Consider the following 57,671-nt stretch of genomic DNA (forward strand, 5'->3'; position numbering starts at 1 on the left):
AAGGGATATCTGTATTAAAGATGCTAAACTAGGAAATTTTTAATATTCCCCCAAGAAGTCTGCTTGATCCATAACTTAGCATCAAAAAGTACTGGTCAAAAAAAATCCCAAGCTGAAAGCTTGGGATATTGATAAGTGCGGAAGAAGGGACTCGAACCCCCACGCCTTGCGGCGCCAGATCCTAAGTCTGGTGCGGCTACCAATTACGCCACTTCCGCATTAGGATTTCTTATGATGTCGCAAATATAAAAACCAAAGTGCTATCTTGCAAATCGATAAGCGAGATTCCTCCTCCTAAATACGGATCATCCTGTTTATGAATGGAATATTTTTCAATAGGATCCTTGTTTCTTTAATCATGTGATCAGTAGACGGATTGTCTATCCAATTTTTTGATGAAATGCTTGCTGTCCTAATCAAGTTTTGTTAAGGCCTTTGAATTTCGTAACAAAAATACATATTGAAAGAAGTCTGTTGTATGATTCGTCTCAGCAGGTATGATATTTTCGCCAAAAAGCCGTGATTTTACAGTTATTAAATCTTGAGAAGTAGCATAGGGTGAATGTGCTGCATTGAGTTTAAATAACGATATACTATTTGGTCGACTTAATTCTTTTAGATCCTGAATGCCTTTCACGAGCATAAGTGGGCCATCTGCATTTACCCAATCTACTTTTTCATCTGCAGGGGTTGGAAATTGAGGATTCTTTGGAAGATACATTTCACTAGCAATGGTATAACTAACAAAGCTAGATACTTTATAGCCGCTACTTTTCAAGCGTGTAGCAAAAGGATCATTGGTTGCATCCTTTCCTTTTTGTAAAACATGAAAAAAACCAAATAGTCCATATAGTTTTTGACCATCAATATGGTGATTTTTAATATAATTTTCCAAATTTAACAGCATAGCTGAATCCCTGGATACGTCAGATTTATCCGCTGTAAAGCTTTTGTCTATGCCAATAACAGTGATTTTTGCCGAATCGGCAAGGTGGCGGTTATAATCATAAATTTCGACCCATTTTTGATATAGCTCTAAACTAGACTGTTGCGGGATACGTTTGCGAATGGAGCTAACTACATCTTTCAGTAGGGCGTTATCTTTTAGCGGCTTGGATAAAAAGCTGTTTAGTTTGTTGGCATTTGTACTATCCATCTCAGCAATGTAATATTTAACACCAAGCTTTTTGTTCAAATAAAATAACAGCTCTTTGTCCAACTTTTGATTGTCTGCGTAGCCATGAATTTCCCCAAGTAAGAAAATATCCGAATTATAGAAGCTATTATCGAATAGAGAATCTACAATACGATCCTTAATCTCCGTTTTATGAAGCTTGAGGTACGCTATATTTTCCGCGTTGGTATTTCCTATAAATATCCGATTGGAAATGAAAAAATAGAGAAATAATAGCCCAATAATAGCCAGTATAGAAAAAAATGTAATCTTAATAAATTTAAAAAACTTTTTCATAAATGAGGTTTTGGCAAAGGTATTATTTTTCAAGGAATGAACCAATAAGTATCCATGCATATAATTAAAATATATGTATTGGTGTTTTTAAAAATTGGGTCATTCTTTAATAGAATCGGGTCATTTTTCAATGACTATTTCCATAGGACGATTGTTGGCGCACAGTGAACCGCTGCGGGCTTATTTTACAGTTTTTTGTACAATAACAGCGATTTTGTAGTTACCCCGTAGCGTTTGTGTCCCTTGTTCCTTGTTCGGATAAGGGGCGATATCCTGTAATGAAATGGTATATCCGTTGGTGTTGGCAGTTCTTTGGTAACCTCTATCCTGTAGGTCTATTGTTGCGAGCTTTATTGTCGTAGGTTTAGTTGCTGTTTCTGCGATCTCAATTTCTGCTACTGCAACTCCAGACCAAATACAGTTGACGCCTTCAGGGCAACGGCTATCTTCTGAAATACCATTAAATTTGATCTTGATCGGATATTCTCGCAATGATTTTCTTTGTCCCTCAGCTAAGGATACACTTTCTCTCTCGGTTCTATTTCCAATATTTTCCTTTTGCGTTGCACAACCCGCTAGCGAACAGAATCCTAGCCCAATAATAAGCGTTTTATAATTCATCATCTTTACCGAAATAAAACTAGTATAAATGTTATCCAGTTATCTAGTCATTACTACCAAAATTAAGCCATATTTAAGAAACGTGCTAATCTTTCGACTCTTAATAGCGCTAAGCTCCTACTTGAATCATTGCTGGGCTTTTGCGATTATTGCTGTGATCCATTTTCATCATGATCTGGCTTTTCAGATTCTTCACAGCGCGAAAAAAATAGACTGGTAATTGACAGTTTTGATGGATCGAATTGTTCGTCTTTCAGAAGCAACAGATTCTGACGGATGTATTTATTTAAGTATCGATCGTCTTGCTCAGGATTGCCCGCAAAATAGGCCTCATTGTCTGATGCAAACTTACTTACATATCGATTGTTGACGGTATCCAAGACGTACTGTTCGAGGTCAGGATAAAATAGGGTATAATATGCGTTACTAAATATTGCTAGGGGGTCAATATAATTTGCCCGATCATAATCCTTCTTCATGGTCAATATTTCGTGCCAGTGTTCTTGATTTGAACCGTCTTGATTTTCTCTTAAAAAACCTCTTTCTCCACCGTAATTGGAGAGTCTGATGGCTAATTTATTCCCTTCAGCCAAATATAGGAAAGCGCTGAAATGTTGACGTGCACGTTGGGGTCTGTTATAAACAGCTATAAAATCATTGAATTTTTCTTCATTGCTATACTGAAAGACTTGATAAGTACTGTCATGTTCCATAAGCTGGTTTTGTACAATAAATTTAAGCGATTGAACCGGTTTGGATTCCTGATGAACAAAAGGGGGGCTGAAGCAGTTTGCCTTGTCATTGAAAACCCGATGTGTACTGTCATTATCAAATTGTACATAGGTTTTACCTTCTTCAAAACCTGCCAAATTGATACAAGTACTGTCTGTGAAATTAGGCTTGTGACGCCCATACAGTTGAAATAAAGGGGCTTCATCTGGATAGAAAAGCAGGTAGTCTTTTTCAAAAACATAGGAGCCGAAAACAGATGTAGCATAACCATATAACAGAAATCTGCCATCTTCAAAAAGACAAATCCCGCTATTACCACCATACTGTCCACTGATGGTCTTTGCCTTATCTTTTCCGTTTGGAAAATAGTGCGTGACTTGCTGTGCTTTACTATTTGTTACCATAAGGATAAGACTAATTAAGCCTAGAATTTTTTTAATGAATGACGTGCTTTTACTTTCTTTCCGCATATCTTTTGTTATTTATCAAATTTAAACCATTGCAACACTGGTTCAATGGTGGTATTTACAATCCGTGCAGGCTTTTTACGATTCGCCGAAACCTGTAATGGGGCAAACTAACACATATTCTTTCGCTTGGTAAATTAGCGGTTTTATCCGTCGTATTTTCAACTTACATTAACATTTTTTTTCCACCTATTAGAACAAAATATACCCCACTTAGACCGCTGGTTCTAATATCTTTGATTCTCGTCTGATGAACACTTCGCCTGCTTTGAATGTTCATGGAAATTTATGATGATTTTATTATAGCCAATAAGATAAATAGATGTCAACACTAACCCGTATAAATGCATATATGCATCTCAAAAAACATATTCGAATGAATGTAATTGCAGATCTTGATATGAGTATTTTCTATTTTAAGAAAAGACCTTTCATCGTGATGGATTTGTCAAATGAAAAGATATATTTCAATGATAGTGGATTAGAATGGTTGCGTTCAGAAAAACAAATAGTGCAGCCTGTTCAATGGACTCGGAGTAAGTATCTTCCCTCCAAAAATTGGGTGGGACTAGCTGTTAATAACCAAAGAGATGATTTGATTATCCAGTTAATTGATGAATTTTATCTGGCGACATGTGATATGCTATCGATAAATCCAATTTCTAAGGGAATTCGCCCGACAAAATAAAGCTTTAGACAGATTTTAATAGATTTAAATGTGATTCGTCCTCCCAGACGGAATCAAATCATGAAAAACTAGCATTGAAAATTAGAAATACAAAAAAGAGTAAATTAGTACGATATGGTGGAAGCAAATCATGCATTGTGTATTAAAATATAAATAATAATGAGGATTAACAGAAAATAGGCTAACTTATATTAGGTATTTTAACCCGTTTTATAGGTACTTTAACTTGTTTTGTCTTTGCTGCTTTTTTTTTAAATTTTTAATTTTCATCTTTAGCGTATTATAAACGTAAAATTTGAGTCCATTACACAACCTTTCTGAAGAAACATTGATTCTTTTATTGAAAAAAAAGAATCAACAGGCTTTTAGTTATCTTTATGATCACTATGCCGATGCACTCTTTGGTGTGGTTTGTCGTATCGTGGTCTCAACGGAGCATGCGGAAGAAGTCATCCAAGATGTATTCGTCAAAATTTGGCGATATATCGATGTTTTCGATGCAGAAAAAGGCCGCCTTTATACCTGGATGATTAACATTGCCCGCAATACAGCCCTCGATCATCGAAAATCAAAAGCTATCGTAAACGAGCAGAAAAACCAACCGCTCTCAAATATCGTAAATAGGGAGGAAGAACAAGATCTAAGTCAGGGCGAACAACACACGAAAGCAGATTTTATTGGATTTAAAAATATTTTAGATAAATTGAAGCCGGAATGGCGAATCTTGATTGAGATGGCCTACTATGAAGGATATACACAACAAGAAATCGCTGAACAGCTTGATGTGCCGCTAGGAACAGTAAAAACACGTACCAGGGCAGCTTTTATACAATTACAACAATTACTAAAAGAGTACCGCTAGTTTTGGATATTAGAGCATACATATCGTCGGGGATTATTGAATCGTACGTTTTGGGACTTGCTTCTGAAGAGGAAGTGAGCATCTTGAATTGTATTCGAAAAAATAATAGCGAAGTGGAACAAGCCATCATCGAAGCAGAGATTGCACTCGAAGATTTGGCCGATAGCCAAGCGATAGAGATGCCTATGCAATTAAAACAGGATATATGGAATAAACTCATTGTAGAAAATCTAGTACCAAACGAAGATCATAAAATTGATGAAACATTAGTACCTTCTTCTACGGACCATAACGACGTAATTGTTATGGATACCGAAAAGAAAATGCTTGTTGCTCGATCATACAAGTGGACTATTGCTGCAAGCCTATTGTTAGCCGTTAGTATTGGTGCTAATATCTTCCTATATCAACGTAAACAAGATACAGCGAATAAGCTAAATCAGACGACGTCCTTACTTGATGCTGAGCAGGCAAAACTTGCTACCCTACAGGATAAATGGGCTCTCGTTCAAAATCCAGCAATAAAAACAATCCCTCTGAAGGGGGTAGAAACTAAACCCGATTACCTTGCTTTGGTATTCTGGGATCAGGTATCAAAGACGGTTTATCTGAGTATTGAGCACATGCCTGTTGCACCCAAAGGTAAGCAATATCAACTGTGGGCAATGGTCGATGGTAAACCTGTTAATGCCGGTGTTTTTCCACTTGACTTAAAAGGAGATACAGCAAGTAAGATGCTGGATATTCCAAAGGCCCAGGCTTTTGCTATTACCCTCGAAGATGAAGGCGGCAAAGATGTACCAACACTCACTGCATTATGTGTAATGGGGAGTATATAAAAAACAATGCCCTGATGGGATAAACCGATCAGGACATGCTAAAAACAGGTAAACTACGTCTTTTGTTAGGATTTTATAAAAAGACCTGCAATATTAAGTACAGCTTCTGCAGTTAGAGGTTCATCGAAAGACTGGGTTGCTGCATTGGTCGAAATTTTCCCCATGGCACCTGCCAATGTTGTAATATCCACTCCCGCTTGTGTTATATTATTTTCGCCTGCATATACCGGATCGACAACCGCGCCAATACCACTGTCATTACTTCCTGTAATCCAAGGTTTTTGATTGGCAGCTCCACCTCCGCGAGCACGACGCATTTGGCGGATATGAGAGGCATGTCGTGCCTCAACAGAATGGATCTGAAGCGCCGCAGTCAGTACAACACGATTGCCGAGTAAAATTCCCGCTTGCCCTTTATAAGCTCTTACCCCGGTGTCTTCAAATGCTTGTGCGATAGCTAAAAATGTGTCGTAGTCACTGAAAACATTGCCGAAAGTCCCACCAGCGGTGAAATCAAAGGTTGGCTTTGAAACAGCTTTATTGCCTAATACCTGTTTAAGAAAATTCACATGTGCAATTTCATGGTCACGAATGGTGGTTATCGCACCGAGTGGTTTACCTGTGGGGATAAGACCTGCTTTGGCAACAGCCATAGTGTAGTATTCTGCTTCGAGATATTCCAAAGTCAACGCATAGTTGAGTACTCCATTGACATCTGTGGGAGCCGTAGCACCATAAGCTTTTTTAAAGAGCTCACCTATCATAAAGGGCAGGGCAGCCAAAGTTATTTTTTTGCTCATTGAAGCCAAACTTTTAATTGCTTCGCGACGAGGGCTGATGCGATCGCTGAATTCAGGATCTACAGCATTTATTTGTTCAAAAACGTTTAAGAGATTCATGATAATCAGTTTTTAGGTGAATTAATAAGTTGGTAGATCGCTCACATCAATCTTGGATTTAATAAATGGCGCTGCGGCACTAAGGACAACGCTTGGACTCTTTGCGACATCAAGACCATTTGAATCCACTACTTCCTGATTGGCAAAGCTACCATTGTCGATCATATCCCTGACCCAGGCGGCATGTCTAGCTTCAACAGACACGATCTTGCCAGCCAACAGTAAATAATTGACATCTTTTATTAACCATCCAGCACCATTGTAGGCCGAAACGCCAAGATCTTCAAATGTTTTTGCTGTTGCCAGTACTGTTTCGCGACTGCTGAAATTGATACCGCCTAAATTAAATTCAAGACTTGAAATGGCTTTGGCCCCTAGGGCTACCTTGAAAAACTCACGATGAGCAATTTCATGATCACGGATATCCGTAAAAAAAGTTTTTTCCATGTCCGTCATGCCACTATAGGGATTGTTGACTAGCTGGATATAAAATGCAGCTTCAAGTTGTTCAAGTGCATAGGCATAATTTAGGATGGCAATGTCGCCGCTACCAAAGTACATGCCCTTACCACCGTTATCCATGCCATCATCGTGGTCTTTTTTGCAACTCGACATACCCAGGATGGCTAATGTAGCAGCACTGGCTCCTGCATATTTTAAAAAATCTCTTCGTCTGAGATCTCTTTTGTCCATGTCACTATTGGAGTTCAATAGTGTTTCGTTGTGGGAGGTTATCTTTTCCATAACAAAAGTCTTTTAGTTTATAATTTTTTTCTGTACTTATACCCATTTACGACTTTTTGGAAAGCTTGGATTTCATAAATTCTTTTTTTTTAAAATATATTTTTGGCATTGAAAAACCGATATAATCTTCGCCATCTTGGGAACTGAATGCAGCACGGCGCTTATTATCGGTGATCTTTTAATCTAATAGTTTGTTTTTTATTTAAAACTATTTTAACACAGCGGTGTTCATGATTATATTTTATCATGCTATTACCGCTGGTTTTCTACTTTTTACGATAGACTAAGAAAAGTTAAAACCAAATCGATATTAATTGGGCATTGGAATGATTCAAATCAATCGTTAAAGATTAGTGAAATATTATTTGTACGTTAGCGCATGCTATACATTTGGACCTATAAAGACTTCGAAGATAAAATTATTAACAATACAGGCTTTTGAATGAACGCTAAATTATCGCCAAAGAATGAATCAGATCGGATACGCGTGTTGCATGAATACGAAATTTTAAACACAGCAGCCGAGGAAGAGTTTGACCGCATTACGAAAATTGCATCACTAGTGTGCGGTACACCCATCTCATTGATTTCACTAGTGGATAAGGATATGCAGTGGTTTAAATCGCGGGTTGGCTTGGAGATAGACGAAACAACGCGCGATGTTTCTTTTTGCCAATATACGCTGGAAGAAGATCAGCTGATGGAAGTTGAGGACGCCAAAAAAGACGATCGCTTCAAATCGAATGAACTCGTTACCTTAGAACCAAACATTCGTTATTATGCTGGATTACCATTAATCGATCCCAACGGATATGCCTTAGGGGCCTTATGTGTTATTGATCGTGTTCCAAGGCAGCTCGATCAGCATCAAAAAGAGATCCTAACCCTTCTTCGGGATGAGGTTGTCGCGCTTATTGTCAACAGAAAAGAAAAAGAAAAGTATAAAGAAAGTGAACAAAAACTGAAAGCATTTTTCGATAACTCTCAGGGACTTATGTGTACGCATGATCTGAAGGGCAATTTTATAGCCGTCAATGAAGCTGGAGCCAAGACTTTGGGCTATACACGGGAGGAGATTCAGTTACGATCACTTTTTGATATTGTCCCATCGGAGGGGCACAAGAATTTACAGGACTATCTGGGCGCAATTGTTCAACGCGGAACAATCAAAGGAGAAATGCGAACCTTGACACGCTCGGGTGAGACGCGTATCTGGATGTTTAATAATATTTTGCAGACCAATGGGAACAAAATACCCTATGTGATTGGCAATGCCGTGGATATTACGGAACAGCATTTTCTAGAAAAGGAACTGAAGCATGCCCAAGCAACATTGATGCGGACTGGAAGGGTAGCTAGAATTGGAGGCTGGGAATATACGCCTGCTGATGGGAAGATTGTTTGGTCCGAAATTACGCGAGAAATTCATGAAGTACCCGAAGACTATGAACCAGAGCTAACAACTGCGTTACAGTTCTATAAAGCGGGATCAAGTAGGAATAAAATACGGACTGCCATTGAACATGCACTCGCTACGGGAGAAGCTTGGGATTTGGAGCTTGAGATTGTCACCTTCGCTGGTCATGAACTGTGGATACGTGCATTGGGAAATGCTGATTTTGAAAATGGCCATTGCGTTCGTTTATACGGTACCTTTCAGGATATTGATAAGCGTAAACGCATCGAAGCAGAGTCTTCGAATTCAAAAAAACTGCTTTCAGAAGTATTGGATGCAACCTCCGCTGTAGCTATTATCGCGACCGATACGACTGGTGTAGTCACATTGTTTAATACAGGAGCGGAAAACCTTTTGGGATACCGCAGTGAAGAGGTCATTGGGAAATTGGGGCTTGAACATTTTCATTTGAAAGAGGAGCTCGTGTTGAGAGCTAAGGAACTGGAAGTTGAATTAGGACGTTCGGTAGATAAACTTCGTTTCTTTGTAGATATGGCAGAGCTGCATGGTGCTGAACAGCGAGAGTGGACCTATTGTCGAAAAGATGGATCTAGATTGTATGTTTCCTTAGCCGTTACATTTATTCGGGATATTAACGAAAATGTTATCGGTTATCTTGCGATTGCAACTGATATTAGCAGGATTATTCATCAACGGGAAGAGCTGGAAAAGGCGAAATTAGTAGCTGAACAGGCAAGTGCAGCAAAATCACAATTTTTGGCAAATATGAGCCATGAGCTTCGTACACCTTTGAATGGGATTGTTGGCTTTACCGATTTGTTGCTTGGGACAGCACTTGAAGATACTCAACGGGAATATCTGAGTATCGTTGATCAATCAGCCAATTTATTGCTTGGAATTGTAAACGACATTCTAGATTTCTCTAAAATTGAGGCTGGCAAACTAGAACTGGACGTTGAACAGACGGATCTTCAGGACTTGGTTATTCAACTGACAAACTTTCTCAATATGCAGATCAAAGCCAAAAATTTAGAGTTTTATCTGAATATCGCGGCCGATGTGCCACATTATATTTGGGTTGATGCCCTCCGTATCAAGCAAGTATTGATGAATTTATTGAGCAACGCCACAAAATTTACCGAGAAGGGAACTATTGAACTCAGCATTACAGTAGAATCACATGATGCCACCCAGGCTGTTCTGTGCTTTAGCGTCAAAGATACAGGCATAGGTATTAAAGAGGACAATGTGGAACGGATATTTGATGCATTCACACAGGAAGATAACTCGATGACTAAACGCTATGGGGGAACTGGCCTTGGACTAACAATATCGAATAAATTGCTTAAAATGATGGGCAGTGAATTGAAATTGGAGAGTACCTTTGGTGCCGGTAGTCGTTTCTTTTTCACTATTAATGTTCCCGCCGTTTGGGAAATTAATGCGTGGGATGGATTAAAAAAAATAAAGGATGTACTAATTGTTGCACAGGAAGAGTCGGAGCGAAATGATTTGGATCGGATGTTATCGTTAAAGAAGATTAATACCGTGCATGCAAAAACTGGATTTGAGGTATTACAGATATTAAAAAAGGGACATCATTTTGATGCAATTTTGATCGATCATCAATTGCCTATCATCAGCGGTATTGAAACGATACAGAATATTCGTGAAAAAAATTTCGATAACAATACTGAGCCGACCATTATTCCTATTTTTAGTTCGAATCAGCAGGATATAGAACAGCTATGTCATTCCGTGGCCATAAGTAGATGGTTAGTCAAACCCTTTACGCCGGAGGAGCTGTATACAGCTTTAGTAAAGGTGAACGTTTCTTAGTTTGAAGTAAGCTCTCAAAGTTGCATGAGCCGTATTTACGACCTAAGTTATCCATTTATGCACAGTTAATAGGTTCTCTTGATAGGGCGATGATGAAGTGTCTGATTTCCTTTGAATATGATTTTTGATTTCTAGCGTATCAAGAGCATGTTTATTATCGCAAGTTTCGGATTTTACAGCATTATCTTTCTGGATAGCTTTGTGTTGGATAATAAATAAAACACCATGCAAATTTTTAAAGATAAAGTCATCCTGATTACAGGGGCTAATAGAGGGATAGGAAAGTCACTGGTAAGTGCATTGCTCAATAACGGTGCAGGGAAGATATATGCAACCTGCCGGGATTTAAAAAATATGCCAGCATTCAACGATCATCGAATCGTACCGCTGCAACTAGATATTACCGATGTTAAACAAGTAGAAATGAGTGCGCTAGCAGCCCCAGATACTGAGATTCTGATTAACAATGCAGGAACCTTAAATCCAGGGAATATGCTACAAGGAGAAGTATTGGCGATGGAAAATGATCTGAAGGTAAATTATTTTGGAACAATAAACATGATGCGTGCATTTGCTCCAATTCTGATAAAGAATAGGCCATCTATCATGATCAACATTGTTTCGATTGCCGCCTATTCGCCTTTACCTTCTATTGCTGGGTACGCTGCTTCCAAAGCAGCACTTTATTCTGCTACACAATCTGTTCGAATTGAACTGGCTAAAAAGGATGTGACAGTATATGCTGTTAATCCGGGAGCAATTGATACCGATATGAACAAGGGAAGTGATTGGGATATGCCAGATCCAGATCGTATCGCAATAAAGATAGTAGAAAGTGTCGCAGCCGGAAACCTCGATATAGTCCCGGATGAAATGGGACAAGGTATGTATGCCGCATGGCGAGAAGAGCCTGCGAAATTATCAAAAATATTTTCTGATCTCTATCATCAAGAAAATTAGATGTTCACTATTGTTCGGCGCTATCGATGTTTATGAGTAGCGCCGAACAGTATGCTGACGATAAAAGAAGACGCTGTCTCCAAAGTCGATTTTACAATTCGGATTCAAATAAAATTTGAAACTTTATTACATTAAATGGAAAAGGACCAAGATCGCTTCGAAATGCAACGATTGACTATTCCTTAGATTTTAGGTATGGGATACGATATTGTTCATCAAATCTTTTCTTGTCATCCCGATAGCTGCTGACGGCTCCAAATTTATGCATCATTTTAATATAGCACCATGCGAGATCTATCTGATAAGGCTTAAAGCCACTCCGCGCACTCTTTGGATATAAATGGTGGTTGTTGTGCCATTCGCCTGCTACAATGCCAGGCCATAACTGGTTTATGGATTTGTCTCTCTCATTGAAATCGATACCTTCACGTTGTTTGTCTTCACCTTTTGCATGCCCTTCATAGTTGAATGTGCGCACACCGACTGCCCAAAAGCCGGCGGCTCCAAAGAGTGTACAGGCAAGTGCGTGACCACCGATTAAATAAAAGGCGGCATACCAAAAAGCCCAGTTTAATATCCAGGATCCTATTGCATGTGAAGGATTGACGTACGACCCCCACTTTTGATATTGCGCATAACTATTAGCTGTTACACCCGTGTGTCGCATAAGCAATTTGACGCGGTTATAGGAATTTTCCGTAAGGTTCTTAGCAATAGGCTGGTGATTTACATCGGCTAAAAAACAGTATAGAAAGCCAGCTTGGGCATTATAGGGATCACCCGGTTTATCGGATTTTGCGTGGTGAACATGATGTGAAATAACATATATTTCTTCGGGAATTACATTGATGGTCAAATTCTGCGTGAAAAAACGCCAGAAACCGTTGCGGAATTTAAATGCGCCGTGTGTCGCAAATCGATGATGCCATATCGTTCCATGGGTCCCCATAACGATCATACTGTACAGGAACGCGGCTAACACAGTCCACCAACTGAAATGGTAAACCAAAAAGATGATAAAAAAGGGGATGAGGCAAGCTACTTTTAACCAGCTAAAAAAGGGTAACCAATTTCGTTTATCCTTAAAAATATTAAGGCGTTTGAAGAATTCAGTGAAAATTTCTTTTTTGCTTGGCTTTACGAGATTTCCATCGGCGTCTTTCCATCCGTAGGTTGGAACTTGCAGAACATGGTCTAAAAAGGGCATTTGTGGTTGATGTAAATTATAATTTTTGCTAAAGGTATCATATTCCATGGTTAAAAAGTGTTAATGTTAAAAGTTTAACATATCCTTAAGATGTATCAAGCAATTCGAGAAGGATAAAATAGCTTGCTGGAAGCTATAATATAAATAAGCAAAGGCATCACGATTAATGCTTATTTTATCATAAAGTGATACGGAAATTAAAGGGAGTTTATAGCTATTCATCCGAATGAGGTCCCTATAAGGCCCGTATGAAGTCCCTATAAGGTCCCTGTTATTTTTAAAGTTTTAAGGGCCATATCCTAACACTTTTTATACTATTGTTCTTTAATGAATTTCATCTCAAACCCATTCTCTTTTCTTACGACTTGTTTCAGGTCAGGCGTAAATTGAAGTTCTATTCCAAGCCCCATTTTGAAGAGATCATTTCCAAGATAATCGAGCGCTACATTTTCTTGACTGGGGGCCTCTAAAATAAGCATACTGTCTTTCTGTACAAAGGTGAGCTTAAATGCGGGCGATATCTCGGCAGCATAGGTGCCCAAATAGCGCTCGATGTGTTCGATAGCCCGTTTTTTTACCTCATAAGGTTCTATGGCGGTAATATTTTCCATATTTTCTAAACGTGCCATCAATCCCCAGCCATAAAAATCATTGGATATTCCAATGAGCAATTGGTTTTCACCTTTTTTAAGTTTTAAGCGGCTATTCCCGTTCTGTACAGATATCCTTCCGTCGGGATACCTTTTCATATTCTGCCTAAAGATATTTTTGTCTGTGTAGGTAATCTGATCATTTAGGTAAAGCCATATTTCATCTGAGAATCCAAGCTGGAGATTAGCTAATGTAGGTTCTTGTGCTGTAATAATAGTTTTTAGCCATATTATCCGACGCTTTTCGGCACTACCGAAGCGTCTTGTAAGGTTTACCAATCCATACCGCTCGGTTGCTATTTTTTCCGTGAAGGCTTCGTCTTTCGGCAGGTCACGAAAAGTAGTTGGTTCTCGCCCTTCTTCCAAAGTCGTGGGTTGGGTTATCGACCAACTTCGGATATAATTGGCCTCATGTCGGGTCAGGTCCACACCTTCGGCTTGCGGTAGGTTCTCAATTTCATTAGGTTTAATCTCGATATTACTGATGTATGCATCGCCGTCGAAGGCAATGCTTCCAGTATTTTCTCGTCCCTCGAGTTTTGGTACGGTCAATCTCAAGCTGTTATTGACAAAAACCTGCATTTGCACACCTGATATGACGAGTTTAATATGATTCCATTCTTCTGTTTTAGCAGCCGCAGGTGCCTGATATTGGGGATAGATGTCCCACATGTTGACACCGTCTAAGATGGGACAGTACTGAATGCCTTCATTAGCGAATGGGTTGGCCATTTTAGGAACTCGGAGATAGACAATCTCCTGTTCTTTTTCATTTTTTCGATGAAAATAAATGGCGCTGGCGAACTCTGTTTTTGAAGGTATCACATCATACTCGATGGTTCCGTCTTTAAAAATTAAGTCTTTAATCACGACCGGACCAGATGCTGGAGCGATTTTCATTGCTTTACGACCTTTAAAGTTTAGAAAATCAACTTTTCCGTGCTGGAAGGACCATTGTTCTGCGTTTAATGGAATGCTCTTGCTTATTGATGCTTTGCTATTTTTTTCTAGAGTATAACTTTGTAATAGAATGACCCATATGAAGACTAGTGTCAAAAATATCTTTTTCATGTTAATTAAATTTTTGATAAATTTAACGGATAGACCTTATTTCAACTCGCTCAACCTTGCGGCAAGTTTATTCAAGTTTGTTCAAGCAGATTGTTTGTTTTTAAAATGTTGATATATAATAAATTATGGTTAAGTTGAGTGATCCCGAATTGTTTCTGCATCTTAAGAATTCCATTGAAAATCAACTTGAATGGGGGGAAACAGCTCATTGGAGTACAGCTGATTTTGAAAAACTTTCGGACAAGATACAGGAGAAAACGGGAGTAATACTTAGTGTTTCTACGTTGAAGCGGATTTTTGGTAGGATTGATTACCAGAGCAAACCAGCCCTCACGACATTAAATACATTGGCGCGCTACGTTGATCATGAGGACTGGCGGGCTTTTCGGAATGCTTATGCACAGAAATATATACCGCAGGAGCAGGCATTGCATAAATCCGCTTTTGAACCAAAGGTGAAGAAAAGAAAACAGCACGGTCCTATATTTATTATCGCTATTTCATCTGTTTTCGTCCTTGTCTTGGTCGGACTTTTCGGTAATAGGTTTATTCCAAATAGGAAGCCTATTAATAATAGTGCCTTCCACTTCTCGTCGAAGACAATGCTGACAGAAGGCTTGCCAAATTCGGTCGTTTTTAATTACGATGCTTCTGCTGCAAATGAAAACGATTCGGTATTTATTGCACAAAGTTGGGACACCAGCCGTAAGATACAGGTGGATAGAAAGGGCAAACACCATTCTGCGATTTATTATTATCCAGGTTACTTTAGAGCTAAACTGATTATTGGGAATAAAATTGTTCGAGAACATGATATACAGATTAAAACCAATGGCTGGCTAGGATTAGTAGAAGCAGCCTCGGGAAAGGAGCCTTTGTATTTCAAAAAAACTGAAATCGTGTTACCCCATGAAACTGCCATTACTCAGGAATTGTTGAATAGCTATAACGTCGACCTCCTCCCTGATGCTCCACTGGTAAGACTTTACAATCAAAAGGATACGACAGGAGTTATGACCGACAACTTTAGTTTTGAAACAGACATCAAAACAGGAGCGAGCAATAATGGTAATAATTGCCAGCGTGTGGAAGTACTCTTACAGGCTAAAAACGATATCATCATTGTACCTTTAGTAAATACAGCCTGTATCGGTGACATAGCTCTTACAGCTGGTGGCTTTTATACGGATAGCAAACAAGATGACCTCAGTGGATTTGGCTGCGATCTTTCCAAGTGGACCAAGCTTAAAATAGTTTGTAAAAATCAGCAGGTTAAATATTGGATCAATGATAAACCTACATACACTACGATGATTAAAAATGCACCAACTGAAATAGTTGGTCTGCAATATCGTTTTAAAGGGGCAGGTTTTGTTAGAAATACCCGTTTAAGTGGGTCGGAGAGGAAGGATATTAGTTTTTGATAGGTAAACCAATTATGCATATGATGATACTAAAAAAGATATTTCCTTTTTTATTTTTCTTACCGCTAGCTTGCTTGGCTCAGCAAGAAAAAGGAAAGCCTTTCGAAATACAATTTGATATCTCGGGACTTTCCAATGGCGCAAAGCTTCAATTGAATAGCTTCCAGGAAGGTGGTCGGTCCTATGACGTCATACTTAAGGATGGAAAATGTGCCATAAAAGGAACTCTAGAGGAGCCTTCTTTATATGTACTAACGGCAAAGCCCAATTTGAGGGCAGTCATCTGGATTGAACCGGCTCGCATGAAGATATTAGGCGATAGTTTACATTTTTCGGATATAGCGGTGCTGAATTCCAGATCACAGGCTGATGCCATCCCAATCAATAGGCAACTGGATCCCATGTGGAAAGGAGCAGCTGAGCTTGACCGAAAAATTGAAATTGAAACCGATTCGGTCCAACTGGTGGAGTTGAAAATAGCATCGGACCATTATTATCGGTCCATCAGACAGTTGAGAGTCCACAATATTTTTGATAAAACACCGTCTTATCCACTTATGCAGGAACTCTATTTCTTAAGGACATCATTGACAAGAGATTCCTTGCAGTTGGCTTTTGATAGGTTCCCTCAGAATATGAAAAAAAGTAGAACAGGACGGTTCTTAAAGGAATTTCTCCAAGCAAAGGAACTTAGAAGAGGGGATCTGGCTCCAGCTTTTATTGTCAAAGACCTTAATAATAATGATGTGAATTTGACTGATTTTCGGGGAAAGATTGTTGTTCTCGATTTTTGGGCTGCTTGGTGTGTGCCTTGTAGAAAAAGTAATAAGAAGCTACCGATGTTGTATGCTAAATATAAAAAAAGAGGTCTAGAGATCCTATCTTTTAACCTAGACACAAATAGGGAGATTTGGAAGAAAGCAGCGGTCGAAGACGGCATATCCTGGACCAATGTGGGCGATCAGCAAGCGCTGAATAGCAAAACAGCAATTAACTATCGGGTGCAGGGATTACCAAAGGTTTATATCATTGATCGAAATGGTTTTATCATAGATACCGGAGGATCTGGGGTGGACCTAGAACGTACTATAGAAGAATCTCTCGATCCTTTGCTTTAAGATCCAGTATAAAAAATAGAGTAGGAGCAGAGGGGGAGGTTATGACCTTTCCTAAATGCAGGAAAGGTCTTTCTCCAATGACGTATGTTTTATTCTTCTGATGTGTTCTTTAGTTGCATTAGGAGCGTGTAGGCATTTTTGCTAACGATTTTCTTCCCTTCAAAATCGCGGTAATTCAATACCTTCACTAGTCCTTTTTGAGGCTCCTCAACTGCTATTTCCGCCAGGCGATAATTGCTGTTTCCTTCCGATATGAATACATAATTTTTTCCTTCAAAGTCTACGATACTTTCTTCAGGCAGAGCGTGCCCCAACGTAGCCGTTGTTTGTATTTCAGCATTCATGTATACACCAGGTATCATATTCTGATCATATTTGTCCAAATGACAATGCACATCTGTCATGCCGGAGGGATCGACATCTTTGCCGATCAAATGGATTTTTCCATTGTACTTTTTACTTGGGTTAGCATTGGAGTACGCCAATAGAAGCTGTCCAGGGTGAAGCTGTTCAAGATCCTTTTCATAGACTTTGAGGTTCAGATGGATATCCGTTGGATTGATCAATTCGAAGAGGATATCCGAAGGATTCACATATTTCCCGATGTTGACATTAACCTTGCTTACATAGCCATCTATAGTGCTGTATACGGGAGCACTTTTTCGAATATTTCCAGCAGAAACTGTACTGGGCTGAATATGTATGAGCTCTAGCTGTTTTGCAATGGCATTCATTATAATCTGTTGACTGTTCATTTCGGCCTGAGCTTGCTGCATTACTTTATCGCTACTCGCCTGATTCTGGTTGAGTTCCTTTTGACGTCTGAAGTCAAGCTGGGCAAAATGTAACTTTGATTGGGCCGAGAGATAATCTTGCTGAAGCTGCACAAACTGTGGATTTTCCACAACTGCTATAACATCTCCTTTTGAAACCTTCATACCAGGAAGCAGCTTGGTACTTTTTAAGTATCCTCCTAAAGGAATGCTTACCGACACGAAGTTTTGAGGCGGAACATCTATTTTTCCATTGACTTTTAAGATGTTGGTTATCGGTTCGTCCGCAAGCGTTACTATTTCTAAATGCACATTTCGCAACTGGGCATCTGTTAGGGAAACCAGGTTTTCGTCTTTGGGGCCTGGTGGCGTGGAGGCTGCACTTTCCGTATTTCGATGGCAGGAAATACAGACGATAGCCAACACATAAACCATATAGTGGGATAAAAGATTTTTCGTTTTCATTTTTATCGATTTATCATAATGTAATGAAGCAGAATGGCATTTTCATTGAGCTGCCACAACGCATCCGTATAATTACTTTTCAGTAGGATTGCTTGGTTGACCAAAGTGACAAATTCGAGATAATCTATGGCGCCGTTTGAGAATTTTTTCTGTACGGTTTCAAAGACGATTTCAGCATTCTTGAGTCCTTCGGTTTCATATTGATCGACAATATCAAGACTGGTCTGATAGCGTTGAGAAAGCTCTTGTACTCTTTTTTTAAGCTCAAATTGTGCATTTTGCAATTCGTCGCTGGCGATGGTTTCCGCTAGACGTGCAGTCTCGATCCGAGCTCTCTGTCCTTTGGAAAATAACGGTACGGCAACACCTAACTGTACAGAATGGAATCGCGGACTTGCGTCGTAGGTCCTGTTATCTGGACCGGTACCTTTAAAACTATTTAGATTATAGCCTAATAGCAACTCGGGGAGCAATTTAGATTTTTCAACCCTTGTTGCTTGTTCCGAGACTATTTTTTCTTGTTCCAATACCTTGAGCAAAGGATGATCGGTTATTGATAACTGACGAAATTCGATCTTTTCCATAGAACTTAGGGTGTAGGTCTCTTCCGTATTTAGCAGCCACTGGAATTGCAATTGAAGTCCCTTTATCTCATCACGTACCTGCCTCAATTGGATCGTGATAGCTGCTTTTTGATTCTTCGCGGTTACACTTTCAAGGGCATCACTTTCACCTGCTTTTTGACGTAGAATGGTTTTGTCGAGAAAGCTGCTATACAATGACAGTGCTTTAGTCAAAAGCTGTTCCTTTTGTTGCCAATACAGTATGTTGTAATAGGTAAGACTGACAGCCTTTTTAAGCTCAAACTCTTTGAGAGAGACTTGTAGTTGACTTCTTTTCCATTCTTCGGTATAGCGGGCCCGTTGCCTTTTGTAGACCGCAGGAAAACCAAAACGTTGACTGATACTGACCTTTGTATCCTGATAGGCGCTATTGATCTGGCCATAATCCAAACTGATATCCATCTGCGGAATATCGGCAGTGGATGACCCTATTAGCGCTTTGGCATAGGCAGCTCTTAGTTTTTCAATTTTTATGTTACGGTTGTTTTGGAGAGCGAGTTCAATAGATTGATCCAAAGTAACCACAGTCTGTGCTGTTGAATTGTTTGTTGTTAAAAAAATAAATGCAATCAAAAGAGGTGCAACATGTCGTCCTTTTAATTTATTGAGTTTAAATCCCCGTTCTATAGTTACATAAAGCAAAGGGAGAACGAATAATGTTAATAACGTTGCTATAAGCAGGCCACCAATGACAACAGTTGCCAATGGGCGTTGTACCTCAGCTCCAGCGCCATTGCTCAGTGCCATGGGGATAAACCCCAGTGAGGCAACCGAAGCGGTCATCAAAACGGGGCGCAAACGATTTTCTCCGCCATCGACAACAATGCGTACAATATTGCGGATGCCACTTTTTTGAAGCCTGTTAAATTCGGAGATCAATACGATACCATTGAGGACAGCCACGCCAAATAAGGCTATAAATCCAACCCCGGCACTGATACTAAAAGGCATTCCCCTTAGTGCCAACAGGAAAACCCCACCTATAATCGATAATGGGATAGCACTATAGATCAATAAACTTTCTTTAACAGATTTAAACGCAAGGAATAGAAGTATAAAGATTAAGGCTAAAGCAATAGGGACAGCAATCAGGAGGCGTTGTTTGGCATTATTGAGATTTTCAAAAGAACCGCCATATTTGATGGAGTATCCTGTTGGAAGTTTGATTTCCTTATCAATTTTAGCTTGTAGTTCATGGACGATACTTTGTACGTCACGGTCTTTGATATTAAATCCGACGACAATCCGGCGTTGTGCGTTTTCACGTTGGATCTGATTTGGCCCTTGCTCAATGGCCACACGTGCCAATTGGGAAAGTGGAATTTGGTTGCCCGTAGGCGTGGGGATTAAGAGGTTACGGATATCGGTAATATTCTTTCGGTCCTTGGCAGCTAGGCGGACGACCATGTCAAAGCGTTTCTCTCCTTCGAATACCAGACCTGTACTCTGTCCAGCAAAAGCAGCATTTATGGTTCTATTTACGTCAGCAATGGAGAGTCGATGCTGGGCGATCATTGGACGGTTATAGGTTATGACGACTTGTGGAAGTCCGCCAATAGGTTCGACGTAAAGATTTTGGGCTCCTTGGACCGTTTCAATGATTTTACCTATTTGCTGAGCATGTAAGGCCAGAGAATCGAGGTTGTCTCCAAATATTTTGAGGACAACATCCTGCCGCGCCCCCGTCATCAGTTCGTTGAACCGCATTTGGACGGGGTACTGAAAGCCGGCCGTAATACCGGGTACATCCGTCAAGGCCATACTCATTTTTGAAGCAAGTTCTGGAAATGTATGGGCCGAAGTCCATTCTTTTTTGTCTTTTAGGATAACCATCATGTCTGATGCTTCCATTGGCATAGGATCGGTTGGCACCTCGCCGCTGCCAATTTTGGTGACTACTTTTTCGACCTCAGGAAATCTGCTTTTCAGAATATGGGCAGCCTTTTGAGTGCTTTCAATGGTCGTAGTCAGGTTACTGCCCGGAAGAACCCGCGTGTCGACTGCAAAATCTCCTTCTTCAAGTGAAGGAATAAATTCCCCGCCGAGGTGACTTAGTGTAACTACGGCAAGTATAAAAAGCGAGATAACCAATGCAAGAATAGTCTTTGGAAGTCGGAGTACTTTGAGTAATACATGGACATAAAATTTTTCAAGTCTTTTCATCAGCCGATCCGAAAGCGAAGGTTTGCTATTTCTCGCACGAAGTAATATTGAACTCATCATCGGTATATAGGTGAGCGATAAAAGGAACGCGCCTAATAAAGCAAATGCAACTGTTTCGGCCATGGGTTTGAACATTTTACCTTCGATTCCTTCCAATGTTAAGATGGGGAGGTAAACGATCAGGATAATGATCTGTCCAAAAACAGCACTGTTCATCATACGACCGGCTGATGCTGTCACCATATCATCCATTTCAGAAGCGGGCACCTTGAGCAATTCTTTGAATCGTTGCTGCTGCATAAGCTGATGCATCACAGACTCGACAATAATGACAGCCCCATCAATGATTAATCCGAAATCGAGTGCACCGAGACTCATCAGGTTACCACTCACTCCAAAGAGGTTCATCATGCAGATTGCAAATAGCATGGCTAAGGGAATGACGGAGGCCACGAGCAATCCAGCCCGTATATTGCCTAGGAAGAGTACTAGTACAAAGACGACAATTAATGCTCCTTCCAAGAGATTTGTCTGCACCGTACTGATGGCATTATTGACCATTTTGGTACGATCAAGAAAAGGTTCAATAAGGACACCTTTAGGCAATGTTTTTCGGATTTCCTCTACTTTGGCCTTTACATCTGCAATGACTTGGCTGCTATTGGCGCCTTTTAGCATCATCACGACGGCTCCAGCAACTTCACCATTGTCGTTGTAGGTCATCGCGCCATAGCGGGTTGCATAGCCAGGTTGTACTTGAGCAATGTCCCGAATGAAAATCGGTAGGTCGTTTTGCTTACCCGCAATCGCAATATTTTGGATGTCGTCAATGTTGCCGACCAGTCCTTCGCTTCGGATATAAAGGACTGTTGGTCCTTTCTCAATGTATGCGCCGCCGGTGTTTTGGTTGTTGGCATTTAGTGCGTCAAAGACATCGTTGATTGTAATCCCATAGGCATTGAGTCTGTCAGGGCTGACAGCGATCTCATATTGTTTCAGCTTTCCTCCGAAACTACTGACTTCAGCTACGCCTTTGACGCCTAGCAGCTGCCTTCTGACAATCCAATCTTGGATAGTACGCAGTTCGGTTACATTATACTTGTGCTCGTATCCCGGCTGGGGTCGAACGACATATTGATAAATTTCTCCAAGACCTGTAGAAATAGGGCCAAGCTGGGGAGAACCTATGCCTGGAGGAATTTCTTGCTGTACCTGTTGCAGACGTTCAGCGACTTGTTGCCGGGCCCAATAGACATCGATGTTGTCATCGAAGACAATGGTTACAAGGGATAGCCCAAATCGCGAAAAACTCCGGATTTCCTGTAATCCAGAAATATTACTGTTGGCCTGTTCGATTGGAAAGGTGATTAATCGTTCAATATCCGTTGCACCAAAAGAAGGGGCAATAGTGATGACCTGCACCTGATTGTTGGTAATATCAGGTACAGCATCAATAGGAAGTTTGGTCACCTGATATGTGCCTATCCCGATTAATGCCAACATCAGGAGTGCTACAATGAGTTTGTTCTTTACAGAGAACTCAATGATTTTCGTAAGCATAATAAATAGATTCTGTTAAATCGTAAAATAATAGCGGAAGACTTCAGCCAAGCGTAGAATCGCAGCGATAAAAAAGGATGCAATTGTGACATGACAAAACTTAAACTTTTACTGACGTGAAAGTTATGGTCGGGTGGAAGTCTTCAACCGAAATAATAAGAAGTATGATGTATTAACAGAATTTGGGCGGCTGCCAAATGGAAGTTATGAATGTATCCTCTATAAACTGATCATTCCAAACAGCGGTATTGTTATTTTTTTCGGGTAAGGATCTATTTTTAATTTTGATAGCAGCAATTTGGGGGCACACAAAAACAGCGTTGTATGAGGTTGTATGCATCATAAAAGGAAGTTTTTGATCTTTCTCATAGTCATCGTCATGTGGGTGATTCTCTAGGTGGTACCCACTGTAGTGTACGTTCAGAAAATCGACGACAGAGAGGCTTGGATTTTTTACTTTGTGCTCAAAATAATGCTCAATCAACAACGGAAATCTCAATAATTGTGAAATTTCGGTTGCCGACGCGATGTAAATCGTCAAGAAGCATATAGCCAGCAGCTTTTTCATCCTAAACAAAGCTATAAAAAATATCATTAAAATATTAATCAAACTTTTCAACGTTCTGCAGCGTTTTATTGAAAAACAAACAAAATGATTGCTGAACCTTAAAAAATTGACTAACCTGTGAACGATATGTGCTAAAGCATAGTCACAGCCATAACAGGTTGCTTAAGGCTAGGTATAAATTTTATAATTCTTTTAACGTATTTGTTGATCAAAATTTATTTCGAATGACTAAAAATACCCCCCAAAAGGTAAATGACCATCTTGCTAATGAACGAACTTTCCTTGCTTGGATCCGGACGAGCCTAGGGATTATGGGATTCGGTTTTGTAGTTGTTAAATTTTCATTATTTATTCGTCAGATTGAGCTCATTTTAAAAAAAGATGTAGTTGCAGGCTCACAGCATGAACATTCTGGCGCTGTTGGCGTTTCCATTGTAGTCATAGGTGCATTGACAGTTATTGTCGCTTTCTTTAAATATCGTAAAACGAACAAACAAATTGAAGCGGAAAACTTTACTCAAACTTCAAATAGCATCACGATTGTGGCTGTGTTAATTTTTGTCATAGGTATTATTCTGAGCTGGTATCTTATCGATGGTCTTTAAGGAGAAAGCGTTAGATCTAGTTCGCGCTGGAATGATTATTCACGCTAACTAGATCTAAATTGACCGTGCATTCGCTATTTACGATACGGGCAAAATATATTATTGCGATGTACACTGCGCGACCGTTATTTGCTTTATTGCGCTACGTTTTTCTAGAAACTGTCGTAGGGCGATCATCAAAAAAGCAAGAAAACCAAAGCCCATCGTAAGCCATGGCGAAAATTCTACACCTTTCGAAACGATAATCCAGCCACCTACGGTAGTTCCCAAGGTTACCCCAAGATTGCCAAATGAAGTCGCTAGACTATTGGCAAATTCTAGCGCCTCGGGTGCAGAGGAAATCATATAGGTAGATGCGTTTAAGAAGCTAGGAGAATAAAGAAATCCCCACAAGGCAATCGTACAGACCGTGGCGAATAGATTGCCATCGGAAAAATACAGTAGTAAGGGGATAATAAGTGTACCCGATAAGAAAAAGGCCGTGGTAAACGTAATATTTCGGTTGAGCATTTTCCCTGCAACCCAGTTAGCAATGACTCCGATAATACCAAATACAAATAACATATAACTAATCATGGTACTGTCCATATTCTTTGCTTTGTTTAAATACTCGGCGAAGTAACTATAGGTAGAAAACCAAGCTGATACCATAAAGAAATTCATGGCGGTGCTGACCAAAAAGATGGGCTTGGTTAATATTTTCATTTGACTTCCATAGGTTTTTTTTTCTTTCACGGGCAACGGAGGAATGTTAAGATAGATCGCCAATAGCGCGAATATACTGACAACTGCCTGTATTGTGAAAGAATATGTCCAAGAAGAGAGACTGGCAATGTAGGTGGCGAAGGGGACGGTTGTTACCATGGCTATCGCAACACCACTGAAAACAATACTCATAAGCTCATTTTCATTCTGTTTCCCCCCTTTTAAAATGGCGACAGACAATGCTGTTGCAATATAGACAGGTTGGAGAAAGGCCGGAAGAATTCTTACAATAAGCAGTAACCAAAAAGGAGGGGATAATGAAGAGACAATCGCTGTGACTAAGAAAATAGCGATGGCAGTTAACATGACTTTCTTGCGGTCGAATCCCGAAGCGAGTAATGTCATAAATGGCCCAGTTATCGCAATGATCAAAGCAAAAGCACTCAATAAATAACCTGCTTTATCGATACTGATATGATAATGATCGGCTAGTTGCGGTAAGATGCCAATAATGCCAAACTCTGTTGTGATTACTGCGAGAAAACCCAAAGCGCCTATATATGCGTATTTTTTCATAAATAAAAACTGTTGTGTATGATTAATTATACGAGCAAATGTAAAGGCAAATACTTGCTTCTGGGTGTCAAGCAGCTATTTGTGTGTTACTAACAAATTTGTAAGTAATGGAAAAAGAAATTGTTATATTGGTCGGATTGTGGCGAACCCAAGGAAGGAAGAGAATGTTGTTTGATGTATAGCGCTTAAAGTCTGACTAATTGCTTCCATGATGGATTTTATACCTTATTTCCTGTAAGGCTACTAAACTTATTGCCAAGTTTGTCCTTATAAAAATCGCCTTCCTTCTTAAAGCTTCTTGCATCTACTTCTTCAAGCAACTGGTTTTTATAAAACACATTTTTTGTGTCTTTTCCAAAATCATTGCCCAAGGGTATAAATGTTTTTACATCGGCACCTGGGATTATTTCCTGATTATAGAACACGTGACTTTTGTCTTTTGAATAGGAGTTGCTTCCGTAAGAGTCAATTTCTTCATCAATAGGATATAATTTAAAAGAGGGGGCATCAACATGCGCATATTTAAAATCTTTTCCTCTGAATAGAATAGTTTTATTGTCGATATTGATATGGTCCTGATCAAGCACACGAATTTTGTGAATGGTGTTAAATGGCCTCTTTACAATAGCTAACCCCTGTTGAAATGGCGGATAATAAATCGTGTCATAAATTTTTATGTAATATTTGTTAATCGCTTCAACGTTTCCAGTATTGGCTAAAATTGCCTCAAAGGTACCAACATTAGGTGAAATATATACGGAGTCTTTATCCTTTAGAAAGTAATCGTTGATGAACGAAAAGGTGTTCCTGTCGACTTTTATGGGATCATTCGAATAGAAGTAATGATCCTTGTCGCGTGCCCAGTTTATATGACCCGCAACCGCTTCATATGTCTTCGGATCTGCGCCTTCGATAATATGGAAGCCCAGGACCTGATCGATATAATAAACGTGAAAACGATCTTTTGGAATCTGCTGGTCAACATAAAAGGAACTTTTGTCCACAAGTTTTTGGGGCATCCCACGAAAATAGACCTCATTTTTGTCTTTGGCGATATCTTCTGACAGGACTTCAAACGATTTGGCGTCAGCCTGCATTTGTGAAATACCCAAGCTAAACCAATTTCCATTCTGACAATAAGCGATCTGCCCTTTCGAATCAATAAAATAGGAACCCGATTTTTGTTTATTGACGGGTTGGCCAATATTTCGACAAGAAATAAGAAAACAAGAAAAAATACAAGCTACAAAAAAAGCACGTTTTATAATTTTTGTAATGCAGATATGTGCTAACATATTCTTTTTTTAATTAGTTATTACCAATTATTTATGAGGGTAATTGCATAAAACTTGCCCCAATAACCTTTAATGAGTTGTCAATGCGTTTCCAGGTTCTAAAATACCGGAATTTTCCTTCGAGTGGTGCCCCCATAACCTGACCTTTGGCCGTCATCGTAACGACTGAAAGTGCGGTATCTCCCACGAGCTTGATCGCATTGATTTCTGTTGTGGCTTGTTCAATAATCATTGCCTTTGACCTATGCGCATTTAGATCCACTTCTTTTGTTAGCATTTGGCCATCTGGCGCAATTGCTACCAGGCTATCGTACAGAAGGAGGTCAAGAGCATCTACATCACTTGCTAGCTGAGCCGCAAAAAGCTGATTCTCAGCTTCGACAATATCTTCTTTTGTTATTTTGTCCATAGTTAAATCTGATGATTACCATCTTTGTTTTAAGTGTTTATTATTTTAAAAATACTAAATCATTGTTGAGCTTTCGCCATTTGACAATTTCTTTTTTGCGCGCTATGTTCCACGAGAACAGTAACTGTTTAAGTTCCTTATGACAATTTGAGATAATTAATTACACCTTCTTTTAGCTCCTTATTTATTTGGTGTAGGTAGCTTTTTAGCCAGATATTTTCATAGTCTGCACGCTGTTAGTACTATACGGAGAAAAGCGGCAAAAAAAAAGGTTACTGGTTCATGCTTCTCGTGTCGGTTGCAGTAATATAATTTTCAGGGGATATAGTTGTAGCTGTTTAGCTACAAGGGTGATTGGTTATGGCATTATTTCTGTCTTCGAAATTTTTGGATAATGGGAGAGTTTTATTGAAGGTAGGGTCGAAAATATTTTAATTTATGATGTTCTTTTACAGCGCGTGTGTTACGTTACAATGGATTGTTTTATATTTTGAGTTACGAATTTGTAGCATGTTGTAGTCGATTTGTTGTCATTCTAGTGTGTTTTTGTGGTCAAATTGAAGCCTTTTAACCCTTGATTAAGTTTTGAATTTTTGGCTTATTTGTTTGAGAAAGATTTCAGCCATAAATCAACTGCCAATGAAAGGTTCCTGCCGAAAAGTAACAAGATACAGATGCTCAATTAGTTGTTGTACACCACTTATCGGTCGTTTACATTGATCAAAAGCTGTTATATGAATCTTATTTGAAATCAAGAAACTAATAATTAAAGGTCTTATCATGGTAAAGGGTTTATTTTTTAATCAAAAAATTTCTAGAGATATTACAAGGTCAGGATATATTCCAGTATATGCCATAAAGATGAAAAAAAAGCTCTTTTATTCGTTGGAAAAGACATATTTAAGTAAAGGATATGTTACGCCGTTATTGCATGTGACCTACCAATGGAGAACGAAAGGATTGTTAGGAAGTGGCGCCAAGGATATTCAATTAAGTCAAAATGGACAGGGAACTGAAATTGTTGAAGTGTTGAACACAATTGAAAGAGATCTTAAACATCGACAATATCATAGTATATTTTGGGGAAGCATGGTGTCATCTTATTTCTTATGATTCTTACGTTAAGTTTCTTCTTCAGAATAAAATATAAAGCTCAGACAGATGAATGTATAAAACTAAGAATACGGAATGATGATTTAGAAAACCGACTAAATGCTGAGCTTGACTATCAAAAAGACGATCGGATGAAATTGCTTTCTCAAATACAAGTACTACAATCACAAAATGAACAGATGCAAAAGGCTGCTCTTTTTGATGCATTGCAGATCGAACGCAAAAATAAACTCCTTGATCATTTGAAGGTCGTACTCGTAGAAACTGAGGGCAATGAACATGCTGGTGTATTTGAACGGATGATAAAAGATGAACTGCGATTTGATGAAGTAACGGGACAACCTATTCGCGAATTTCAAACCATCAACCCTGATTTTTTTCTAAAGCTAAGAACGCTGTCTGAAAACAAGATCACTGCACTCGAATTAAAGCATTGCGCATACATGTACCTGCAGCACAGTACACTTGATATTGCGACTGCATTTCATATTGAACCCAAAAGTGTTCGTGTGACGAAGTATCGAATAAAACAAAAGCTGAAATTAGAAAAACAGGTGGATCTCGAAGCCTATTTGCAAAGTCTAGTTTAGACCGAGATGATAAGCTGTGATTTATTTTTTAGGGCACATTTTTTATTGCTTTCCGCTGAAGCCGATAGGTTGTTTATTTGGGTTAATTTGTTTGATTTTGTATTTTGTATTTTTCTTTACGTTTTTATCTATTTGTTTTATAGTTTGTTATATTCTGAGGTGGACTACGTTTGTATCGCATTATACCGTATTCTTCTGTTTTTACTTGGTTGATTATTAGGTTGTTACGTATTGTGTGGTCAAATTGTAGTCATGTTTGTGGTCAAAATGTAATCTTTGTTTTTAAATAATTTTCTTCTTTCGTGTATAAGTTTGCGTAAATGTTGTTGGTAATGTTGTTTAGGTCATTTTTAGGCTTAACTCAATTAAGTATCGACTTAATTAAACCAAATTTTAAAAAAAAATGAAAAAAGAAAAGAAAATCTACGAAGCACCTACTATGGAGGTGCAAACAATTGAGCTGGAACAAGGGATTGCTGCCGGTTCGGGCGGTACGGGAACTCCAAATCCTGGTGTTGGCGATTGGGGAAATGGTTCTGGAGGCGAAGCAAATGGTGATTTATAAACTAACATCTATTTATTTAAATTAACAATTTTATGAAAATATCACGTTTAAAGCGTTTAAGTTGGAGCGTTACATCTATTGCCTTATTGTTGGGAAGTACAGTTACATTCTTTGGATGTTCTAAGGAAGACGGTCGTATTGATCAGACTGAGGAAGGGACAAAACTGGATGGTACGAAGCTGGTTCTCAAAGTATCGGGCATAGATGAGACACAGCAGACAGCATCTATCAAAGGTAAAGCCAGTACAAATTCGACTAATTTGAATGGTCCAAAACTATTGGAGTTTCCAGAATTTGACGCATTGATTGAAGTAGATAATAATATTCCATTTAAGGCGGCCCAGTTTACAACCAAGGCCGCAGCAGCATCTGCACAAGGGGCACGTGCCGCCGCGATGGACAATGGCATTACTTATCGTTTATTCTTGTTTTCACAAGACGGCAGCCAATTGATATCATCTACCCAATTTACAACAGGTAGCCAAGGAGCAATTGATGTAACGCAAGGCCAAACCTATAAATGGGTAGCTTTATCTTACAATAATGGTGAAGATATCCCTAACATAAATACGGGCAATACAACCATTGCACTTCCAGCGGGAAAAGATGTGTTGTATGCAATGGGTGAGGTTGCTGTACCCACGGGGGGTGCAAATGTGAATGTTCCGATCAACATTCTATTTAAACATAAATTTGCCCGTTTGGGGGTAGAACTAAATTCGATGGGGATGTTCGCTAATATGACGGGGGCTAAGGTAGAGATCGCAGGAATAAAAACTGCCACAATCGATGTTGTTAACGGTACACTTTCAAACTTAATTTCTGCCGATCAAGAAATAGCCTTTTCAAGTTTTGCGGATATTGACCCGGCTTACCAAGATGCAAAAATCGCTTATGTGTATACTGCGGACCCGGCAGCGGTGTCTGGTGGGATAAAAGTAAATGTTTCAAACTTGGCTTTGAAAATAGATGATAATTCAACGCGCCAATTCTCATCGACTCCAGCGAATTTTGCGTTCAATATTACACCAGTATTAGGAAACAGCCATCGTTTATTGGTCAATTTGTTAGAATCACCTTTAACTGTCGACGGGGTAAGATGGGCGAGACAGAATATTTATTATCAGGCAGGACATAATCCCTATCGTTTTCACCATACCTATGCGCATTCAAATGCCAGAAATACCTACTTTTCATTCAAAGGGCTAGTGCCAGATCGATTCGGGGTCAATAGTGATCCTTGTAACGAAGTTTACCCAAAAGGTGTGTGGCGCCAAGCCAGTGAAAGCGATTTTCGGAAGCTGACCGGCTTTTTGGGAATCGGTGGTCAGAGTCCTACATACGGGACAAGTAACGGTAGAGGTTATTTTGAATATAACGCAAGTGGAACAGCTGCACCATATCCAAATAACAAACTTCACTTTAACTTCAATGGAGGTAGTACCTCTTTCGCTGTGGTGAATGGTCTTGTACAGATCAATCTGGGCAATTTTGGAACACGCGCAGAAATCTGGACCGGTTCCTCGGGTATTAAAATTGGAGGACTACTTGGGTTGGGTGCCTGGTATTACCACGGTGAAAAAGGAATCTTCGGGAATAATAGTGCAGATCTGACAGCAAATCTACTCAACATATCTGTCATTGGTATAGATTTGATTGAGACACAGATGAAAAATGTGCGTTGTGTAAGGAATTAACATCGCGTTCTTATGATGATTAATGAGCTATTTAATTAGAATTTTGGATTTTCGTTTAAATAGCGATAAAAGCGACCTGTTTAACAGGTTGCTTTTTACAATCATAGTGACCTGTTATGTTCCCCTATCTTTAATTAAAAACGCCCGATTGTGTACGCGATATGAGCGTAATGAATAGCCAGTTATAAAAACCAGTTTAATGAATGAAAATAATAAAGCTAGACCTCGATTTACAAAAGAAGTGAAGACGGACGTCATCAATGCAATTGTTAATGGCGAGTTGTGGCTTGAAGAAGCCATGGAAAAATATAATGTACAGGATAGGAGGACAGTCATCATCTGGCTAAGAAAATATTTGCGCGATAGTAATAAACTTACTTAATACTTTGCTATGTCAAATATTGAATAGGTAGCGGATAGCATATTTAACAATTTGATAATACCTGATTCTTAACTTCGCGAAACAGCTTAGTCAGATTACGGACGTGAATTATATTATTATTGTAGGGGCCACCCAGGCATTATTGGCATTGGGTGTTTTATTAAAGAATAGAAAAAATAATGGACAGCATGATAATATTCTTTCTTACTTATTAGCCTCCATATTTTTGCATTTGGCAATCAGTTTTGCTCTGAATGTTTTTTGGCCCCATTCAAAAATCCACCAACAGTTTAATACATTTATTGCTTTAGCTTATCCAGGGTTACTATGGTGTTATGTGCGCTATCTCGGACATCGCGGGAAACCCATTGATGTTCTCCTTGCTATGCTTCCGTCTATAGGTGCTTCAATCGGTTATTTTTGGATTGCTGCTTATGTAATTAAGAATGCTGGGGAGCTACCGCCATTTATAAGAAAATACAATTCGACGTCAGGTTATGCATATACGATATTATATATTGCTTACCCTTTAAAGATTTTGGCTCAGATAAAGTCGATATCGGTGTTCTGGAAATTGGAAAAAGGGATGGTTAGGTTGGCTGCATTTTTACTCTTACTAATAGGTCTTGCATTTCTTATCATCACGATCTGGACTCAGTTGTTTGATGTAACCCCTTATTTTTCTTTTATCCATTTGTGGCTTCGTGTCGTTATCTATTTGATATTGTCGATTATCTGTATCTCGATTATTTATGTAAAAATAAGCTCTTTCCTCTATGTCCATGTTTATCAGCTGGAGGAAGCCAAGGAACAGCTATCTGTCAATAATGAGAAAGAACCGATCGGTGTCGAAAGTAAAAAACAGCGCTCTTTTCCTGTGGAGGAAAATGAAAAGAATAGCAGCTTGGACTATGCAGGTATTTTGGCTAAGGTAGAGTATTTGATGTCCAATCATAAAGTTTTTTTGGATCCCGATCTGACATTGGAAAGTCTAGCGGCAAAAGCGGATGTATCGCGCCATCACCTTTCAGAAACCTTAAATCAATACAAAGAAAAGTCTTTTTATCAGTATATCAATGAATATAGGATTAAGGAGGTGGTGATGCTGATGGATAAGTGCAGAAAGAAAGGCGAAAGTATTCATATTCTCTCGTTAGCATTTCAGGCCGGCTTCCATTCCAAATCTTCATTTAATCAATATTTTAAAAGAGTCCAGGGTTGCACCCCATCGGCCTATCTCAAGGACGCAGCGCATTTCAATCTACTCAAGGCCTAATGGCTTAATGCAGCATTTCCGAGTTACGTTTACTTTTCTCTATGGAAAAGGCGTATTTCTACGTCGTTAACCCGGTGCCAATTTATCGATAACCTAAGCTTAATACAAAATTAATTTTTGTAAATAACATATATACAGTTTGTTGTGTTGTTTGTCGTAAGCGATAGGTACTTCTTTATCGAGGAAGACGATCTGTAGTTTATGAAACATCAATTTCGTATCAAATAACAAAAATTGATTACATGATATGAAAAGGACGTTACTCTTTTTGATTGTGTTGATGCCTTTTTTTATACAGGCACAACAAATTACGGGAACTGTTACTTCAACTATTGATGAAGTATTGCCCGGAGCAACAGTACAAGTTGGAAAGCTGGCGGCACAAACCAATTTAGATGGTAAATTTACATTGATTTTAAAAGAAAAGGGACATATTAGGCTTTCTATTTTCTACACGGGCTATCAGGTGTTCACACTTGATACAGTAGTTTCCCAAGAAGGGATCCATTTAGGGAATATTAAATTGGTGCCTTCCAATAATAGTCTCGGTGAAGTTGTTGTTGTTGGTTCTTCTGCGGGCTCTCAAGTCAAAGCATTGAACATCAAGAAAGGGGCAAATGCCATTATGGAAGTGTTAGCGGCAGATGCCATTGGTAAATTGCCCGATCGAAATGCCGCCGAAGCTGTACAACGTATTCAAGGGGTCTCCATTGAGCGGGATCAAGGAGAAGGACGCTATGTTTCCGTACGGGGTACACCAATCCAGTGGAGCGCTTCGTTGTTAAATGGAAATAGACTTCCTTCAGCTAGTCTTGATTATGCTGATAGGAGAATTCAGATGGATATTTTCCCATCGGAAATGATTCAATATGTACAATTGTCAAAAGCTATTACTCCCGATATGGAAGGAGATGCTATTGGTGGATCCATCAATTTTATTACCAAAGCGGCCCCTCTTAAACGTACACTCAACATCAATGCCGCTAGTGGATATAATGGGCAATCTCAACGAGGTTCATACAATGGTTCTGTCCTTTTTGGAGATCGTATTGCCAAAGGTAAATTAGGGTACATTCTTTCTGCAGTAATCTGGGACCGAACAGCTGCCCAAGATCGATACAATCTAAACTATGATTTTGGAAACAGCGATAAGCGCCAAGCTTTTTCCATTACAGATCTTCAACTGCGCGATTATATTGCCCATAGGCGTACTGTTGGGTTTAATGGAGGGCTGGAATATGCCTTCAACGAGAAACACAAAATTATGGTCAAGGGCCTATATAGTGAATATCTAGATGCTCAGCGTGTGCGGGAAAACTATTTCTATTTTAATACTAAGACAGCAACGATTACAACAAGGACGGCAGATTATCATACCAATCTGTATTCCGGAGAGCTGAGCGGGCAGTCTGTTTTTTCAGAAAAATTAGGCTTGGACTGGGCACTTAGTGTCGATCAATCTTCATTTAAATTTAAGGATCCCGACTACTACCCGATGGCTACTTTCTCCCAGAAGGTGTCCTACGAAGGCATGGCTACAGATGGAAAGAAATACTTGGCGATGGATTCACCCGACGGAGTAGGGGACAATATTGATCGAATCCTGCCACATCTTTCACCTTCCTCTCCAATTAGTGCAGAGGCTATGAAGTTGACACAAGTCGTCAATATTAGAAGTAAAAACGAGGAGAGCAACAAACGTGCTGGTGTCAATTTAAAATATACACCGAGCAATTCATTGACCGTTAAATTTGGTGGCAAATTTATTCACAAAGACAAGAAGGTAGAGAATCCGTATAGTATTTATGTGGCCGGTGTCTCAGGACCTGCTCCGAGCTTAGCTCGTTTAGGGACTGAATCCTATCCGTATCGTGGCGGTTTTTTGACGGAAATAGGATCACCTTATAACAATGTACTCATTGACCAGATTTCCATGGAATCCGTAAAGCAGCTTGCTTCACCAGCAGGAATTGCAGATAACAAGTTGTACCCCTTCCGAATCGATTCCGCTACAAATGCCTCCGGAGCGGCCAACTATTACAGCGGAAGGGAAAATGTCTACGCTATTTATGGCTCCGCGGAGTACAAACTGACTGAGCAGTTTACCCTTATTGCTGGTTTACGAAACGAATATAACAAAGTCACTTTTTCGGGTAACAAAGTATCAACGCTTGCCGATAAATCTACGCATGTTGAAGCTATCAATCAGGACAATAGCTACAATGCCTTTCTGCCTATGGTACATGTAAAGATCAATGCAACAAAAAACGATATTATTAGACTTGCATTCACACGAAGTTTTGCGCGCCCTGATTTTGGAAATCTCAATCCAGGTACGGTCCAGGATGATATCAATCGTGTGATCACACGCGGAAATCCTAATTTGAAACCCACTTTTGCCAGCAACTTTGATCTAATGGTCGAACATTATTTCGGTGGAATAGGCATGGTTTCAGCAGGCGCTTTTTATAAAAAGCTTTCTAACCTGATTTATTCCAATCAGTCTACGCAAAATATCAATGGTATCATGTTCAATGTCAATGAACCGGATAACCTCAAAAATGCGTGGCTCGCAGGCTTCGAAGCCGGCATATCAAAGAGGTTTACCGAATTGCCCGGAATATGGAAAGGATTTGGAATCGATGCGAATTATACGTTTACAGATTCAAAAGCTACAGTTCCGCGCTTCGACAATGGAAAATTAATGGAAGATAAGAGTACGATTCCTAAACAGGCCAAACATCTTTTCAACGTTTCTCTAATCTATGAAAATAGCAAATTTATGGCTCGTATTGCCGGAAATTATAAAGGGAAATATCTTGATGCTATTCGTCAAATCGCCGGACCAGAACATTACCGATGGTATTCGAGTAATTTTTCAGTTGACTTTTCTTCTTCTTACGCTATTAACGCCAAGTTTAGGCTATTTGCCGAGTTAAACAATATTACTGGTGCCCCGGTACGCTATTACCATGGTGTATACGATCGTGCTGAGCAGGCTGAATGGTATTCTGTCCGTGGTCAAATTGGTATCAGTGCAAAACTTTTTTAAAATGACAACAATGATGAAATTGAAACAAATCACTTTAACCGCAATATCCCTGCTTATAATGGGTATTGGAACGAGCTTTGGCCAACAAACCGAACTGGCAGAGCTGGACCAACTAAAGATCAACCAGATTCAAGTCCTTGGGACACACAATAGCTACGCTAAACCCGTGGATCCTCGTCTTTCGGCTTATGCAGATCCTATTTTTTCAAAGATGATGGAAAAGATGTCAACGCTATTCCCTCCAGATAAACTTAATTCCTTTAAGGAGTTTCACCCTAATGCGATGTCCATGAGTGAAGGATTAAAGTACGACCATCCACCTTTCGATGTGCAACTTGATAGTGGAATCCGTAGTTTAGAAATGGATGTATATTATGACCCTACTGGACATCGCTTTGATAAACCTGCGGGCTATGAGCTCCTCAATAAAATGGGGGTTTCGGATCTTGCTCCGTATCAAAAAGAGGATTTGGAAAAGCCTGGTTTCAAGATGCTTCATATTGCTGATTTTGATTTTCGATCACATTATACGACATTCCGTGCTGGTCTTACAGCGCTACGGGAATGGTCTGAAAAGCATCCCGGACATCTCCCTATTTTTATTATGGTCGAGGCCAAAGACAAAGGGATTCCGATTTTTCCTAATAGTGCTGAAGTACTTCCATTTGATGATAAGGCTTTTGATCAGTTGGATGCTGAAGTTGTTGCGGTATTGGGAAGAGAAAAGCTTGTTACACCTGACGATGTACGTGGAAACTACAGCACTTTACGTGAGGCAATACGTTCTGGTCATTGGCCCACTGTTAAATCCGCTCGTGGTAAATTTATCTTCCTGCTGTTGCCGGCAACAGCAGGAATGAACCTTGAATCAGCGTATGTTAAAGATAGGCCTAATCTTGAGAAGCGTATCATGTTTGTCCAGTCGGAACCCAATGATAGTTTTGCTTCATTTATACTATTGGACAATGCTTTGGTTCGTCAGGAAGAAATTCGACGTTTGGTGAGGGATGGGTATATCGTACGTAGTAGGTCTGATATTGAAACCTTTGAAGCAAAAATCAATGATTACAGTAGGGCTAATGCTGCTTTCAGTAGTGGAGCTCAGATCATTTCAACAGATTTTTTTCGACCTGGAAATGGTTATAATACTTCTTACTATGTAAAGCTACCTAGTGGTAAGGTGGCCCGTCGGAATCCGGTGAATAGCATGAAGAAAAAATCTAAGGATATGATATCTACAAAACGGTAGGTCTGTCGGTCGCTATTGCAAATACACTTGAATAAATGAACAGGTAAGGTCGTTCAGAAATTTTCTGAATGATCTTACTTGTTCACTCAAGCTTTTTCAGCAATTGAAATAATATACACCGTCGTTTTCTCTTCAAAAACGCTATTGTTGTACTTTTTTCCTTACGTTAGCCTCTTTTTACTTCTTTGGTTTAGGCAGCTCCTTAATCCATATATTCTTAAAATCTACGGGTTGACCTTCACTCTGTAAAGCGATAAATCCACTGCTGAGCAACTTACCATCGATCTTCATTTTGGGGTCATACCCATTGGCCGTTCCACCTCCAATCTGAGGTTTTGAATATTCTAGTACGGTATCTCCGTTAATGATGTGTTTGATTAACGAATCTCCCAATACAATCAATTCCCCTTTAACCCATTGATCACCATCATAGGTCTTCGAAGTAGAATTTAAACAATGTGAGGAAGCTATTTTGCCCTGATAGACCACATTGGTTCCAGGGGAACACATATTTCCTGTAGGACGGGGTTGACCATCGCTCAATCCTCCTAAAAGTTGCATTTCGACAGAAATAGGCCAGTCCTGTTCTTTCAACATTGTTCTGGGGTCCTGCGAATGAAACATCACGCCGCTGTTACGAAGCGTATAGGAGGGGGCACCTTTATGGAGCGCGCCTACAAATCGATATTCAAACTTTAAATGATAATAAGAAAAGGGTGTTTTATAATATAAATGGCCAAATTGATCATTAAAATCATCATACTGATCATATCTGACCTTAATTATTCCATCTTCGACTCTAAACGTATTTCCGTAGTTTACACCGACATCATGATGATGAATTTTAACAAACCAATCATTGATGTCTTTTCCGTCAAATAATGATTTCCAGCCAGTATTATCTCCCTGGCTTTTCATTCCTGCGCATCCTGCAAAAATAAGGCCGGTAGCTAATATGGAGTAAAGGATTCTTCGCATAACATTGATGTTTGGTTTAAAATTGGATAGCAAGATACGATATATTACACTAAATTTTACGATCTAGGAAATATCAGGGACAGTAGTAGCTCATTCCAGTTAAGCGTTGGGTAGATAATAATAGGACAATTTAAACGAAGAATCAGTGTATATTTAAGCAAGTTTCGCGTCTCTTGTTAATTTACTTTTGTCAAGATATAGCTCATTACTGAACAGGTCTGTCAATACTTTTTCAATCTCGATTTTATTGCATGTTGTAGGGTTTCGTCTCGATTTTAAATAATTTTCCGCTGTCATTTTTTTTGCCAATTGTCCTACCGTTTGCAAGTCAAGCACCTTACCGGTTTTTTGTGCAAGCCAAAGCGCAAAATGGGCGGATACCAGGCCTGTGAGTCCAATTGGCCAATTAAAGTAAATAACAGCCAAGGAAGAAACATAAAAAATCGCGAGTATTAGAGTTACCCAGTAGGGTGGGCGTAGGATGTCAAGTTTAAAGCCTAAATGTCTTTCGAGTTTTTCTACCTTTAACCGTCGACCATGTTTGGGTAAAATGTTCGCAAGTGGAGACTTTATCGTGATCATTTGATGATCGATTTGAGCTGTCGAAGCAATTGCTTCACGTAACTTATAAAAAGCCTGCTGATTTGTACAGTCGCTCGAATGATCAAGTTGTATCTTATTCGTGATGTGATCGCAGAGCTCGCCAAACGTCGAGATATGCATAAGTTCTTTACTCCTAAACTTAATGTCAAATGATTTTTCGACTATAACGAGCACATCGCCAATATCGTCCGGATCTATATTTTGGAGTTCACAATCTGTCATCACATTCGTTGTATGAATTCATTTTATTATACTAATATACTTAAAATGTTCATTTGTATACTCATGGTATTCCGCTTTGAAAAAATTAGAGCCCTATTTATGAATTAAAAACGTTCAGCTGGAATGTCTACTCATTAAACCTTATTTGATTTGGAATAATCTGTTATTCCAAGTTTGTTTCCGGATGGATCGTTAAATTCAACTGCTAAACCTGTCATGATCTCAAATGGCTCGCTTAAAAATACGATCCCTTTTTCCTTAAGCCGTTCATATGTTGTCTTGACATCGGCAACGGTAAACCAAATCGTCGGTTTGGTATGTTGTACTGTACTAAGAATGATTGCAGGTTCATTGTCACCTATCTTGAAAGCCGTCATTCCCTTATCCGAAAAATCGAATTTAGTTTCTAGGCCAAGTAGATTTCCATAAAATTCCTTTGCCTTCTCGAGATTTTCTACGGGTAGAAAGAAATTGTCGTAATCCAATATTAAGCTCATTTTGTTCAGGATTTAATTTGCGATAGGTCAATACCAAATGCCGTCAATTGAGATGCTCCAAATTCAGTGATATAGAAATTTTTATCACTAGGATCTGCTTTTGCTAACCAGCCTTTTATAATCAGAGCCTCTAGTAAAAGTTGGCCGAGTTTTCCGCCGATATGTTCGTAACATAATTTTGCAGGCTTCATTTTATTGTTATTTTTCATTTTCGTCTCTTATATCAAGTTAATCGTTGATTTATAATTTCTTACCTGTAAAAGTATAAAACTTCAAGTGGAAGCTAAATGACCAAAATCATTGATTCAAGTGGCTATTTGACACAATTCAGCGAGCGAATCTTTGCGAGTAGGAAAACAAAATGTATGCAAATTTGGTATCTAGAGTAGGGATTTTTTTTTTATGAGAAAAGAACAGGATAAAGAGCAGCAGGTAAGAAGTTTGTTTGGACGATTTAAAGGTGAATTAAGGGATCCTGCTTATATAAACGTTGATTTTTTGGTTTTACTCGTGGACATCATCCGACCAAAGCATGTTCATATACTTTATCAGGTCGATATTCAATTTTTACTGGATTATCTCAATGCCGCACCGCAGGAGTTGGAAGGCTTTCAGCTTTATCTCAAAAGAATCTTGGCTGAAAAAGATTTTGATCAATTGATTTCTGATACTGGTATAATTAGTTATGCAGATTTTTTTTATGAACTAAAAAAAAGAATCACCGAGCGGTATTTGCCTTTTCAACCACCAAAGTCTACTTTACAATATCTGTTAAATCAGGTTTTTTATAGACCTGGGGATGCGGACTGGGTTGCCGCGATTCCGCAACATCAGTTCGATGAGCTGTTTCGTGTATCTCAATTTGAAACGATTTACGATGACAAAACGGGTTTTGGAATGACCGAAATATTGTATGGGTTGGAATTGTTGGTTCAACGTATTACCGGGCGTGCAATGGAAACAGACGTAAACAAGATGGTACCCGAGTTTCAAAATTTTGATAGCCCATTTATTGCTATTATGCGGGAGTTTACCGAATTGAATGATCGTATTTTACAATCAGAATATAAGTTTATTTCCTCGGATGATCTTTCTTATAAACAAATCTTGGTACTTCATAAGCAATGCGAATCGTATATTGAAACGGCTTTCGATAATTCACATCGTTTTGGAATTTCCATCAAAGTGAATCAATCGCTCTTACGTATGCGGCAACAACTGGAAAGGATCCGAGAAATCTTGTCGTTTTTAGTCATCGATCATGCAGATGAAAAGAGGCAAAAGACGATTGCGCTGGGCACTACACTTATTGGTTATAATTCCCGGAAAAGCAATATTCGCAAATTGGTTGGACAGAGTACACAGCTCTTGGCCTACGAAATTACGCATCATACTGCGCAGACCGGTGAGCATTATATTACCTCAAGTAAACAGGAATATTGGAAAATGTTCCGTTCAGCCTGTGGAGGTGGCCTCATTGTCGGCGTTATGTGCATCGTTAAATTATTGTTAGGTAAGATACACAGCAGTGAATTTGGTCACGCATTTCTTTACAGCATGAATTATGCGATTGGCTTTACGCTTATTTATCTTCTTGGTGCAACTTTGGCAACCAAACAGCCTGCGATGACAGCTTCTGCATTGGTGAACGCTATTGAGCAAGGGATTTCCGAACAGGGGGACAGCAAACATCGTTATTGGAAATTTGCTGAATTGTTTGCCCGATTATTTCGGTCTCAGTTTATTGCCTTTATTGGTAATGTTGTGATGGCTTTTCCGATGAGCCTTTTTATTGTCTGGGTAATTCAACAATTGTTTCAGGTCAATATTGCGAGCGCCAAGTGGTTACATCTGGTCAATGATCTTAATCCAATAAAAACACCGCTGATCTTGCATGCGTCTATCGCCGGTATTTTTCTATTTCTTTCCGGGATTATTGCCGGCAGTATTTCAAACCGAGACAAACACAACTCCGTGTACTACCGCATTCAAGAACATCCCCTATTGAAAAAAATATTCGGCCAGGCAAAAACAAACAAAATAGCTTCGTTTTATGAAAAAAAATGGGCTGGTATCGTATCCAATATTTGGTTTGGGATCTTTATGGGAACGACAGCTTCCGTTGGACTTTTTTTAGGTTTAAATCTGGATATAAGGCACATTACATTCGCCAGTGGGAATCTGGCATTGGGACTATTTGGTCATGGGATGGAGCTATCTACTGATATATGGATTTGGGGCATTTTAGGGATTGGTATCATAGGATTCTTTAATTTTATGGTCAGCTTTTCCCTTTCCTTACTGTTAGCGTTTCGCTCGAGGAACCTTCCATCAAAAGAATTGATTAAAATGGGAAAGGCGGTTTGGATCTATTTCAAAATAAATCCAAAACTATTTTTCTTTCCACCACAAAAAAATTAAAAATGGGAAGCTTCTTCCAGTGTTAGCTGAGCAATCTTGCTATTTTAAGGTCGGCGCAACACCTATACAGCTAGCAGAAGATGTGGCCCTATCTAGACATTGATATCACCCGAAAGATCAGGTTTATCTTCATCATCTTTTTCTTTCTGCTCGGCTTGCGCTTCCTCCCTGTCATGGGTACGATCATCTTTAATACCCGATTGATTGGTATTGGGATCTCTATCTTCTTTGGAAGTGCCCTCTTGTTGAGCTTCGGATAAGTCTGGGCTTGGCTCCCGTGGATCTGGGTTTGGAATGGCTGCGATGATAAGAACAAGCATGCCAACATGCGTTTCTTTGGTGTTTTTAGATCTGTTCATTTTAACGAGTTTTTTAAAAAAGAACATTTTTTGATCCATTATCGTTGGTTCAAATCATATTTTATTTATTGCCAGTGACAATTTCAACTATACCTTCTAGCGAGGTAAGCTTCAATTGTTGGCCGAAGTAACTCTTGTGCTCATCATCGATGTGTATTTCGTTGCCTTCCCATTCCATCGCCAATCTACTAGCCCGGATAGGTTTTATTTTAAATTCGACGTTGGTTCCATTCAATAGTCCATCGATATAGCTAATAAGTTCCTGGCGTTGATCGACAGTGACAATGATGATATCAAATTGTCCATCTCCAGGGTCAGCGTCAGCAGCAAGAACTAGCCGCGGTCCCATACTTGATATATTCATGATCTCAACAAGTATGCAATCTTTTTCATAGTTATTTCCAGCCACTGTGAGTCTTAGTGTGGTAGCTCGGAATGTTTCTACCAGTTTGCGAAGCTGTCTTAGTGCGGTTTTGATTTCATCTTCTGCGCTCAGCTCTTCTGTATTTTTTTTATCCATTTTCTTCATCAGTAAAGGAAATACACCAAAGCCAATGGATTCAATAAAATACAACGGCTTTCTTTCTAGCCCTATAACCATTCCTACATCGAATTTTTTAAGTTGGCAATTTTTCCAGAGATCGATAGCTTTTTCAATGTTCAAAGGAATACCAAGAGAAATAGCAATATTGTTTGCAGTGCCTTGTGGGAGTATGGCGATTGGCCTTTTAAATCGTAGTTTTTTTTCCAATAGCGCCATAATTACCATTCTTATAGTCCCATCACCGCCAGCAAGGGCAATGATGTCTGTCTGCGGATCGATTTTTTTGACAGCATCTTTTTTGGTTACTACAATGCAATTGTGGCCAAGATCTTCAATCAATTGGCATAGTTCATCTTTGTCTCCGTTTGAGTCATCCCCAGCAGCAGGATTATGTACTAACCTTATGTTTTTGCCATGTTCTTTCATAAAAGCTGAACAAAGCCTGCTTGAGATTGGTTTTCATAGAAAAGGACAGTTATGAATATACTTATTACCAATGATGATGGCATTTATTCACCGGGGATTGCGGCACTGGCAAATGCGGCAAAAGAGTTTGGGACGGTAAAGATTGTTGCGCCCGATGTGGAGCAATCTTCTATGGGACATGCTATTACGCATTCCCGGCCCCTAAGCTACCGACGTGCACCGATTACTTTCGAGGATATTGAAGCGTTTAGGGTAAATGGCACTCCAGCAGACTGTGTGGCGTTGGGTCTACATATGTTTCCCGATACGCAGGTTGTACTTTCGGGTATTAACATGGGACCAAATTTAGGCAATTCCATGTGGCATTCCGGAACTTTGGCTGCGGCAAAGCAGGCGACACTGCTCGGTATTACCGGTATAGCATTGAGCACACCTGTCGGAAAGACCGAGCCAGACTTTGAAGGATTGTATCTGTGGACAATCGATGTGCTCAAGATTTTACTGAAAAATAAAGGCCCTGCTCTCTATAATGTGAATTTTCCAGCCAATCCGGAGGGGCTTTCCTGGACAAGACAATCAGTACGTTTATATGATGGCCGTGTGGTGCCCGGTGAGGATCCCATGGGAAGGAAAAACTATTGGATCACAGTGGTGCCATTAGATCCTGCTGAAAAAGGTACTGATCGCTGGGCAGTAGAACACAATTTGGTTTCTATTACGCCTTTACGTCTTGATCTTACTGCACATGATGAACTTGCTGTTAGAGTAACCAGTGAATAGCCATAATAGGGAAGGCGTAATGATGTGTTCGGCTGGCAGGGGAGGATTTTCAGCACAGCACAAATTTAATAGCTTTCAAGCAGTCAAATTTGTTTAGTACCTGGCATAGTTGATAATGCTAAGCGTATTTTCCTATCGGATAGGTAACTCTAGCTTTAATCCTGAGATACTATTTAACAAACTTATAAAGCATCAATGGGAATGATCATTTTAAAAGTAATTTTACTGCCCTTCAAATCTACCACTATCTTTCCCTTGTGAATTTTCACTATTTCACGCGTAATAAACAATCCTAATCCAAGTCCTTTGCTATTGGTTCCTCTGACAAAAGGCTCAAATAGATCTGTAAAATCTAAAGATTCAGAATTCATAACTTCATTTGTGACACTAAAAATGAAATTTTCGTTTCGAATAAAGGCATTTATCTTTATATCTTCATGGGGATTGCCATGTTTTATTGCATTTCCAATCAAATTCGCGAAAACTCGGCCCAATTTGTGTTGATCACAATGTATTTTAGCTGAAAGACTGATATTGGCTAATAATTTCCTATGATGCAACAGCTCAAATTCTGCTAAGATTTGCCTTATCAGTGAATCCATACACTTCTGCTCAATCAATCTTATTCGTCTATTTTCAAAACGTATACTGCTGAAATCCAAAATGTCGTCTATCATCCCTTTCATCCGGAAAGAGGCTTCTTCTATTTTCTTTAGTAAATTTTTATGGTTTTCGTCACTTATATTCTCCGAAAGATACTGCGATATCACCTTTACGATGCTGACTGGATTATTTAAATCATGAGCTAAGGAAGCTAAAACGAGTTCTCTGTTTTTGGAGTAATTAATCTCCTGTTCTAATTTTTTTCTCGTACTTCTATATTCAATTACAGATTTAAAGTCTATTGCAATCAAATCACCACAGACTGGGAGCAGCATTTCCAATTTACTTCGGTCAAAATGCACAGGTTCGGTGTTCATGAAACTCAGGTGTCCTACAATAGAATCACTATTGTTAATTATCGGGTAAGAAATATAACTTTTTAGACCGAATTCCTGAAGAAGGAGTGCCCATCGGCCGACAGAACATTGTTCGCTATCGGCAATGTAAATAGGTGAAAAACCCCTACGGATCTCCTGATATATTTTAACATAGGTTTCGCTATTTTTATTGACGATTGTCCGAGACTGATAATCGTAAACACACCAATTCCCCCATTTCAGGCCATCTTTCTTGCGTATCAAGCCATATCTCATTTTCGTGTGGCTGCATAATACCTCTAAAATTTTTTGACAGGAATCGAAATCGCTCCCCTTAGCATAGTGTTCATTTAATTGATTTGGGCTTATCATTATGTAGGTCGATTTGATAAATAATAGCAGTTGACTTATTGTTGAGATTGGTGTACTTCATAGTTGTTAAAACCCTTAATTGCACGAAATATAAACACTATCATCGCAAAAACTAAAAGTATATGAATAAAATCTTCAGTTATGAATCCGCCTAAAAAAGTGACCGCCCACATGATCACCATACCGATACCTGCCAAATATAATAGATCTTCCATATTAAATACGATTGTTTATTGAAGAACAATATTATCAGTGAATCGTTTCGTAATTTTATAATGCGATAGGAAAAGTTACTAAAAAGAAGCTGTGTTAAGTGAAGTCATACGCTTTAAGAAGAATCATCAGGTTTGGAGATATTGAATATTGTTGTTATAACCAATACTGAAGTGCGTAAAATAGGTATAGTAAAGAATACATATAATGGTTATATTAGTTATTATTAAAATTTCTTGTATGAAACGTATAAACCAATTACTCAAGGGGCTTCTTGCCGTCTTCACTTTATTCTTTTTTATCCAGTGTAGCAAAAATTCTGCTGAAAGCAATGAGAAAATAATGATTGTGGGACCGCAGTTGGTTGATTGCGAAGGTGTCAGCCCAATGAAGTGCATGCAGGTCAAGGCGAAAGAATCAGATAACTGGGAATATTTTTATGGGAATATCCAGGGATTTAACTATGAATCAGGATATGAATATGTGATCAAAGTAAAGGTAGAAGAGGTCAAAAACCCTCCTGCTGATGGTTCATCTCAGCAATATACACTGATAACTCAAGTGTCAAAAACAAAAAAGTAATTTGATTATATACTAAGAAAGTCCCTTTTTGAGAAATTGGGACTTTTTTATTTTCTTATCCAGACTGCCAAACGGAAAAGACCTTTATTCCTTTAGGAAAAGGGTAAAAGTGATGAAAACGGATGATACGCTTTTTTTAACGGAAGGTAATCTACGGGATAAGCTTATGTAAAAGCGATCCCGCAGATGGTTAAACAAAATAAAAGTACTTATTTGCTTTCTAGTGCGACTTCCTGTGCTTTATAATAGCTTTCTATTAAAGCTTGATAATTAGGCATCACCAAGGAAAGTGCATGTGCATATTTCGCAGCGTCCGTATGTTTCCAACTTTTTAATATTTCACTAATTACAGCTGTGGTCGTAATGGGAATAACGCCTGCCAACTGTAATCGAGAAATTGTTACTTGTGTTGATAATGGACTCATATCGCCTGAAGCATCAATGACCGCAAAAACTTCATAACCTTCCGAAATTGCTGAAATGGCAGGAAACGCCACACAAACACTTGTTAATACACCTGCAATAACCAATTTTTTCTTACCAGTAGCTTTAACAGCTTCAACAAATGCAGGAGTGTCCCATGCATTTACTTCACCAGTACGTCCGACATATTGTGCATGTGGGGCATTTTCGTGGATTTCTGGCATCAATGAACCATTCGGACCCTTTGGTTCTGAAGCAGTTGTAATAACAGGGATGTTTTCAATAGCGGCGACCTGTGAAAGAGCGACTACATTACTTCTCAATGTAGGTACTTCAATATCTTTTACTGTCTGGAATAGACCACTTTGGTGATCGATCAATAAAAATGCTACATCGTCCGCGTTGATTCTTGTTGTAAGTGCCATGACTTTAAGATTTAAAATGTTAATACTAATTTTTTATAATGTCAATGGTTCCGGTATTCATGAAATCTGACCTAGAGGAACCTGTTTTCTTTTGTTTGATAAAGTTAGGGACTGTTGAAGCAGCAAAAAATGGAGTACAACAAGCATAAAACATAATGTACATTAAGATTTATTGCTGCTATTATCATTCTGCATCCTAAAGGAATAATCGATGGAGTTATTCGATCGCTTATTATTCTAAATTTTTAGCTTTAAGTATTTCCCAACTTTACTATATTTGCCGCTAATAATAATTAGTCTAAATAGTAATTGTGTCTTTTTGCAGAGCAGTATTTCCAGGATAGCAAGGTTTGGAAATAGAAAGACATCAATATGCAGACAGGGCAAATGATTTTTTAAACACCTTAAATACGTGAAAAAAACAACAAGATCTTGGTTTATTACCCAGAATACAATATTGGCTAGTAGTCTATTGGTTTTAAGTTTTTCTATAATTCCAGCAATAAGTTTTTCCATGGAAAAACCGATGACTGTTAAGAAAAATGGTCATGGTCAAGAACCGGGGACAATTAAGGGCAAAGTGAAAAATTCAGTGGGGAAAGGTTTGTCCAATGTGTATATCAATATTGACGGGATAAATAGTACCAAGACTGATAATGAGGGGAATTTTATTTTTTCAAAGATTCCTAAAGGAATTCACTCCATGACCGTAAAGCATATTGGTTTTCAAGAAATCAGATCGCAGATCGCACTGGAAGGGGAAATTCTGGAGCTTCCAGACTTTGTCATGGAACAAACAAGCAATCATTTGAATGAAGTTGTTGTGACGGCGAGCAGATTGGCTGAAAGCATAGACGAAGTACCATCGTCAATTACCTATATCGGAGGTAAGACCTTAGAAGATCAGCGTCTGATAAATGACAACTTACCTAATATCCTAATGCAGAAAGTGCCAAGTATCTCTCCAAGTGAGGAAAGCCAAAATAACTTCATCGCTAAAATACGTGGTCGGAATTTTTTGGTACTTATCGATGGGATTCCTCAATCTACTCCTTTAAGAAATGGCGGAAGAGATATGAAGACGATTGACGCTAGCGCAATTGACCATATTGAAGTCATCAACGGTGCCTCTGCAATGTATGGAAATGGTGCCGCCGGTGGTATAATTAATTACATTACAAAGAAGCCAAAGACAGACAAGAGTTTTCACTCGTCAACCTCTTTAAATAATTCCCTAAGCTTGGTCAAACCAAGTGAAACATATGGGTATAATTTGGCACAAGTATTTTCAGGATCGCAAAACAAGTTTGATTATGTCGTGCAAGGAAAGATTGCGCGAACCGGCGTGGTCCGCAGCTCTGATGGTACCATTGTAAGTCCATTCTATGGTCTGGGCGAGACAAAAAGTTATAATACCTTGGCGAAGATCGGTTATCAGATTAACGATAATCATCGCATTGAATTGATGGGTAACTATTATAGAAGTGTTCAGGATAGTAAATACGTCGGCACTAAGGGGGAGTTTGGAAGTAAACCCGCTATTGGGATCCCTTCAGATACAGTGATTAATGGCGGAACACCTTACAATAAAGCTTTTCATGTAAAGTATGATGGCAACTTTGGTCGGACTTCAGCAAATATGAGTCTGTATTATGAAGATATGAACACGGTATTTGAAACCTACAACCAAACCTATTCAGATCATAAGGGAGCTAGACTAAATTTCAGTACGCCCTTCGATCTATCCAACAACAATAAAGTAACCTTAATTTATGGAGTAGATCTTTTAAAAGATCATACGGTTCAAAAAACGTTGAGCGATGGATTAGTGACACCCGATATGAACATGAAAAGTGGGGCTTTATATCTTCAAAGTAAATTTAATCTCGCCGGTTACTGGATAGTGAAAGGTGGTGTCCGGTACGAAAACTTGGATTTTAAGGTAGGGGATCTGACAAAAGCAGGGAAAGTTACTCCGGGAGACAAGAGCAATTCAAATGCATTTGTATTCAATTTGGCAGGAAGGTATAATAAATTGAAATACCTACAGCCCTTTGCTTCATTTTCGCAAGGATATTCTATCGGCGATGTGGGGCTTGTATTGCGAAATGGAGTACCTTTGAGTCAAATCGATCCGAAGCCAGTAGTTGTCAATAACGTTGAGTTGGGTCTAAACGGGACCTATTCTATGTTGAGCTACCAATTGACAGGGTATTATAGCTCCTCCAAAAAAGGCAGTACATTCGCAGAAACGTCAACACCTGGTAATTATGAATTGATTCAAGTGCCGCAACGTATTTACGGTTTGGAGTTTGTTGTCGATATTACTCCTGTTGACTGGTTCAAGTTTGGTACTATACTCGGGTACATGGATGGTAGGCAAGATTTGAAAAATGAGGGAAAGTATAAGGATAAGTTGGACAACTCCATTATTTCGCCTTTTAAAATAAATATTAATGCCGATTTCAAATTGACAGATCGGTGGAACGTCTATCTCCAATATTTACATTTGGGTAAACGCGATGTTTTTCAACCTTCTGAATATAATTATGGCAAATACCCGATTTCGGGCTATGGGCTGATGGATTTCCAAACGCGCTATAAATTAAAGAATCTAGCTTTCATTTTTTCAGTTAATAATATCCTAAATAATGATTACTTCCCGCTGCACGCGGAGGTGAGAGGAGCCACCAATGAAGGCCGTTATTATGTAAAAGGAAGCGGGACAATAGCAAATTTAGGTATTCAATTGGATCTGTAATTATTTATCGTAATTTCTATATTGCAACTTGAATAAAATTCATAAAATAGAATTGATTCGAAGGTATTATAAGCTGCTCCCATTAGACGTATAAGAATTGGATTCATCTGTGTTAGGTGATATATATGAGTTTTCAGTCTGCACGATGATAGGTGGCCTTTGAGATACGCTTGCGCTCGCTAAGATTTGTATTCAACGTTTTCAAATGCTTAATATGTATCCGGAATGAAATTCGCTATTAGACCTATTCAACATTTTTTCAAAGTCGCGATGCTAGCAGATCGGTAGGCGTGTAACCAAAATGCTTTTTAAACGCATAGGAGAAATGTGAGAGATTTTCGAATCCTACCGCATAACAAACTTCGATTGGTTTCATTCTTTTTTCAACAAATTGATAGTGTGCTAGCTCCAATCGTTTTTTTGTTAACCATCGCTGCGGTGTGAGGTTGAAAATCTTGCTAAAATCCCTTTTGAAGGTGGTTAAACTTCGTCCTGTCAGATAACCGAATTTTTCCAGCGATAAATTGAACATAAAGTTCTTTTCCATATAGCCTGCCAGGTCAATTTTTCCGGGTTCTTCAAAGTTAGCCAAAATAGGATCTATTTCTTTATCTATCGCCCGGAGGATACTGATTGCTTCCGTGATTTTCAGGGAGGCAATGTTCTCGGGCAGTTTCTGTAGTTCAAAATAAGGAATCAATGAGGAAAGACAGCTTTCCAGTAAAGGATGATTGTTAAAGCTGTATATCTTTTCCGATTTTCGAGCAGAAGGCTTTATGGTCAGATTTGCATAGAAATTTTTTAGCTTCTCACTCGTTAAGTGCATCACGACCGTTTTGTGAGGCTGTCCATCTTTTGGGTAGTTGATAATTGTTGCTAACTGATTTCTTGGAATTAGAAAAATATCACCTTCTTTAAAGAAGTAAGTTGCATCGGCTTGTACAATTTTTGTTTCACCGGAAATAAACCAGATTAATATATGGCACTCGAAACTGATATCCGATTTGAAGAACTTATCCTCATAACAGGATAGCTTAATATCATCTGTTATATATTTTGCTTTATACTCCATAATTCGAATTTTCTGTTCGGCTTTAAAGGCATTGTGATGACATAAATATAAAAAATTAATAGCTAAATCTTTTATCGTAAGCCGTTTGGATATTAGTCTATATTGAACTTTACTCCGGTCATTTCTTCACTAAGGTGCCAAAGGCGTTTTGCTGAATCTTTATCCAATGAATATTGTTGGACACCGTTCTGATGCAGTTTTGTATGGGTTGGGATTAAAGGATCTGTTGGTAGCAACTCTGCGATATCGTTATCTTCCAGATATACACCGCCTATTTCATCTAATAACGGACTGGTCGCTGCAAAAACCGTAGTCGCAGCACCTTGTGGAATGGTCTTCAATGCAGCCATTATCGCTGGGTGTATATTTCCATTTTCATCTAAAAATCCTAACTTCCTCCATTGTTCCGGGTCTGCATCCCGCCCCAATTCTGTACCTCCGATCGAGCCTGGATGTAAAGAATACGCCCTTATATTAAAATCTTTGGCTCGGTTATCTAGCTCTAAAGTGAAAAGATTGCTTGCCGTTTTTGATTGACCATAAGCCTGAAGAGTTTCATATTCGCGATTTTCAAAATTTGGATCTTCAAAATTGAAGGCAGAATTATGGTGTCCAAGAGAAGATACATTGACAACTCGTGCAGCACCCGCCTGTTTTAATGCGGGCCACAGTCTAGCTGTAAGATGAAATTGCCCTAAATAATTTGTCGCTAGTTGCGATTCAATTCCACGTTGGTCACGCTGCAAAGGGACCCACATAATACCGGCATTGTTGATTAGTAAATGAAGTGGTCTGCCTGATGAAATGAATTTTCTAGCAAATCTGTCAATAGAAGCTGGTTCAATCATATCCACTTCTTCGATTTCGATATTTACTATACCTGCTAAATTTACTTTTGCTTTTTCAACGTTTCTTGCAAGAACGATAACAGTTGCACCGGCAGAAGCGAGCGTTTTGGTAGTTTCAAGTCCGATTCCCGTATTACCTCCCGTTACAATTGCGATTTTATTGCTTAGATCAATTCCTTTAATGACGTCCTCTGAAGTAGATTTTGCTGTGAAGCCAGAACCGATTGGTTTCTGTAATGCTCCTTGATAATTGTTTGCTTTCATTTTAAAAATTTGATTTTGTTAAGACAAAGGTAGGAGGGATTTTGACGCATGGTTTTGTTTAGACGTCCTAACTTACTTTGTTTAAAAGATCAATGAAAAATATAAGGCGAACAACTCATTCAATTGACTTGTACAGGTTTTGAACGATTTTGGGGGATCTAATCTTTTTCTTTTTACTATTGCTGATACCGCTGATAATATGATTCAATGAGGTTTTTGAGCTCATTGAAGTCAAGCGACAACTGATCGGCTGAAATGGCTATTCCATTTTCGAGCAGATGTTGTTGTACTTGTGGAGCGAACTGCTGTATATAATTTTCGGGATTGTGTAGCTTCAAAAAAACAAAATGGACACCATGGGCCATCCCTGTTGAGACGGATTGAATCGCAGTCCATTTTACAGTCCCAACCTTTATTTGTCTATCTGTATTTAAGTTATTTTCTAAACTCAATTATATCCAGCGCTATGACTCCACGAATCATCTGTGATGATCAAAGTATTGATGGGTTAATCTATCCTCGAATCCTTTTCGAGCTTTTTGGTCTGTTTTGCTGAAAAGGTTTTTCCAAAATTGTAGCTGAAACTCAATTTTGCATAGCGCGACTTCAATTTATTCACTGTTTCAATGCTAATCACATTGCCTAAACTGGAAATAGGTGCTTTTTGTAAGTTGAAAATATCCTCAATCGTGAGGGATATATTTAACTTGTCCTGAAGCACTTTTTGCTGTAAACCCGTCGTGATATATCCCGTTGCGCCATATTGCATTTGAAAACTATTTCTTTTCGATGCATAAAAGCCGAGTATTTGAACAGTAGTCTTTGGCAGAATATAGATAAAAGTATTGATCGACCCACTAAAGTTGACAATCCCAGGTAACAAAATATCTTCTGTATTGTTCGATCTGAAAGTTGGGCGTTGTGCTGATAAATATGTACTGACATTCACGCTGCTTCCAAACTTGTTTTGCGACATGACATAACCTCCGATTTGGTTTAGATTATAATCATTATAATAGTTAAACTCTGGACTTCCAACCTCCTCATTATATCTGGAGATATATGTAAACATATTCTTCGAAGAGTTTCCATATAAAGAAAAGATCAGTGAGTGGTTGCTATTCCACTTATGTGAATATTGCAGATCTAGCCTATTCGTAAAATATGGCTTCAAATGTGTGTTACCGTTGGTGAAATAGATAGGATTATTGTTCACCGCAAATGGATTGAGCATACTATACCCGGGACGTTCGATTCTTCTGTTCCCTGATAAAGCAATGCTGTTTTTAAGGTCTTCGAAATCATAACGTATATTAAAGTTGGGAAATAAATTAAGATAGTTGTTTTTAATTTGTTCGTCAGTTAAAACGGCTCGTAATTTATAGTCGAATGATTCTAATCGCAAGCCTAAATCGAAGGAGAAGTGTTTCAATTTGCCATTCAGAGAAGAATAGGCTGCAAGTATATTTTCGTTATAGTGAACCTTATTTTCACTATTTAATTCTCCTGCATCGATAATTTCATCTGTGGCTAGATTCTTAAAGAAGCTTTCTGTATTTGCACGGGCATATTTTGCACCGAATTTTAGATCAATACCCTTTCCAATGTTTGTTTTGTAATCTGTATTGAATGTCCAGATTTCATATGGTCTGGAAGTAATAAAATTTCTGCTATCATTTTCTGAGGAATTTATTTCCGTGTTAGAAAAATCATATGCCTTTCTCCAGAATGAAGTGTTATTCTCATTCGAGTATTTCGCGTAATTCATACCGATCGAAAGCTTGCTTTTCGTTTTAAAATCTTTATCATAAATGAAATCGGCGATATGAAAATTATTGTCTAAAAACATGAAGTCCTGCTGTTTAAGCTGCCTTTGAAATTGATCTTCCCGATTATAGATCGTAGCATCTCTTTCATTAGGAAATTTGCCATAAAAGCTGGCGTACCAATAATTAAAAGAAAGTGTGCTCGTCGAATCAATATTATAAAGTGTATTGGTTTTCATGGAATGTGTTCTTTGGGATCTTTCGCTGGCCTGTTCTTGTCTATAGAGATAACTAGAATCGGGTAAGTAATAGTTTTTTATTAGATCGTTTCGTTTATGTAGGTTTTCACTATATGAAAAATTATAACCCACTGAAATTTCAAACTTACTTTTTTTAAGATTTAAATTGAGCGATTGGTCCGTCCCCCAAAGGGTGGAAACACTTGTACTTACCGACCCAAAGAAGCCCAAATTGGAATTTTTTTTAAGTCTGATATCGAGCACACCTCCATCTCCGGCGGAATCATATGCCGCACCCGGACTTGTAAGCACGTTAACGGACGAGACCTCATTGCTCGGTAGAGATTTCAGGTAGTTCAATAAATCTTGACCACCCAAATTGACTTTCCGACCATTGATCAATACAGTAGCTCCTTTTCCAAGCAATTGTAATTTGCCTTCCATTTCATCAACTGTTAATCCCGGAACCTGCTTGAGCAGTTCTGCTATATTTGTACTATTGCCTAGTATATTGTTTTCCGCATTAAATCTATACCCACCGGTAATAAGTTCTAGGGGAGGTTTTCTGGATGAAACTGCAACCTCCTCAAGCTTATTGTCAATCTTATGAAGCTTTATAGTACCCATATCTATATTGCTCCCGTTGGGTATTACAATTCTTTTTATCTGAAACTGAAAGCCCATATGATTGATTTTTAGGTAAAATGAACGCTGACTATGGGTCAATTGGAAGTCCCCACTTTCATTTGTCACCACTGTTCTGACAGGATTGCTGCCACTTTGATGATCCAGTAAGGATATGGAAACTAAATGAACAGGTTCGTTAGTAATAGAATCAACTACTTTGCCCGTAACAGTAAAGGTTGAATCGATGAATGAAATGATCGTCGTGTTAGACGAAGCATGAGATATAGCGAAAAACAACAGGTATGGGAGAATTAGGGCAATTTTTTTTAACTCTTTCATGTATTTAAGGTTCTTGTGCAAAGCTTGATGACGATTGTTTGTGGTTAGTGACTATAGGTTAGTCGAGCTCACGGAAAAAATGTTGCACGTGTAATAATAAAAACGAACATAACTTTAGAACCTTGGTCTTGTTATAGTTAAAGCAAGTCTCTATCCTCGATGGGTTACAGTTTGCCACTATTAAGGCTATGATGTTGGTTTATTTTTATTCTAAAAAATATTATTTTTAAAATAATTAAAACAAATATGGTATATTTATGTTCTAAATAAAGTGTATGAAATATCAGCTTTTAAAAGAAATCATTGTATTAGTAGAGGAATTTGAACAGGAAAACGTAGACCGAATCTACAGTACTGACGCGGATGGATTTAAACGTTGGGTAGTAACAAAGGAAACCGGTGCTCTAGAAGAACCCAATTGGGACGGTAAGAAAAATGGGCGTAGTCCGGAAAGTGTCATCAGCACGTTAATAGTGCATATGAATAGGTTCGCAAAAAGTTATTCAAAGGCTGCTATTTGGGAATCTGATTTTTCCACACAAGAGGAGTTTATCTATCTTATTACACTACGGTCCTTTGGTGAGATGACAAAAATGGAATTGATCAGAAGGAATATTCATGAAAAACCAGCCGGCATGGCCATTATAAACCGTTTGATCAAACAAGGTTGGATACGTCAACACGATTCAAAACTGGACCGCCGCAGTAAGTTGCTGTACATCACGGAAAATGGCTTGTCGGCATTGGACCGGCAAATGGGAAAAATACGTCATGCGACGCAGATTGTTTCAGGCGATTTGACCTACCACGAAAAAATAACATTGATAAGTTTATTGGATAAACTGAGCAAATTTCATCAATTAATCTATGATAGAAATATTGCACCGGAAAAATTGCTGGAGCAAGTGAAGTTATAATCCACATCGGGATGCGATAGAAATGACAAAAAGCAATAGGATGTGTACATTACTAGTTGCGGTGCCAATAAGTCTATTGGGAATTGCCCAAGTAGTTTAGCTAAAAAAACAAATGAAAAAGAAGGTAGCCGTTATTGGCGCAGGTTTTTCGGGTCTTTCAGCGGCAGCGTATCTTGCTAAAGCAGGGTACGATGTGCATGTTTTTGAGAAACATACGCAGGCCGGTGGAAGGGCGAGACAATTCAGTACGACAGAAGGATTTAAATTTGATATGGGACCGAGCTGGTACTGGATGCCCGATATCATTGAGTCCTTTTTTTCGGATTTTGGATGCAGCACAGCTGATTTTTTTGAGCTTGTATCGCTCAATCCTCAATTTGAAATGATATTTGACTCCGGACAAGTTCGTGTTCCGGAATCCTATCAGCAATTAAAACTATTATTTGAACAGATCGAACCTGGGGCTGGTACGCAGTTAGATCGATTTATGGAAGCTGCAAAATTTAAGTATGAAGTGGGGATGCGGGATTTCGTCAATAAACCCTGTCACAATTGGGGCGAATTTCTCTCTCCAAAAATTGCACTTAGCGCTTTTAAGCTAGATTTGCTTTCCAATTTCCGATCCTATGTTGCCAAATATTTTAAGGACCAACGATTGCGGACATTAATGGAATTTCCGGTCATATTTCTGGGCGCCTCACCCAAGGATATTCCGGCATTATATAGCCTGATGAACTACGGCGGTTACGCACTTGGCACTCATTATCCGAAAGGAGGTTTTTTTCAATTAGTACTGGCGATGCAGCAAGTAGCGGAGAGGCAAGGTGTCACTTTTCATTTCGATCATAATGTTGATACATTAAAAATTGAAAAGAATAAGATCACTTCATTAGGTGTTAATGGCGTAGATTACGCATTTGATCTTGTGGTTGCATCCGCTGATTATCATCATATCGAAACACTACTTACCAAGGATTTAAGAAACTATGATGAAGATTATTGGAAGAGTAGGACCTTTGCCCCTTCGAGTTTGATATATTATCTGGGGATGAAATCCTCCATCCCAAATCTAACACACCACACACTGTTCTTTGAGCATCCGTTGGACGATCATATTGACTGTATATATGGTGAAAAAAAATGGCCCCAAAATCCACTGTTCTATGTATGTTGTCCATCCAAAACGGATCCTCATGTGGCTCCTGCAGGCAGTGAGAACCTCTTCTTGTTGATGCCATTGGCGACAGCTATCTCAGACGATGATGAAACACGTGAAAAATACCTAATTAAGATGTTAGAGCGTTTGGGAAAGCATACTGGTACAAAAAACCTATACGAGCAGATTACATACAAGAGAAGTTACTGCGTAAGCGACTTTATCAGCGATTACAATGCTTACGCTGGAAATGCTTATGGGCTAGCAAATACATTAAAACAGACAGCGGTATGGAAACCCAAGATTAGAAATAAGAAAGTCCATAATCTTTTTTATTCAGGTCAGCTGACAGTTCCTGGTCCCGGAGTACCTCCATCCATCTTATCGGGGAAAATTGTTGCCAAAGAAGCCATTGAATTATATCGTAAAACATAAGACCATGAAAAAGCTATTTGATGAACTCGCTTATGAAGTAAGCAAAAAAACAACTGAAAAGTATAGTACAAGTTTCTCGCTTGGTATATTGGCCCTCAAGCCAAGCATTAGGGCTAGTATTTATGCAATCTATGGCTACGTAAGGTTGGCTGATGAAATAGTCGATAGTTTTCATGGTTATGATAAGCAGCGACTTTTGGCGCGGTTGTACCTCGAGACTAACTGTGCTTTAGAGGAAGGTATCTCATTAAATCCGATATTACAGTCTTTTCAGGAGACGGTGCATAAGTATGCTATCGACATCGAGCTGATCCGACAATTTCTGCATAGCATGGAAATGGATCTGAATAAGGTCGACTATAATTCCGAACGTTATAAAGAATATATTTATGGTTCGGCTGAAGTGGTGGGGCTGATGTGTTTACAGGTTTTTACAGAAGGTAATAGAGAGCGCTATGAGGAGTTAAAACCTTACGCCATGAAACTGGGTTCTGCATTTCAAAAAATAAACTTCTTGCGTGACCTCAAGGACGATTATCAGGTGCTTGGACGTACCTATTTTCCAAACCTGGATATGGCGGTGTTTGACAATGCACTCAAAAGCCAGATTGAGGATGAGATACACAGCGAATTTAAGGAAGCGCTTTTGGGAATCAAAAAATTGCCTGCATCGGCAAAATTTGGCGTTTATCTGGCTTATAAATATTATCTTTCACTATTTGCGAAGATTCGGAAAAAATCCTCCAA

General features: G+C 38.9%; 49 protein-coding genes and 1 tRNA gene (1 of these 50 running past the window's edge). 23 read left to right on the top strand and 27 right to left on the bottom strand.

Annotated features, from left to right (window positions below; all coding sequences use genetic code 11):
* Positions 1–136 precede the first annotated feature (136 nt).
* From BGP15_RS18795 to BGP15_RS18810, 4 genes are all read right to left on the bottom strand, one after another.
* Positions 137–218 (bottom strand) — tRNA-Leu (locus BGP15_RS18795).
* Between the two features lie 194 nt (positions 219–412).
* The gene (locus BGP15_RS18800) at positions 413–1,471 is read right to left on the bottom strand and encodes a hypothetical protein (protein WP_286770476.1); all 1,059 of its coding nucleotides are present in this window, start codon (positions 1,469–1,471) and stop codon (positions 413–415) included.
* A gap of 180 nt (positions 1,472–1,651) precedes the next feature.
* A complete protein-coding gene (locus tag BGP15_RS18805) occupies positions 1,652–2,095 on the bottom strand; it encodes a hypothetical protein (protein WP_286770477.1) in 444 nt (147 codons plus the stop codon).
* A 143-nt stretch (positions 2,096–2,238) separates the two neighbouring features.
* Complete coding sequence (locus BGP15_RS18810; protein ID WP_286770478.1) at positions 2,239–3,228, bottom strand: preprotein translocase subunit SecD; 990 nt, start codon at positions 3,226–3,228, stop codon at positions 2,239–2,241.
* A gap of 439 nt (positions 3,229–3,667) precedes the next feature.
* On the opposite strand from BGP15_RS18810, the gene BGP15_RS18815 reads away from it, so the two are divergent.
* The 3 genes from BGP15_RS18815 (at position 3,668) to BGP15_RS18825 (ending at position 5,680) form a co-directional block, all read left to right on the top strand.
* Positions 3,668–3,979: a hypothetical protein gene (locus BGP15_RS18815; protein ID WP_156167694.1), complete on the top strand. Its 312-nt coding sequence runs from the start codon at positions 3,668–3,670 to the stop codon at positions 3,977–3,979.
* A gap of 295 nt (positions 3,980–4,274) precedes the next feature.
* Positions 4,275–4,841, top strand: a complete 567-nt coding sequence (locus BGP15_RS18820; RefSeq protein ID WP_112375870.1) for an RNA polymerase sigma factor — start codon at positions 4,275–4,277, stop codon at positions 4,839–4,841.
* 2 nt (positions 4,842–4,843) lie between these two features.
* Positions 4,844–5,680 carry an anti-sigma factor gene (locus BGP15_RS18825; RefSeq protein WP_286770479.1) on the top strand — a complete coding sequence of 279 codons (837 nt, stop codon included), beginning with the start codon at positions 4,844–4,846 and terminating at the stop codon, positions 5,678–5,680.
* A gap of 65 nt (positions 5,681–5,745) precedes the next feature.
* On the opposite strand, the gene BGP15_RS18830 is transcribed toward BGP15_RS18825, so the two are convergent.
* Positions 5,746–6,579: a ferritin-like domain-containing protein gene (locus BGP15_RS18830; RefSeq protein ID WP_046675104.1), complete on the bottom strand. Its 834-nt coding sequence runs from the start codon at positions 6,577–6,579 to the stop codon at positions 5,746–5,748.
* A 21-nt stretch (positions 6,580–6,600) separates the two neighbouring features.
* A complete protein-coding gene (locus tag BGP15_RS18835; protein WP_046675105.1) occupies positions 6,601–7,323 on the bottom strand; it encodes a ferritin-like domain-containing protein in 723 nt (240 codons plus the stop codon).
* A gap of 442 nt (positions 7,324–7,765) precedes the next feature.
* Here BGP15_RS18835 and BGP15_RS18840 point away from each other — a divergent pair, with 442 nt between their 5' ends.
* Positions 7,766–10,579, top strand: a complete 2,814-nt coding sequence (locus BGP15_RS18840; RefSeq protein ID WP_286770480.1) for a PAS domain S-box protein — start codon at positions 7,766–7,768, stop codon at positions 10,577–10,579.
* 225 nt (positions 10,580–10,804) lie between these two features.
* Positions 10,805–11,539, top strand: a complete 735-nt coding sequence (locus BGP15_RS18845) for an SDR family NAD(P)-dependent oxidoreductase (protein ID WP_046675106.1) — start codon at positions 10,805–10,807, stop codon at positions 11,537–11,539.
* Between the two features lie 175 nt (positions 11,540–11,714).
* On the opposite strand, the gene BGP15_RS18850 is transcribed toward BGP15_RS18845, so the two are convergent.
* Both BGP15_RS18850 and BGP15_RS18855 read right to left on the bottom strand, forming a co-directional pair.
* Positions 11,715–12,794, bottom strand: a complete 1,080-nt coding sequence (locus BGP15_RS18850) for a fatty acid desaturase (protein ID WP_236560257.1) — start codon at positions 12,792–12,794, stop codon at positions 11,715–11,717.
* Between the two features lie 266 nt (positions 12,795–13,060).
* Entirely contained in the window at positions 13,061–14,467 is a 1,407-nt protein-coding gene (locus tag BGP15_RS18855; RefSeq protein WP_286770481.1) for a LamG domain-containing protein, read from the bottom strand.
* A 125-nt stretch (positions 14,468–14,592) separates the two neighbouring features.
* Between BGP15_RS18855 and BGP15_RS18860 the strand changes: the two genes are divergently transcribed.
* Both BGP15_RS18860 and BGP15_RS18865 read left to right on the top strand, forming a co-directional pair.
* On the top strand, positions 14,593–15,891 hold the full coding sequence (locus BGP15_RS18860) for a hypothetical protein (RefSeq protein WP_286770482.1): 1,299 nt from the start codon (positions 14,593–14,595) through the stop codon (positions 15,889–15,891).
* A gap of 20 nt (positions 15,892–15,911) precedes the next feature.
* Positions 15,912–17,009: a TlpA disulfide reductase family protein gene (locus tag BGP15_RS18865; RefSeq protein ID WP_172462472.1), complete on the top strand. Its 1,098-nt coding sequence runs from the start codon at positions 15,912–15,914 to the stop codon at positions 17,007–17,009.
* 89 nt (positions 17,010–17,098) lie between these two features.
* Here BGP15_RS18865 and BGP15_RS18870 read toward each other — a convergent pair whose 3' ends face one another.
* From BGP15_RS18870 to BGP15_RS18880, 3 genes are all read right to left on the bottom strand, one after another.
* Positions 17,099–18,247, bottom strand: coding sequence for an efflux RND transporter periplasmic adaptor subunit (locus BGP15_RS18870; RefSeq protein ID WP_286770483.1), 1,149 nt, complete (start codon positions 18,245–18,247; stop codon positions 17,099–17,101).
* Between the two features lie 2 nt (positions 18,248–18,249).
* Entirely contained in the window at positions 18,250–22,593 is a 4,344-nt protein-coding gene (locus BGP15_RS18875) for a CusA/CzcA family heavy metal efflux RND transporter (RefSeq protein WP_286770484.1), read from the bottom strand.
* A 172-nt stretch (positions 22,594–22,765) separates the two neighbouring features.
* Positions 22,766–23,161 (bottom strand): hypothetical protein, encoded by a 396-nt coding sequence (locus BGP15_RS18880; protein ID WP_046675112.1) that lies wholly within the window; start codon positions 23,159–23,161, stop codon positions 22,766–22,768.
* Positions 23,162–23,385: 224 nt separating this feature from the next.
* Here BGP15_RS18880 and BGP15_RS18885 point away from each other — a divergent pair, with 224 nt between their 5' ends.
* A complete protein-coding gene (locus tag BGP15_RS18885) occupies positions 23,386–23,766 on the top strand; it encodes a YidH family protein (protein ID WP_046675113.1) in 381 nt (126 codons plus the stop codon).
* Between the two features lie 99 nt (positions 23,767–23,865).
* Here BGP15_RS18885 and BGP15_RS18890 read toward each other — a convergent pair whose 3' ends face one another.
* The 3 genes from BGP15_RS18890 to BGP15_RS18900 all read right to left on the bottom strand — a co-directional run bounded on the left by BGP15_RS18890 (position 23,866) and on the right by BGP15_RS18900 (position 26,751).
* Positions 23,866–25,047, bottom strand: a complete 1,182-nt coding sequence (locus BGP15_RS18890) for an MFS transporter (RefSeq protein ID WP_286770485.1) — start codon at positions 25,045–25,047, stop codon at positions 23,866–23,868.
* Between the two features lie 218 nt (positions 25,048–25,265).
* Positions 25,266–26,342 (bottom strand): DKNYY domain-containing protein, encoded by a 1,077-nt coding sequence (locus BGP15_RS18895; protein WP_286770486.1) that lies wholly within the window; start codon positions 26,340–26,342, stop codon positions 25,266–25,268.
* A 31-nt stretch (positions 26,343–26,373) separates the two neighbouring features.
* Entirely contained in the window at positions 26,374–26,751 is a 378-nt protein-coding gene (locus BGP15_RS18900; RefSeq protein ID WP_286770487.1) for a nuclear transport factor 2 family protein, read from the bottom strand.
* A gap of 861 nt (positions 26,752–27,612) precedes the next feature.
* Here BGP15_RS18900 and BGP15_RS18905 point away from each other — a divergent pair.
* From BGP15_RS18905 to BGP15_RS18940, 8 genes are all read left to right on the top strand, one after another.
* Positions 27,613–27,864, top strand: a complete 252-nt coding sequence (locus BGP15_RS18905; RefSeq protein WP_286770488.1) for a hypothetical protein — start codon at positions 27,613–27,615, stop codon at positions 27,862–27,864.
* Positions 27,865–27,995: 131 nt separating this feature from the next.
* Entirely contained in the window at positions 27,996–28,454 is a 459-nt protein-coding gene (locus tag BGP15_RS18910) for a helix-turn-helix transcriptional regulator (protein WP_286770489.1), read from the top strand.
* A gap of 403 nt (positions 28,455–28,857) precedes the next feature.
* Complete coding sequence (locus tag BGP15_RS18915) at positions 28,858–29,019, top strand: hypothetical protein (protein ID WP_286770490.1); 162 nt, start codon at positions 28,858–28,860, stop codon at positions 29,017–29,019.
* 32 nt (positions 29,020–29,051) lie between these two features.
* On the top strand, positions 29,052–30,716 hold the full coding sequence (locus BGP15_RS18920; RefSeq protein WP_286770491.1) for a hypothetical protein: 1,665 nt from the start codon (positions 29,052–29,054) through the stop codon (positions 30,714–30,716).
* A 199-nt stretch (positions 30,717–30,915) separates the two neighbouring features.
* On the top strand, positions 30,916–31,098 hold the full coding sequence (locus tag BGP15_RS18925; protein WP_046675119.1) for a hypothetical protein: 183 nt from the start codon (positions 30,916–30,918) through the stop codon (positions 31,096–31,098).
* Positions 31,099–31,201: 103 nt separating this feature from the next.
* On the top strand, positions 31,202–32,374 hold the full coding sequence (locus BGP15_RS18930) for a helix-turn-helix domain-containing protein (RefSeq protein ID WP_286770492.1): 1,173 nt from the start codon (positions 31,202–31,204) through the stop codon (positions 32,372–32,374).
* A gap of 247 nt (positions 32,375–32,621) precedes the next feature.
* Entirely contained in the window at positions 32,622–35,426 is a 2,805-nt protein-coding gene (locus tag BGP15_RS18935) for a TonB-dependent receptor (RefSeq protein WP_286770493.1), read from the top strand.
* Positions 35,427–35,436: 10 nt separating this feature from the next.
* On the top strand, positions 35,437–36,675 hold the full coding sequence (locus BGP15_RS18940) for a Ca2+-dependent phosphoinositide-specific phospholipase C (protein ID WP_286770494.1): 1,239 nt from the start codon (positions 35,437–35,439) through the stop codon (positions 36,673–36,675).
* Between the two features lie 177 nt (positions 36,676–36,852).
* Here the strand turns inward: BGP15_RS18940 and BGP15_RS18945 are convergent, their stop codons facing one another.
* The 4 genes from BGP15_RS18945 to BGP15_RS18960 form a co-directional block, all read right to left on the bottom strand.
* Positions 36,853–37,653, bottom strand: a complete 801-nt coding sequence (locus BGP15_RS18945; protein WP_286753401.1) for a 3-keto-disaccharide hydrolase — start codon at positions 37,651–37,653, stop codon at positions 36,853–36,855.
* A gap of 153 nt (positions 37,654–37,806) precedes the next feature.
* The gene (locus BGP15_RS18950; protein WP_286770495.1) at positions 37,807–38,478 is read right to left on the bottom strand and encodes a hypothetical protein; all 672 of its coding nucleotides are present in this window, start codon (positions 38,476–38,478) and stop codon (positions 37,807–37,809) included.
* A gap of 134 nt (positions 38,479–38,612) precedes the next feature.
* Positions 38,613–38,975, bottom strand: coding sequence for a VOC family protein (locus tag BGP15_RS18955; protein ID WP_286770496.1), 363 nt, complete (start codon positions 38,973–38,975; stop codon positions 38,613–38,615).
* A gap of 5 nt (positions 38,976–38,980) precedes the next feature.
* On the bottom strand, positions 38,981–39,184 hold the full coding sequence (locus BGP15_RS18960) for a hypothetical protein (protein WP_286770497.1): 204 nt from the start codon (positions 39,182–39,184) through the stop codon (positions 38,981–38,983).
* Positions 39,185–39,377: 193 nt separating this feature from the next.
* Between BGP15_RS18960 and BGP15_RS18965 the strand changes: the two genes are divergently transcribed.
* Positions 39,378–41,396 (top strand): transporter-like protein, encoded by a 2,019-nt coding sequence (locus tag BGP15_RS18965; RefSeq protein WP_286770498.1) that lies wholly within the window; start codon positions 39,378–39,380, stop codon positions 41,394–41,396.
* Positions 41,397–41,488: 92 nt separating this feature from the next.
* Here the strand turns inward: BGP15_RS18965 and BGP15_RS18970 are convergent, their stop codons facing one another.
* Together BGP15_RS18970 and BGP15_RS18975 are read right to left on the bottom strand one after the other, a co-directional pair.
* The gene (locus BGP15_RS18970) at positions 41,489–41,755 is read right to left on the bottom strand and encodes a hypothetical protein (protein WP_139145015.1); all 267 of its coding nucleotides are present in this window, start codon (positions 41,753–41,755) and stop codon (positions 41,489–41,491) included.
* A 61-nt stretch (positions 41,756–41,816) separates the two neighbouring features.
* A complete protein-coding gene (locus BGP15_RS18975) occupies positions 41,817–42,725 on the bottom strand; it encodes a diacylglycerol/lipid kinase family protein (protein WP_286753405.1) in 909 nt (302 codons plus the stop codon).
* Between the two features lie 51 nt (positions 42,726–42,776).
* On the opposite strand from BGP15_RS18975, the gene surE reads away from it, so the two are divergent.
* On the top strand, positions 42,777–43,505 hold the full coding sequence (gene surE, locus BGP15_RS18980) for a 5'/3'-nucleotidase SurE (RefSeq protein WP_286770499.1): 729 nt from the start codon (positions 42,777–42,779) through the stop codon (positions 43,503–43,505).
* Positions 43,506–43,687: 182 nt separating this feature from the next.
* Here surE and BGP15_RS18985 read toward each other — a convergent pair whose 3' ends face one another.
* Positions 43,688–44,857, bottom strand: coding sequence for a GAF domain-containing sensor histidine kinase (locus BGP15_RS18985; RefSeq protein WP_286770500.1), 1,170 nt, complete (start codon positions 44,855–44,857; stop codon positions 43,688–43,690).
* A gap of 35 nt (positions 44,858–44,892) precedes the next feature.
* Complete coding sequence (locus BGP15_RS18990) at positions 44,893–45,072, bottom strand: lmo0937 family membrane protein (RefSeq protein ID WP_046675131.1); 180 nt, start codon at positions 45,070–45,072, stop codon at positions 44,893–44,895.
* Positions 45,073–45,310: 238 nt separating this feature from the next.
* On the opposite strand from BGP15_RS18990, the gene BGP15_RS18995 reads away from it, so the two are divergent.
* Positions 45,311–45,652 (top strand): DUF4377 domain-containing protein, encoded by a 342-nt coding sequence (locus BGP15_RS18995; RefSeq protein ID WP_084823232.1) that lies wholly within the window; start codon positions 45,311–45,313, stop codon positions 45,650–45,652.
* 209 nt (positions 45,653–45,861) lie between these two features.
* Here BGP15_RS18995 and BGP15_RS19000 read toward each other — a convergent pair whose 3' ends face one another.
* The gene (locus BGP15_RS19000; protein ID WP_286770501.1) at positions 45,862–46,500 is read right to left on the bottom strand and encodes an isochorismatase family protein; all 639 of its coding nucleotides are present in this window, start codon (positions 46,498–46,500) and stop codon (positions 45,862–45,864) included.
* 514 nt (positions 46,501–47,014) lie between these two features.
* On the opposite strand from BGP15_RS19000, the gene BGP15_RS19005 reads away from it, so the two are divergent.
* A complete protein-coding gene (locus BGP15_RS19005) occupies positions 47,015–49,261 on the top strand; it encodes a TonB-dependent receptor (protein ID WP_286770502.1) in 2,247 nt (748 codons plus the stop codon).
* A gap of 259 nt (positions 49,262–49,520) precedes the next feature.
* Here the strand turns inward: BGP15_RS19005 and BGP15_RS19010 are convergent, their stop codons facing one another.
* The 4 genes from BGP15_RS19010 to BGP15_RS19025 form a co-directional block, all read right to left on the bottom strand.
* A complete protein-coding gene (locus tag BGP15_RS19010; protein ID WP_286770503.1) occupies positions 49,521–50,333 on the bottom strand; it encodes a helix-turn-helix domain-containing protein in 813 nt (270 codons plus the stop codon).
* A 92-nt stretch (positions 50,334–50,425) separates the two neighbouring features.
* On the bottom strand, positions 50,426–51,445 hold the full coding sequence (locus tag BGP15_RS19015) for an SDR family NAD(P)-dependent oxidoreductase (RefSeq protein ID WP_286770504.1): 1,020 nt from the start codon (positions 51,443–51,445) through the stop codon (positions 50,426–50,428).
* A gap of 176 nt (positions 51,446–51,621) precedes the next feature.
* Positions 51,622–51,897, bottom strand: a complete 276-nt coding sequence (locus tag BGP15_RS19020) for a hypothetical protein (protein ID WP_286770505.1) — start codon at positions 51,895–51,897, stop codon at positions 51,622–51,624.
* A gap of 56 nt (positions 51,898–51,953) precedes the next feature.
* A complete protein-coding gene (locus BGP15_RS19025; RefSeq protein ID WP_286770506.1) occupies positions 51,954–54,416 on the bottom strand; it encodes a TonB-dependent receptor in 2,463 nt (820 codons plus the stop codon).
* Positions 54,417–54,691: 275 nt separating this feature from the next.
* On the opposite strand from BGP15_RS19025, the gene BGP15_RS19030 reads away from it, so the two are divergent.
* The 3 genes from BGP15_RS19030 to BGP15_RS19040 all read left to right on the top strand — a co-directional run.
* Positions 54,692–55,333, top strand: coding sequence for a MarR family winged helix-turn-helix transcriptional regulator (locus BGP15_RS19030; protein ID WP_286770507.1), 642 nt, complete (start codon positions 54,692–54,694; stop codon positions 55,331–55,333).
* A gap of 112 nt (positions 55,334–55,445) precedes the next feature.
* Complete coding sequence (gene crtID, locus BGP15_RS19035; protein ID WP_286770508.1) at positions 55,446–56,924, top strand: bifunctional phytoene desaturase/3,4-desaturase; 1,479 nt, start codon at positions 55,446–55,448, stop codon at positions 56,922–56,924.
* Positions 56,925–56,928: 4 nt separating this feature from the next.
* Positions 56,929–57,671 carry the 5' portion of a phytoene/squalene synthase family protein gene (locus tag BGP15_RS19040; RefSeq protein WP_046675142.1) on the top strand. 94 nt of this gene lie beyond the right edge of the window, so only the first 743 of its 837 coding nucleotides appear in the window; the start codon lies at positions 56,929–56,931; its stop codon lies beyond the right edge, outside the window.

The sequence above is a fragment of the Sphingobacterium sp. 40-24 genome, assembly GCF_001899705.1.
In the GTDB taxonomy this organism is placed as follows: domain Bacteria; phylum Bacteroidota; class Bacteroidia; order Sphingobacteriales; family Sphingobacteriaceae; genus Sphingobacterium; species Sphingobacterium multivorum.

Excerpts from the sequence above, each read along its gene's own strand:
- BGP15_RS18850 (WP_236560257.1), bottom strand. The coding sequence starts at position 12,794 with ATGGAATATGATACCTTTAGCAAAAATTATAATTTACATCAACCACAA.
- BGP15_RS18875 (WP_286770484.1), bottom strand. The coding sequence starts at position 22,593 with ATGCTTACGAAAATCATTGAGTTCTCTGTAAAGAACAAACTCATTGTA.
- BGP15_RS18960 (WP_286770497.1), bottom strand. The coding sequence starts at position 39,184 with ATGAAAAATAACAATAAAATGAAGCCTGCAAAATTATGTTACGAACAT.
- BGP15_RS18945 (WP_286753401.1), bottom strand. The coding sequence starts at position 37,653 with ATGCGAAGAATCCTTTACTCCATATTAGCTACCGGCCTTATTTTTGCA.
- BGP15_RS18865 (WP_172462472.1), top strand. The coding sequence starts at position 15,912 with ATGATGATACTAAAAAAGATATTTCCTTTTTTATTTTTCTTACCGCTA.
- BGP15_RS18985 (WP_286770500.1), bottom strand. The coding sequence starts at position 44,857 with ATGATAAGCCCAAATCAATTAAATGAACACTATGCTAAGGGGAGCGAT.
- BGP15_RS18915 (WP_286770490.1), top strand. The coding sequence starts at position 28,858 with ATGAAAAAAGAAAAGAAAATCTACGAAGCACCTACTATGGAGGTGCAA.
- BGP15_RS19025 (WP_286770506.1), bottom strand. The coding sequence starts at position 54,416 with ATGAAAGAGTTAAAAAAAATTGCCCTAATTCTCCCATACCTGTTGTTT.
- BGP15_RS18855 (WP_286770481.1), bottom strand. The coding sequence starts at position 14,467 with ATGAAAAAGATATTTTTGACACTAGTCTTCATATGGGTCATTCTATTA.
- BGP15_RS18970 (WP_139145015.1), bottom strand. The coding sequence starts at position 41,755 with ATGAACAGATCTAAAAACACCAAAGAAACGCATGTTGGCATGCTTGTT.
- BGP15_RS19010 (WP_286770503.1), bottom strand. The coding sequence starts at position 50,333 with ATGGAGTATAAAGCAAAATATATAACAGATGATATTAAGCTATCCTGT.
- BGP15_RS18810 (WP_286770478.1), bottom strand. The coding sequence starts at position 3,228 with ATGGTAACAAATAGTAAAGCACAGCAAGTCACGCACTATTTTCCAAAC.
- BGP15_RS18895 (WP_286770486.1), bottom strand. The coding sequence starts at position 26,342 with ATGTTAGCACATATCTGCATTACAAAAATTATAAAACGTGCTTTTTTT.
- BGP15_RS18990 (WP_046675131.1), bottom strand. The coding sequence starts at position 45,072 with ATGGAAGATCTATTATATTTGGCAGGTATCGGTATGGTGATCATGTGG.
- BGP15_RS19000 (WP_286770501.1), bottom strand. The coding sequence starts at position 46,500 with ATGGCACTTACAACAAGAATCAACGCGGACGATGTAGCATTTTTATTG.
- BGP15_RS18995 (WP_084823232.1), top strand. The coding sequence starts at position 45,311 with ATGAAACGTATAAACCAATTACTCAAGGGGCTTCTTGCCGTCTTCACT.
- BGP15_RS18975 (WP_286753405.1), bottom strand. The coding sequence starts at position 42,725 with ATGAAAGAACATGGCAAAAACATAAGGTTAGTACATAATCCTGCTGCT.
- BGP15_RS18805 (WP_286770477.1), bottom strand. The coding sequence starts at position 2,095 with ATGATGAATTATAAAACGCTTATTATTGGGCTAGGATTCTGTTCGCTA.
- BGP15_RS18905 (WP_286770488.1), top strand. The coding sequence starts at position 27,613 with ATGAAAAAAAAGCTCTTTTATTCGTTGGAAAAGACATATTTAAGTAAA.
- BGP15_RS18870 (WP_286770483.1), bottom strand. The coding sequence starts at position 18,247 with ATGAAAACGAAAAATCTTTTATCCCACTATATGGTTTATGTGTTGGCT.
- BGP15_RS18965 (WP_286770498.1), top strand. The coding sequence starts at position 39,378 with ATGAGAAAAGAACAGGATAAAGAGCAGCAGGTAAGAAGTTTGTTTGGA.
- surE (WP_286770499.1), top strand. The coding sequence starts at position 42,777 with ATGAATATACTTATTACCAATGATGATGGCATTTATTCACCGGGGATT.
- BGP15_RS18935 (WP_286770493.1), top strand. The coding sequence starts at position 32,622 with ATGAAAAGGACGTTACTCTTTTTGATTGTGTTGATGCCTTTTTTTATA.
- BGP15_RS18860 (WP_286770482.1), top strand. The coding sequence starts at position 14,593 with ATGGTTAAGTTGAGTGATCCCGAATTGTTTCTGCATCTTAAGAATTCC.
- BGP15_RS18880 (WP_046675112.1), bottom strand. The coding sequence starts at position 23,161 with ATGAAAAAGCTGCTGGCTATATGCTTCTTGACGATTTACATCGCGTCG.
- BGP15_RS18940 (WP_286770494.1), top strand. The coding sequence starts at position 35,437 with ATGATGAAATTGAAACAAATCACTTTAACCGCAATATCCCTGCTTATA.
- BGP15_RS19005 (WP_286770502.1), top strand. The coding sequence starts at position 47,015 with ATGGAAAAACCGATGACTGTTAAGAAAAATGGTCATGGTCAAGAACCG.
- BGP15_RS18890 (WP_286770485.1), bottom strand. The coding sequence starts at position 25,047 with ATGAAAAAATACGCATATATAGGCGCTTTGGGTTTTCTCGCAGTAATC.
- crtID (WP_286770508.1), top strand. The coding sequence starts at position 55,446 with ATGAAAAAGAAGGTAGCCGTTATTGGCGCAGGTTTTTCGGGTCTTTCA.
- BGP15_RS18800 (WP_286770476.1), bottom strand. The coding sequence starts at position 1,471 with ATGAAAAAGTTTTTTAAATTTATTAAGATTACATTTTTTTCTATACTG.
- BGP15_RS19030 (WP_286770507.1), top strand. The coding sequence starts at position 54,692 with ATGAAATATCAGCTTTTAAAAGAAATCATTGTATTAGTAGAGGAATTT.
- BGP15_RS18815 (WP_156167694.1), top strand. The coding sequence starts at position 3,668 with ATGAATGTAATTGCAGATCTTGATATGAGTATTTTCTATTTTAAGAAA.
- BGP15_RS18900 (WP_286770487.1), bottom strand. The coding sequence starts at position 26,751 with ATGGACAAAATAACAAAAGAAGATATTGTCGAAGCTGAGAATCAGCTT.
- BGP15_RS18845 (WP_046675106.1), top strand. The coding sequence starts at position 10,805 with ATGCAAATTTTTAAAGATAAAGTCATCCTGATTACAGGGGCTAATAGA.
- BGP15_RS18830 (WP_046675104.1), bottom strand. The coding sequence starts at position 6,579 with ATGAATCTCTTAAACGTTTTTGAACAAATAAATGCTGTAGATCCTGAA.
- BGP15_RS18920 (WP_286770491.1), top strand. The coding sequence starts at position 29,052 with ATGAAAATATCACGTTTAAAGCGTTTAAGTTGGAGCGTTACATCTATT.
- BGP15_RS18885 (WP_046675113.1), top strand. The coding sequence starts at position 23,386 with ATGACTAAAAATACCCCCCAAAAGGTAAATGACCATCTTGCTAATGAA.
- BGP15_RS18840 (WP_286770480.1), top strand. The coding sequence starts at position 7,766 with ATGAACGCTAAATTATCGCCAAAGAATGAATCAGATCGGATACGCGTG.
- BGP15_RS18835 (WP_046675105.1), bottom strand. The coding sequence starts at position 7,323 with ATGGAAAAGATAACCTCCCACAACGAAACACTATTGAACTCCAATAGT.
- BGP15_RS18910 (WP_286770489.1), top strand. The coding sequence starts at position 27,996 with ATGAAATTGCTTTCTCAAATACAAGTACTACAATCACAAAATGAACAG.
- BGP15_RS19015 (WP_286770504.1), bottom strand. The coding sequence starts at position 51,445 with ATGAAAGCAAACAATTATCAAGGAGCATTACAGAAACCAATCGGTTCT.
- BGP15_RS18950 (WP_286770495.1), bottom strand. The coding sequence starts at position 38,478 with ATGACAGATTGTGAACTCCAAAATATAGATCCGGACGATATTGGCGAT.
- BGP15_RS18925 (WP_046675119.1), top strand. The coding sequence starts at position 30,916 with ATGAATGAAAATAATAAAGCTAGACCTCGATTTACAAAAGAAGTGAAG.
- BGP15_RS18955 (WP_286770496.1), bottom strand. The coding sequence starts at position 38,975 with ATGAGCTTAATATTGGATTACGACAATTTCTTTCTACCCGTAGAAAAT.